General features: G+C 69.7%; 36 protein-coding genes, 1 other RNA gene and 3 pseudogenes (2 of these 40 running past the window's edge). 19 read left to right on the forward strand and 21 right to left on the reverse strand.

From position 1 onward, the window contains the following. Both ACFWM2_RS32180 and ACFWM2_RS32185 read left to right on the forward strand, forming a co-directional pair. On the forward strand, positions 1 to 1102 hold the 3' portion of the coding sequence (locus ACFWM2_RS32180) for a cytochrome P450 (protein ID WP_383287266.1). The gene continues 155 nt to the left of window position 1, outside the view; only the last 1102 of its 1257 coding nucleotides appear in the window; the start codon falls outside the window, past its left edge; the stop codon is at positions 1100 to 1102. Between the two features lie 511 nt (positions 1103 to 1613). Next, positions 1614 to 2552: a DUF3800 domain-containing protein gene (locus ACFWM2_RS32185; RefSeq protein WP_383287268.1), complete on the forward strand. Its 939-nt coding sequence runs from the start codon at positions 1614 to 1616 to the stop codon at positions 2550 to 2552. 23 nt (positions 2553 to 2575) lie between these two features. Here ACFWM2_RS32185 and ACFWM2_RS32190 read toward each other — a convergent pair whose 3' ends face one another. The 4 genes from ACFWM2_RS32190 to ACFWM2_RS32205 are packed head-to-tail and all read right to left on the reverse strand — an operon-like array spanning position 2576 to position 12820. Beyond that, the gene (locus ACFWM2_RS32190; protein WP_383287270.1) at positions 2576 to 4702 is read right to left on the reverse strand and encodes a DEAD/DEAH box helicase; all 2127 of its coding nucleotides are present in this window, start codon (positions 4700 to 4702) and stop codon (positions 2576 to 2578) included. Positions 4703 to 4733: 31 nt separating this feature from the next. Continuing rightward, the gene (gene brxD, locus ACFWM2_RS32195; protein WP_383287272.1) at positions 4734 to 6074 is read right to left on the reverse strand and encodes a BREX system ATP-binding protein BrxD; all 1341 of its coding nucleotides are present in this window, start codon (positions 6072 to 6074) and stop codon (positions 4734 to 4736) included. 42 nt (positions 6075 to 6116) lie between these two features. Then, the gene (gene pglZ, locus ACFWM2_RS32200; RefSeq protein WP_383287274.1) at positions 6117 to 8900 is read right to left on the reverse strand and encodes a BREX-2 system phosphatase PglZ; all 2784 of its coding nucleotides are present in this window, start codon (positions 8898 to 8900) and stop codon (positions 6117 to 6119) included. After that, positions 8900 to 12820 carry a PglY protein gene (locus ACFWM2_RS32205; protein ID WP_383287276.1) on the reverse strand — a complete coding sequence of 1307 codons (3921 nt, stop codon included), beginning with the start codon at positions 12818 to 12820 and terminating at the stop codon, positions 8900 to 8902. Before ACFWM2_RS32205 ends, pglZ begins: the two co-directional genes overlap by 1 nt. A 356-nt stretch (positions 12821 to 13176) precedes the next feature. On the opposite strand from ACFWM2_RS32205, the gene ACFWM2_RS32210 reads away from it, so the two are divergent. Together ACFWM2_RS32210 and ACFWM2_RS32215 are read left to right on the forward strand one after the other, a co-directional pair. Continuing rightward, positions 13177 to 13926: a hypothetical protein gene (locus ACFWM2_RS32210; RefSeq protein ID WP_383287278.1), complete on the forward strand. Its 750-nt coding sequence runs from the start codon at positions 13177 to 13179 to the stop codon at positions 13924 to 13926. Next, positions 13923 to 15233, forward strand: a complete 1311-nt coding sequence (locus ACFWM2_RS32215) for a 7-cyano-7-deazaguanine synthase (RefSeq protein ID WP_383287280.1) — start codon at positions 13923 to 13925, stop codon at positions 15231 to 15233. The genes ACFWM2_RS32210 and ACFWM2_RS32215 overlap by 4 nt, the downstream gene beginning before the upstream one ends. Here the strand turns inward: ACFWM2_RS32215 and ACFWM2_RS32220 are convergent. Beyond that, complete coding sequence (locus ACFWM2_RS32220) at positions 15210 to 15719, reverse strand: ATP-binding protein (RefSeq protein ID WP_383287282.1); 510 nt, start codon at positions 15717 to 15719, stop codon at positions 15210 to 15212. The genes ACFWM2_RS32215 and ACFWM2_RS32220 overlap by 24 nt on opposite strands. A gap of 161 nt (positions 15720 to 15880) precedes the next feature. On the opposite strand from ACFWM2_RS32220, the gene ACFWM2_RS32225 reads away from it, so the two are divergent. Together ACFWM2_RS32225 and ACFWM2_RS32230 are read left to right on the forward strand one after the other, a co-directional pair. Then, the gene (locus ACFWM2_RS32225) at positions 15881 to 16741 is read left to right on the forward strand and encodes a helix-turn-helix domain-containing protein (RefSeq protein ID WP_383287283.1); all 861 of its coding nucleotides are present in this window, start codon (positions 15881 to 15883) and stop codon (positions 16739 to 16741) included. Further along, a complete protein-coding gene (locus ACFWM2_RS32230; protein WP_383287285.1) occupies positions 16738 to 16947 on the forward strand; it encodes a DUF397 domain-containing protein in 210 nt (69 codons plus the stop codon). Before ACFWM2_RS32225 ends, ACFWM2_RS32230 begins: the two co-directional genes overlap by 4 nt. A 50-nt stretch (positions 16948 to 16997) precedes the next feature. Here ACFWM2_RS32230 and pglX read toward each other — a convergent pair whose 3' ends face one another. Then, complete coding sequence (gene pglX / locus ACFWM2_RS32235; RefSeq protein ID WP_383287287.1) at positions 16998 to 20732, reverse strand: BREX-2 system adenine-specific DNA-methyltransferase PglX; 3735 nt, start codon at positions 20730 to 20732, stop codon at positions 16998 to 17000. Between the two features lie 158 nt (positions 20733 to 20890). Between pglX and ACFWM2_RS32240 the strand changes: the two genes are divergently transcribed. Together ACFWM2_RS32240 and ACFWM2_RS32245 are read left to right on the forward strand one after the other, a co-directional pair. Further along, complete coding sequence (locus ACFWM2_RS32240) at positions 20891 to 21994, forward strand: helix-turn-helix domain-containing protein (protein ID WP_383287289.1); 1104 nt, start codon at positions 20891 to 20893, stop codon at positions 21992 to 21994. Next, positions 21991 to 22560 carry a hypothetical protein gene (locus tag ACFWM2_RS32245; RefSeq protein WP_383287291.1) on the forward strand — a complete coding sequence of 190 codons (570 nt, stop codon included), beginning with the start codon at positions 21991 to 21993 and terminating at the stop codon, positions 22558 to 22560. The genes ACFWM2_RS32240 and ACFWM2_RS32245 overlap by 4 nt, the downstream gene beginning before the upstream one ends. A gap of 7 nt (positions 22561 to 22567) precedes the next feature. On the opposite strand, the gene pglW is transcribed toward ACFWM2_RS32245, so the two are convergent. Beyond that, entirely contained in the window at positions 22568 to 26986 is a 4419-nt protein-coding gene (gene pglW, locus ACFWM2_RS32250) for a BREX system serine/threonine kinase PglW (RefSeq protein WP_383287293.1), read from the reverse strand. A gap of 305 nt (positions 26987 to 27291) precedes the next feature. Between pglW and ACFWM2_RS32255 the strand changes: the two genes are divergently transcribed. Both ACFWM2_RS32255 and ACFWM2_RS32260 read left to right on the forward strand, forming a co-directional pair. Continuing rightward, a complete protein-coding gene (locus ACFWM2_RS32255; RefSeq protein ID WP_383287295.1) occupies positions 27292 to 29247 on the forward strand; it encodes a DNA/RNA helicase domain-containing protein in 1956 nt (651 codons plus the stop codon). 134 nt (positions 29248 to 29381) lie between these two features. After that, complete coding sequence (locus tag ACFWM2_RS32260) at positions 29382 to 31286, forward strand: DNA/RNA helicase domain-containing protein (protein ID WP_383287297.1); 1905 nt, start codon at positions 29382 to 29384, stop codon at positions 31284 to 31286. Positions 31287 to 31563: 277 nt separating this feature from the next. Here the strand turns inward: ACFWM2_RS32260 and rnpB are convergent. The 4 genes and pseudogenes from rnpB to ACFWM2_RS32280 form a co-directional block, all read right to left on the reverse strand. Further along, an RNA gene (rnpB, locus tag ACFWM2_RS32265) (RNase P RNA component class A) lies at positions 31564 to 31967 on the reverse strand. A 70-nt stretch (positions 31968 to 32037) separates the two neighbouring features. After that, positions 32038 to 32946, reverse strand: a pseudogene (locus ACFWM2_RS32270) (DMT family transporter); the annotation flags it as partial. A gap of 56 nt (positions 32947 to 33002) precedes the next feature. Next, positions 33003 to 33854, reverse strand: a complete 852-nt coding sequence (locus tag ACFWM2_RS32275) for an AraC family transcriptional regulator (RefSeq protein ID WP_383287299.1) — start codon at positions 33852 to 33854, stop codon at positions 33003 to 33005. 196 nt (positions 33855 to 34050) lie between these two features. Then, the gene (locus ACFWM2_RS32280) at positions 34051 to 34731 is read right to left on the reverse strand and encodes a TetR/AcrR family transcriptional regulator (protein ID WP_383287301.1); all 681 of its coding nucleotides are present in this window, start codon (positions 34729 to 34731) and stop codon (positions 34051 to 34053) included. Positions 34732 to 34833: 102 nt separating this feature from the next. On the opposite strand from ACFWM2_RS32280, the gene ACFWM2_RS32285 reads away from it, so the two are divergent. After that, positions 34834 to 36876, forward strand: coding sequence for an FAD-dependent monooxygenase (locus tag ACFWM2_RS32285; RefSeq protein ID WP_383287303.1), 2043 nt, complete (start codon positions 34834 to 34836; stop codon positions 36874 to 36876). 96 nt (positions 36877 to 36972) lie between these two features. Here the strand turns inward: ACFWM2_RS32285 and ACFWM2_RS32290 are convergent, their stop codons facing one another. After that, positions 36973 to 38412 (reverse strand): RNB domain-containing ribonuclease, encoded by a 1440-nt coding sequence (locus tag ACFWM2_RS32290; RefSeq protein WP_383287305.1) that lies wholly within the window; start codon positions 38410 to 38412, stop codon positions 36973 to 36975. A 277-nt stretch (positions 38413 to 38689) separates the two neighbouring features. On the opposite strand from ACFWM2_RS32290, the gene yaaA reads away from it, so the two are divergent. Both yaaA and eda read left to right on the forward strand, forming a co-directional pair. After that, a complete protein-coding gene (yaaA, locus tag ACFWM2_RS32295; RefSeq protein WP_383287307.1) occupies positions 38690 to 39490 on the forward strand; it encodes a peroxide stress protein YaaA in 801 nt (266 codons plus the stop codon). Between the two features lie 199 nt (positions 39491 to 39689). Beyond that, a complete protein-coding gene (eda, locus tag ACFWM2_RS32300) occupies positions 39690 to 40334 on the forward strand; it encodes a bifunctional 4-hydroxy-2-oxoglutarate aldolase/2-dehydro-3-deoxy-phosphogluconate aldolase (protein WP_383287309.1) in 645 nt (214 codons plus the stop codon). A gap of 25 nt (positions 40335 to 40359) precedes the next feature. Here eda and ACFWM2_RS32305 read toward each other — a convergent pair whose 3' ends face one another. From ACFWM2_RS32305 to ACFWM2_RS32315, 3 genes are read right to left on the reverse strand one after another with little or no spacing between them, the layout of a single operon-like run. Further along, positions 40360 to 41898, reverse strand: coding sequence for a bifunctional RNase H/acid phosphatase (locus ACFWM2_RS32305; RefSeq protein ID WP_383287311.1), 1539 nt, complete (start codon positions 41896 to 41898; stop codon positions 40360 to 40362). Between the two features lie 40 nt (positions 41899 to 41938). Next, on the reverse strand, positions 41939 to 42682 hold the full coding sequence (locus ACFWM2_RS32310; RefSeq protein ID WP_383287438.1) for a zinc ribbon domain-containing protein: 744 nt from the start codon (positions 42680 to 42682) through the stop codon (positions 41939 to 41941). Further along, a complete protein-coding gene (locus ACFWM2_RS32315) occupies positions 42679 to 43539 on the reverse strand; it encodes a Nif3-like dinuclear metal center hexameric protein (RefSeq protein ID WP_383287313.1) in 861 nt (286 codons plus the stop codon). The genes ACFWM2_RS32310 and ACFWM2_RS32315 overlap by 4 nt, the downstream gene beginning before the upstream one ends. A 208-nt stretch (positions 43540 to 43747) precedes the next feature. On the opposite strand from ACFWM2_RS32315, the pseudogene ACFWM2_RS32320 reads away from it, so the two are divergent. Both ACFWM2_RS32320 and ACFWM2_RS32325 read left to right on the forward strand, forming a co-directional pair. Then, positions 43748 to 44947, forward strand: a pseudogene (locus ACFWM2_RS32320) (hypothetical protein); the annotation flags it as partial. 315 nt (positions 44948 to 45262) lie between these two features. After that, positions 45263 to 45436 carry a hypothetical protein gene (locus ACFWM2_RS32325; protein ID WP_383287315.1) on the forward strand — a complete coding sequence of 58 codons (174 nt, stop codon included), beginning with the start codon at positions 45263 to 45265 and terminating at the stop codon, positions 45434 to 45436. A 286-nt stretch (positions 45437 to 45722) separates the two neighbouring features. Here the strand turns inward: ACFWM2_RS32325 and ACFWM2_RS32330 are convergent, their stop codons facing one another. The 3 genes from ACFWM2_RS32330 to ACFWM2_RS32340 form a co-directional block, all read right to left on the reverse strand. Next, on the reverse strand, positions 45723 to 46679 hold the full coding sequence (locus tag ACFWM2_RS32330; RefSeq protein ID WP_383287317.1) for a 3-oxoacyl-ACP reductase: 957 nt from the start codon (positions 46677 to 46679) through the stop codon (positions 45723 to 45725). Between the two features lie 86 nt (positions 46680 to 46765). Further along, a complete protein-coding gene (locus tag ACFWM2_RS32335) occupies positions 46766 to 47842 on the reverse strand; it encodes a Zn-dependent alcohol dehydrogenase (RefSeq protein WP_383287319.1) in 1077 nt (358 codons plus the stop codon). 116 nt (positions 47843 to 47958) lie between these two features. Next, positions 47959 to 48834, reverse strand: coding sequence for a MaoC/PaaZ C-terminal domain-containing protein (locus ACFWM2_RS32340; RefSeq protein ID WP_383287321.1), 876 nt, complete (start codon positions 48832 to 48834; stop codon positions 47959 to 47961). A gap of 419 nt (positions 48835 to 49253) precedes the next feature. Between ACFWM2_RS32340 and ACFWM2_RS32345 the strand changes: the two are divergent. The 3 genes and pseudogenes from ACFWM2_RS32345 to ACFWM2_RS32355 form a co-directional block, all read left to right on the forward strand. Beyond that, positions 49254 to 49652: pseudogene (locus ACFWM2_RS32345) on the forward strand (ABC transporter permease); the annotation flags it as partial. Between the two features lie 15 nt (positions 49653 to 49667). After that, positions 49668 to 50978 (forward strand): sensor histidine kinase, encoded by a 1311-nt coding sequence (locus ACFWM2_RS32350; protein ID WP_383287323.1) that lies wholly within the window; start codon positions 49668 to 49670, stop codon positions 50976 to 50978. A 119-nt stretch (positions 50979 to 51097) separates the two neighbouring features. Next, entirely contained in the window at positions 51098 to 51730 is a 633-nt protein-coding gene (locus tag ACFWM2_RS32355; RefSeq protein ID WP_383287440.1) for a response regulator, read from the forward strand. A gap of 141 nt (positions 51731 to 51871) precedes the next feature. On the opposite strand, the gene ACFWM2_RS32360 is transcribed toward ACFWM2_RS32355, so the two are convergent. The 3 genes from ACFWM2_RS32360 to ACFWM2_RS32370 form a co-directional block, all read right to left on the reverse strand. Next, the gene (locus tag ACFWM2_RS32360; protein ID WP_383287325.1) at positions 51872 to 53299 is read right to left on the reverse strand and encodes an MFS transporter; all 1428 of its coding nucleotides are present in this window, start codon (positions 53297 to 53299) and stop codon (positions 51872 to 51874) included. Positions 53300 to 53400: 101 nt separating this feature from the next. Then, positions 53401 to 54594, reverse strand: coding sequence for a lipid-transfer protein (locus ACFWM2_RS32365; protein ID WP_383287327.1), 1194 nt, complete (start codon positions 54592 to 54594; stop codon positions 53401 to 53403). 7 nt (positions 54595 to 54601) lie between these two features. Beyond that, on the reverse strand, positions 54602 to 56752 hold the full coding sequence (locus tag ACFWM2_RS32370) for an acyl-CoA dehydrogenase (RefSeq protein ID WP_383287329.1): 2151 nt from the start codon (positions 56750 to 56752) through the stop codon (positions 54602 to 54604). A 224-nt stretch (positions 56753 to 56976) separates the two neighbouring features. Between ACFWM2_RS32370 and ACFWM2_RS32375 the strand changes: the two genes are divergently transcribed. Then, a protein-coding gene (locus ACFWM2_RS32375; protein WP_383287331.1) for an MFS transporter crosses the window boundary here: on the forward strand, positions 56977 to 57671 show its 5' portion. Its footprint extends 1051 nt past the window's final position; 695 of the gene's 1746 nt are visible here — the first part of the coding sequence; its start codon is at positions 56977 to 56979; its stop codon lies off the right edge, out of view.

Consider the following 57671-nt stretch of genomic DNA (forward strand, 5'->3'; position numbering starts at 1 on the left):
CGCCGTGCAGCGGTCGACGCTGGAGCGGGTGATGGCCGGCGTGGACGTGCCCGAGGAGACGGCCACCCTCGTCTGGCACGTCGTCTCGTTCGCCGCGGCCGAGGCGGTCCTGCGGGACGAGGACACCTTCTCGTCGTCGGCGTACGACGAGAGCATGGGCCGCCTGATCGGCAGGTCCTTCCTCCAGATGGACCACCAGGAGCACAGGATCTGGCGGAACGTCCTCCACGGCGGCTTCAACCGGCAGGCGGCCCTCGCCCTCCGCAACGCGGTCCGCTCGGACACTGCCGCCGCACTCAACGCCGTCGCCGCCCGCGGCGGAGGCGACCTGGTCGCCGAGGTGGCCTTCCCGGTCGCCCTGACCACCATCGCGCGCATGATCGGCTTCCCTCCCGGCACCCGGATCGGCACGCTGTACACCTGGGCGGTCGGGCTGCTCGACGACACCGGCGGCCGGATCTCGACGGCCGTGGAGGAGTTGCTCGACACGCCGTCGGCATGGGTTCCCGGTGGTCTGGTGGACCTGCTCCTGGGCACGGAGAGTCCCGAGATCGGGAGCGGACCTCAACTGCTCCCCGCAGTACGGCTGTTGCTGTCCACGGGCACGGAGCCGCCGTTCCGTTCCCTCGCGACCCTGATGTACGCGACCCTCACCGACCGCTCCGTCGCGGACCTGCTGCGCACGGACCCGTCCGCGGCCTCCTCGGTCTTCCAGGAGTGCTGGCGCTGGGAATGCCCCCTGACCTGGGTGCTGCGCCGCTGCACCACCGACACGGTGCTCTCCGGCCAGGCGATCCGGCGCGGCGACCTGGTGTGCGTCAACCTCGCCTCGGCCAACCGCGACGAGACCCGGTGGAGTCACCCGGAGCGCTTCGACCCCCGACGCGAGCCGCTGCCGAGCCTGGCCATGGGAACCGGCCCCCACACCTGCCTCGGCAGGCATCTCGCCGCCCTGGAGGCGGACCAGATGCTGTCCGCGCTGATCGACGTGCTCCTGCCCGACCGGTCCCCGGGATGGGTCCTGGACTCCGACGGCCCGATCGGACGCGGCTTCCGATCACCCAGCCGGCTCGATGTTCGCGTCGCCCCGTCCCCGAGGTGAACCCCGCGGGTGGAGCGGCAGACGAGTCGGGCTGTACGCCGGGGAGTGTCACCGCGACGCTATGACCTGCGCAAACATGCCGGGCAACCAATCCCACGGCTACTTTGACGGCTACGTAAACGCGGATGCGCCCCCACCTCATGGAGAGCCGCGCGCCCTGTCGCGAGGACGGGTCAGGGCGCAGCACAGTTCAGGGGTTACGGAATCAGCCCTCGCAGGGGACGCTGACCACGACGGCTGCTGCCGACCCCTCTCTATCAGCCCTGACCTCACAGCCCTCGCTCCCATTCGTCAGCCTTCACCATGTTGTAGCGGTGCATGGTGGCTCGAAACTGTCCTTCAGCCCGGTCTCGGCCACGCCGTGATTGCCCGTCACAAGCGGACTCCACTACGCTGCGCCTCAGAACGAACACCACTCTGCGACCGGGTCCGCTCGGCGTGGAACCTCCTATGGCCGTCCCCCAAGGATTTGGGGTCGGCCATAGCTGTTTGTGCACCCAGGGGGAAGCTCTTGCACCTGTGTTATCTCGATGAGTCCGGGACCGGGCAGGTCCTCAACCCCGGCGTGGCCGACTCCGTTCCGGTCATGGTGATCGGTGGATTCACTGTGCCGGAGAGCCAGATCAAAGGCCTCGCCTGGGACTTCATCGCTCTCAAGAAGCAGTTCCGGCCGGAACTGCGCAAGGTGCCCGCCTTGAGCCAGGTCGTACACCATGAAATCAAGGGCGAGACGATACGCAAGTCCTTCCGTCGTCCGGGGCGCAACCAACGGCGTATGGCGCACGGCTTCCTCGACCATCTCCTGACGATCCTGGAACGTCGCGACTGCAGGGTCATGGCTCGTATCTGGGTGAAGCAGAACGGTGTCGTCAACGACGACACGGCCATGTACGCGGCTTCGGTGACCGCTCTGTGCGCAAACTTCGAGCACTATCTCGCTGAGCGCTCCAGCAGCGGTATCGCGGTGCTGGACAGCCGCAATCCCAGCGACAACGTCGGCAACGTGCACTGTGTGACGACCCGAAAGTTCGCCAAGGGTGGCGACCCGATGCCCCACCTTCCCGAGTCTCCGGTCTTCGGCCACAGTGACACGCACTTGGGTCTGCAGATCGCTGATCTCCTAGTGAGCGCCGTACTGGCTCCGTCGGCCGCCGTGACCTATGCCGGCGACCTGACCGGCAATGTCCACTGTCACCCGGGGTTCGTCGAGGTACGAGACCGGCACTGCCCCCGCCTTGGAAAGCTCCAGCACCGCTATCAGGCGCCAACGCGCAAGTGGACAGGCGGGATCGTCGTCTCCGATGCGCGCGGACATCAGTCAGCGGGCAAGCTGTTCGCGCCAACGGTCACGGCCGCGACCGCACCCGTCGCGGGCATCCCCGGGCAGGGTTCTCCTCTCGACCTGGCCACCGCTGCCACGGCCCCCGCACCGGCCTCTCCCGCAATGTAGCGTCCGTGCGGCGTAGCCGCTGCTCAGCTGACCACGGTGCTGAACTGGACCGGTTCCTTGAGTACTGCAGCAGCCCCTTCCAGATCGGCCAGCCTCGCCGCCAGCGTCGCTTCGGCGAGGCGGCGTGGCAATGCCGTACTGAACTTGAGCCCCTTCAGTGCCTGTTCATGGACCGCCGGAAGGCAGAGCTGAGATGCGGCGTCAGTCACCGTCTGTTTCCATACCGGCGGAGTCAGGTCCGTGCTCAGCCGGATCCAACAGTCATTGATGCGTTGAGCCGGGTCCGCAAGGTTCCCGAGCGTTGCGGCCAGGGTCGCATTGGCACGGTGGCCTGCCCATGTCCACCATCGAACGTCGTCGTTCGGCTCGCGCACAATGAGCGTGCCGGCGGGACGCACGTACTCCAGGAGACGGTTTCGCGCCTCAGTGAGGCAGCCTCGTGACCGGCCGGTCAGCTGTACCTGCGGATCCGTGCCGAGCAGTACGTCTCGTGCGGCGCGGGTCAATTCGTACGACGTCGGCCGAATGAAGCCCATGCCGCTCCAGTTCGCCTTGCCACCGCTGTCGACCGGCTCGACGAAGCAGCGGCGCCTGTTCCAGTCGATGTAAGTGACCTGCCAGCTACGGCCGGCCAGCAGGAGTCTGCGAGGTCCCTGGATGCTCTCGGTCAGCAGACTCGGATCGGTCCTGCCGATCTCGGTCAGTCCGCTCAGGACGGTGAACTCGGGGGCCGCGGTGAACACTGCGGTGAGGTTCATGAAGTGGCGGTGTCCGAAGCGTCGTTCGGCCTCGGGACCGATGAAGAGCATCCCGCCGTCCTGGTCGAGGTAGCCCTCGTCCACCAGGTGCCGCACGATCGGCTCGGCGGACTGCCCGAATGGGGCGAGGCCCGCCCACCACTCCTGCCACAGCCGGTCCCCGACCTGGTGCTCTTGCAGGCACAGCGCCAGGATTTGCTGGGCAACGATGTGCCGGGGTTCGGGCGGTGCCACAACCGGTTCGACCCAGCCGCGTGACCACTGGAGCAACAACGCGGCAGCGGCCAGCAGTCCGCTTTCGTCAAGAGTGAGGAACAGGCAGTTGCGCGTCGAGCCCGCACGCCGCCCTGTGCGGCCGAGGCGCTGGAGAAAGGACGCCACCGTCGCCGGAGCGTCGATCTGGATGACCCGGTCGAGGTCGCCGACGTCGATGCCCAGCTCAAGGGTGCTGGTGGACACGATGACGCAGTCCCTGGCTTCAGCGAAGGCTTCCTCGGCGCGACGCCGTTCGTCTACCGAGAGCGAGGCGTGCGAGAGGAAGGTCGCGACACCCTTCGCTCGCAGCTTCTCCCCCAGTTCTTCGACGAGCCGCCGTGACTCGCAGAAGACCAGTCGCTTCTCTCCTCGGTGCAGGGCCGCGATCACCGTGGCCGCGTTGTCCAGGGAGCCGACGTAGTCGAGCTGGATGTCCCCGGGGGGTACGGAGGTTGATCCACTCACCGGTCGGGCATCGAGGTGCGGAGCGACCACCCGAGCCGGGCGCTTGCCCACCTCTGCCCCCTGCAGCCAGTGCAGCAGTTCGCCGGGGTTTCCCACTGTTGCGGAGAGGCCGATCCGCTGGATGGGGCGGCCGACGATTCGCTGCATGCGTTCGAGTACGGCGAGCAGGTGCCAGCCTCGGTCGTCACCGGCGAAGGCGTGCACCTCGTCCACCACGATGGCCTTGAGGCCGGCGAAGAAGGTGCTGTGGTCGACGTTCGCGCTCACCAGCATCGCTTCCAGCGACTCGGGGGTGGTGAGCAAGATGTCCGGGCGTTCGGTGAGGATCCTCTTGCGCGCGCTGGCCTTGATGTCGCCGTGCCACAGCGCCGCCGTGCGACCGAGCCAGCCCGTGTACGTCTCGAGGCGCGGCAGCAGGTTGTTGAGCAGCGCCTTAAGGGGACACACGTACAGCAGCGAGGTGCCACTCCAGCGCTCCGCCGTCATCCTCGACAGCAACGGGAAGGAGGCTGCCTCGGTTTTGCCGCCCGCCGTGGGAGCCAGAAGAACGGCGTCCTCTCCGGCGAGCAGGGGATCGATCGCCTGCTCCTGGAGCGGTCGAAGGCCCGGCCAGCCAAGGGTGTTGACGATGTGGTGGATCAGAACCGGGTCCAGGTCGTCGATGCCGCTCACGTCCGTTCCTGTCCGGAGCCGGCCATGCCGTTCACGGCAGCTCCAGTTCGATGTCGTCGGCATCGCCCGGTGCGGCCGCGGCGTTGCGCTCGACCTCGTTGAGTTCGGTGCTGGAGATGGTCAGCGCGTAGTGCAGACGGGGGTCGAAGTCGTCGAACTCGTCGACCCGGTCCAGGACATCGGCGACCAGTTTGCGCAGGAACAAGCGTGGTGCCACCCCCACCTTCCCACCGAGTCCGCCGGTGACCGCGGTGGCCAGTTCGCCGAGGTACGCGTCGTCGACGCGTTTCGCGATCCGTTCGGGGTGCCGCGCCCCGGCCGCGAACAGGTCGCGTACGTTGCGTCCGAGTTCGCCCAGTCGCTCCAAGTCGAAGCCTGCCAACCGCAGTTGTACGGCACGGGGCGAGTCGAAGCGCGGGTCTGTGGTGAAGTCCGTGGCCAGACGCTGGGCCAGAGGTGGCAGCCGCTGGACGCCCTGCTGACCATCGTAGAAGGCCGGTGTGCCGGTGATGACGAGAAACAGTCCGGGGAAGCGTCCGGTGTCGATCTCGTCGAGAAGTTGTCGCAGCGCGTTGAGTCCCTTTTCCCGTACGTCGCCACGGACCCGCTGGAGTGTTTCGGTCTCGTCGAGTACGACCAGCAGCCCGGGGTGCCCGCAGTCGCGCAGCACGGTGAGCAGTCCTTGGAGGAATCCGAGCGCGGCGAAATGGTCGAGATCTCCGCGTACTCCGGCCGCCCTGCGAGCGGACGCTGCCACCGACTTCTGTCCGCCGATCCAGGCGATGAGGGCTTCAGCCGTGGCGCTGTCGCCCGCCGCAACGGCCTGCCGGTAGCCGCGCAGGGCCGCCGAGAATGCGGGGGTGGTTCGTGCCACCTCGGCGAGCCGTCGCTCCATCAGTTCATCCACGGCCTTTGCCAGCGCCTCGGCGTCGTCCTCGTCCACGTCTCCCGCATCGAGGACCTCGTCCTCCAAGGCGTAGAACCACGAGTCGATGATCGCTCGCAGCGCGCTGGCCTGGTGGGTGGCGGTGGTCAGGCGCTCGGTGAGCCGTCGGTAAACGGTCTCGAGCCGGTGAAGGGGTGTCTCGGTCTCCGAAATCTGCACCTCGGCCGTGGCAAGCCCCGCACGCTTGGCGCGTTCGGCCAGCCAGCGGGCGAAGAACGTTTTGCCGGAGCCGTATTCCCCGCGAATGGCGTGGAAGGCCGCGCCACCGCCCGTGACTGTCACGAGGTCGTCGTCGAGTGCAGCAGTGAACCGGTCGAGTCCTACGGCGAAGAGGTCGAGCCCCGCCTGTGGCACGGTACCCCGCCTCAACGCATCGACGACTTCTCGGCGACGGGCTGCACTCACGGGGGGCTGTGCGCTGGTCACGTCCGGCTTCCTTCCACGGTCACGTTCCGCATCCTTCCACGGTCACGTCCGGCTCTTCTCCAGCTGGAACTGCGTACGCAGCAGGTGGACGTCGAGCCGGACGGTGTGCCCCGAGTCGATGAGGCCGAGCACCGGATATCCCTCGACGTTCAGCAGCCGCTGCAGGGTGGCGATGAAACCGTCCATGTTGCGCCTGACGCGGTCGCTCGCGGAAACGGCTGCGGCGAGGGCTGCAGGTGACATGGTCTCGCCTGCCTCGGCGAGTGCGTCGATGACGGCGGCGACGACAGGCCTGTCGGGTTTCCTGCGGACGTACTCGGCCTGTGCGGTGTACACGTCACTGGCTACGACCAGAGCACCCAGCGTCGCAGGAGCCGACGGGGGCTGGGACTTGGACGGCTCGCGTTCGACCTCGGCCGGGGCGAAGAGGCCTTCCCCCGCCTGTTCTGCCCGTTTCCGGGCGGCCTTGGGCTTTGCCACCGGAGCGGGGACGGGAAGCGTGACGGACTCCGGCCAGGTCTCCTCCAGCACCCGGCTCTGGGTCCACCACGAGGGTGTCGCCGTTTCCCTCGGGAGAACTTCCCAGCCCTTCGGCAGGACATCCAGGGCGGGCAGCAACACCAGCAGAGGCACCGTCACCTCGGCCAGCGATGCACCGCCGTGATAGCCGGCCTTCCGCGGCGTGTACCGGATGTCCTCCCGCCAGGGAGCGACGATCGTGCCCCCGCCTTCCAGAACGCGCGGTCCCGAGAGGATGATCTCCCCGTCTTCGGCACTGCTCCCGGTGCGCCAGCGCGACGACTCCGCCCCGCTCGCCCTGGCAGGTCCGGGATTCACGCCGCGTTCCAGCACATGGCCGTGATCCGCGACCAGCAGGACAGGACGCCCATAGCCCTTGGCCGCGGCCAGCAGCTCGCGCATGAAGGTGATGTCGTTGATCCGCCACTGGGTGCGCTCACCCTGCTGTCCGTGGTCGAGGGCGTCGTCGATGGTGTTGAGGACGACACCGACCACCGCGGTCGAGGCGAGGGCGGAGACCAGCTCCTCGGTCAGCCGGTGTCCGGACGGGCCGCCTATCGTGGCCTTGTGGAACAGCATGCCGACGGCCCTTCGCTGCTTCCAGAACTCGGCGAATCCGGCCGTCTCCTTCGACTGCCCACCCGTGTCGGCCTCGCCTGTGAGCAGTGAGGTCCGGCTGATCCTGGTCACCGAGGGCAGCATGGAAACCGCTGTGCTGCGCTGCGCCGACTGCCCGGCTGGCGGGGCCGGCACGGCTTCGATCCACCCCTCGCGCTCCGCCTCTTCGCCGATTTGCACGGCTGCCGCGCTGCTCATGCCGTCGATCAGCAGAATCAGCGGACTCGTCGACTCCGAGTGGAGGCGGGCGGCGCATTCGGTCAGCACGTTCTCCACGAGCAGGCAGCCGCCCGGGTTCTGCTGGTCTGCGGTGCGGGTCCAGCCCGCGAGGCGCTGTGCGAACTGTTCGTCGAGTACGTCCCTGCGGGCACGCGCGGTGTCGTGAAGCGTCCGGTATGCCTGACCGGCCACCACATCCCCGACCGGGTCACCCGACCACAGGACGTTCAACGCCCGGTCCACCCAGCCCCATTCGGCGAGATGCCCGCGGACTCCGGAGGCGACGGACTCGACGCGGGGCTGTTCGGTGGACAGCCAGCGCGCGACGCGTACGGCCATCTCGGCGACGGCGATACGGTCCGTGTTCAGCGCTGCCAACGCGTGTTCGCGCAGGTCCGTGAGGGCCGCTTCGGCCTGCTCCGGCGAGGCGGCCAAGGCCTCTGCGACAGCCCGTAGTTGAGCGGTGAAGCTGGTCAGCAGGAAGCGGCTGCCTCGCAGCGCCTGGGTCAGCCCGGCTTCGTCGGCGAGGCGGTCCGCACGGTCGATGACGGAGAACACCCGCTGCTTGGCGGCCTCGTTGTGCCGTGCCTCGCCGATCCAACGGGTGAGGGTGCCCGCCACCGCATCGCTGAAGGCCAGGATGTCGGGCCGGCGCACCTGGCCGAAGAGCCCCCCGACCGCGAACACGGTGTCCGGCTCGGTCGCCGGGTCGGCCATCGCCGCTGCGAGCAGCCCGCGGGCCATGGCGTCCCGTCCTCGCCCGTCTTCGACGAGTGACATCAGCACAGGCACGGCGGCGCCGGCCGTCTCGCCGAGCCACTCCTTGATCTTTCCCCGCTCCACGGCGTCCAGTTCGAGGAACCGGGTGGGTCCGGCCGACGTGCGGGACCAGGCGAGCATGGCGTCGGCATCAATGGCTAGACCTGCGGTGGTCTCCCCATCGACGACGCGGTCCAGCCCGAGGCGCGCGACGGCCAACGCCTTGACCGCCGCATCCCGGGTGAGCAGGGACCCGGAACGCGGCCAGCCGTCATGCGGTTCCGAGTCCAGTAGCGCTTCGAGCAGCCACGGTTCGCCGTACAGCCGGGAGTCGAGTTCGCGCACGCCGAAGCGCTGCTTCACGATCTCTGCCTTCTCGACCGTGAGGGTGCGCCGTTTCACGGCGTGTCCGCGCACGTCCCAACCGAGCTGTTCATCACCGATGCCGGTGGTCACCACAAGTACGTCGGCGTCGCGAGCCCGGTCGGACCGGTGCTGCTGCCAGGCGTCCACGATGCCCAGTACGGATGTCTGGTCGCTGACATGAACCCGGCGGGGTTCACCGCCGATCTTGGCGGTGAAGATGTCGGGCGCCGTGTCCGGGTAACGCCCGTGCACCAGCATCAGGCGCCGGTCGCGCAGGCCAACCGCGTAGGTGTCGAGGAGTGCTTCGATGGTGAGCCGGTTGATCTGCGGCGGGGGTGTGGACATCAGCGGGCGGCTTCCTCGTCCGCTGTGCCTTGGCCCTCGGCCGGCACGGGCCGCCAGGCGATCTCGATGCGCACACCAGGATTTGCGGCGGCGTACGAACGGATCTCGTCCTGCACATCGGCGATCGCGTCGGTCAGCGCGGACTCGAGGCCGGTGAGCTGCGTCGTGTCCACGACGTGCGGCGCACTCGGGCCGCGTACCGAAGAGGCCGCCGAGGGAGCTGTCAGCTTCGGCTCGTCGAAGCCGAGCTGGGGCGCCGGGCCGGACGGCACCACAGGTCGGCCGTGCTGAGTCAGGCTGATGTCCCCGGGGCCCGGCGTCGGCGCCTGTGCAGCGGGCGGCTGGGCAACGGTCGCGAGCCGGGCGGCCTCCGTGACCAGCGCCACGGACTCGTCCTGCAGCCGGCTCAGCACCGGTACGAGAGATCTGGTCAGCTCGTGGTCATTCACGGCGTCGTGGAGCGAGGTGATCAGCCGATCGGCCTTGTCGCCGACACTGTCGTTTCGCTCGGCGAAGCCCCGCACGCTCCTCAGCAGAGGCCAGTTGGTGTCGTCGAGCGCCGCCAGCACTTCGGGAGCCTGCTTGATCGCAGCGCCCAGCTCCCGGTCGGTCACGTCGTACGAGACCGCCGCGAGCTCCTTGACCAGGGAAGTCCCGTCGTTGGTACGGGAGAGCCGGGCGATCAGGTCGGCAGCGGCCCGCATGGAACGCATCCTGTTCGCGTCCGGGCCGGTGATGCCGAGGTCCGTCACGTGCTTGTCGAGAGAGCGTCGCACTCCCCCGACGGCTGCCTCATGGGCGGCGGCGACAGCCCGTACCGCGGACTCCAACGAGGCGACGTTGCGGGCGAAGAGCACCGGCTGAGCGGAGACTCCGAAGATCGCCCCGGCTCGGGTGCGAGCGGCGGCGAACTGCTCCTCACTGGGCAGTTCGACGGCACGCAATCCGTATCCCGGTCCGACCCGCTCCAGTTCGGGGGCAGGCACCGGTGTCGTCTGGTGCACCCAGGTCCGGTCGTCGAGCAGCGCGTAGGTGGCGATGATCAGGCTGGAGATGTTCTTCTCGAGGCCCTCGAAACCCAGCTCGTCGATCCAGCGTCGGATGTCCTCGACAGCGAGCTCCGGCCCGGCCTTGGCATCGGCGGCTTTCTGGTTGATCTTCAGGCGCCAGTCGTTCAGGAGGTTCAGCGGTCCGTCGTGCACTTCGCCGAGTCCGAGCGGATGCACGATCTTCCTGACGACGGCCAGGTGGTGCCGATCGACGACGGCCCGTCGCGAGCCGTCCTTCATCGCGTTCCCGATCCACTCCAGGGCCGTCTTCAGTTCCCTGGTGGTGACCGGTTTGCGGGTCAGTGCGGGGTCGAAGTCGGGGTGCTTCGGGTAGAGGGCGGCGAACATGCCGTCGGCGAGCGCGTACAGGTTCTGCTCGAAGCTGAGCCCGGCCTGTGGCCTGGGCCGGGCATACCTGGGTTCGAGCGACCAGACGTGCTGGTTGTCCGGCACCTCGGCGCCGACGCTGCCGGGGTCCGGCTTGCTGATCCCGTACAACTGCTGCAGTACGGCGATCAGTTGGGAGGTCAGGTTCTCGCTCTGCGCCTTGAGCTGGTGGCGGATCTGGATCCGTTCGTCCTCGGACTTGGTGGCGGTGTGGTCGTCGAGGCGGTCCCGCTCCAGTAGGTAGTTGATCTTCAGAAGGCGGCCGAGCTGGTTGGACTTCTGCTCGGAGAAGAAGTCGGGCAGCCAGATGACGGTGCGGGCGTACTTGCCCTCCTGCTTCATCTTCTCGATGCGGCGGACGTCGTCACTCGGGAAGTGCTTGTCATCGAAGGGGTAGTCGAGGACGAACCGGATGTTCCCCTCGACCATCGGCCGGAACTGCTCGTCGGGCAGATGCGGATCACAGACGTTGCCGAAGATGAACTCGGCGGTGCGTTTCGTGCCGCGCCAGACGATCTCCCGCTCGCTGACGAAGCCCTGGGCGTCACTGATCCCCAGCTCCGTCCACAGCTTGTCCTTGATCCACTGCCGGCGCTTGCCGGGGTTGTCCTCGCTGCCGACCTCGTCGAGCAGCGGCTCGATGTCGAGGTCGGACAGGTGAAGGTGGAAGACCGGATCGGCGCTGCCCTCGCTGCGCAACTCGCCGAATTCTCCCTGGAGTTCCTTGAGCCGCTTGGCCGCCGCGGTTCCGGCCGAGCCGAGCCGTACCTTGATCGACCCGTGGTTGAGCGCGGCGAGCCGCTCTCCGGTGAGTCGGGCCAGGGCGGGGACGTTGGGCGCGAGGGCGGCGAGCAACAGCGTCTTGATGAGCCGCTCGTCCCCCTTGAACAGAGGGCTGTCCATCGAGCCGTACTTCTCCAACAGGTAGGCCACCACCCGCGCATGGAAGCGCTTGGCGGTCTCGGCCTCCTTTCGCAGGCGCGCGGTGAACGCCTCGCCCGTGCCGTCCAGGATGACGTCCCACAGGTCTCCCAGCGGGATGAGTTCGCCGAGCTTCAGGTCGTTGCGGCGCCGGGAAAGAGCCTCCTGGACGAGCTTGAGACCGGTGCGCTCGCGCTGGAGCGCACCCGCCAGTTCGACCAGGACGTTGAGAAAGGCAGGTGAGAGCGGGTAGACCTCCCGGAAGTCGTCCCACGATGCCTCCGTACGCCCATTGGCATCGAGCAGAACCTGTCGTACCTCGTCCTTGGAGGACTCGACCGCCGCGAACGCCTCGTCTCGCGCGCCTTCCATGCCGGGCTTCGGAGCGAGCACCCGGTGCTTGATGATCTCGATGAGGTTGCTGTCTTCGAGGTCGACGACGTCGATGCGGCCCGCGAGGTACTCGACCTGCTGTTCCAGGTTCTGCACCTCGGCCCCGGCCACGTCGGAGCCGATCAGCTGGGAGAGGTCACGCTGGCGAGAGATGAAGGAGATGATCGGCACGGGCCGGTCGCTGTCCCCGGACTCGATGAGCTTGACCAGCTTCTGCACCTGGTCGCGTACGAAGTCCTGCTCCCCCATGTGGGCCTGGAGCCACAGGATCAGCTCGTCCAGGAACAGTACGATCCCGTCGTAACCGAGCGACTGAGCATGGCGGGACACGACCGCAAGCCCGTTCTCCAGAGGCACGAAGGCCTCCTTGTCGCCCCGCGCACCGGTGCCGTAGGCGGCCATGGGCCCGGAGAGCAGCGCGGAGACCAGCGCATCGCGATGCGGGTCCCCGGCGGGCGCGGCGAAGGCGCGGTCGAGGTCGGCGGTGGTCCAGGTGGCGGGTGGGGCAACGCTTGCGGCGGCTTCGAGGCCGCTGGTGTCCAGGTCGGTCGTGTCGAGGTCGTCCTCGTCATCAGCGCCGGCCACGGCGCCACTCGGCGCGACGACCACATCGCCCGAGCCGAGCCATTGCGTGAACTTGCTGTCGTCCGCGAGGAACGCGCGCTGTTTGCGGGCGTCCGCCAACGCGGCGTCCGCCCGATAGACGGCGGGCGTCGGCTTGTCGGAGTGCAGCTTGCGCACGGTCGCCACGTACCCGCCGAGCAGCGCCGAGTCCAGGTCGGCCGAACCGACCAGGTGGTAGGGCACCATCAGGAACTTCTTCTGCCGCAGCCAGTCGTCGTGCGGGGCGATGACTTCCTGAAGCCGCTCCTTGCGTCGGGCAGCAGGGTGGTTGTTGAGCACCGCGTGCAGCACGGTCAGGTAGTGGCTCTTACCGGCGCCGAACGATCCGTGCAGATACGCGGCGTGCGAGTTGCCGGTGCGGACGGCTGCCCCGACGAGACTGAGCGCCTGTTTGAACGCCTCCTGGAGCTGGTCCGTGACGACGTACTCCGCCACCCGGGCGTCCGTCTCGGTGAAGCCTCCGGAGAGCTCCACCTTAAAGTCGCCGGCATGGACGTCTTCCTTGATGTCGATGACATCCCGCAGGAAGAGATCGCTCGTGGGCATCAGGGCTCTCGTTCCCTCACTCGGCTGCAGTCGGACCCCACGTCTGCACACGGGGCAAGGTCCCATCCTGCCAGCCGAACAGGGGTGCAGACCTGGGCAGGAGCCAATCTCCGCGACCATCGGACTACGGTGCGCACTCTCACGCTCCCCCTTCATCACCTTCCGTGACAATTTGTTGAATATGGCCGAGTCGCGCCCTACCTGCATGTGACACCCGCTGCTGCACTGGAGCTGAGGGTGGCCATATCGGGGGAGGCGGTGGCATGGGTACATCCACGCGCTGGGAAGGGCCGCGCTGGTCCGGCTTGAACAGCCGCCTCGCACGTTGGGACCCGGACCGGTCCGACCCTGAGGCTGTGGCCACCGCTGCGATAGACGCTCTCCAGGGCTCCTGCCGGGACGACCCGTCGGCCTTCGGTCTGCGGGACTCCGCGTATGCAGCCGGTGCGCGGCTGGCCGACGTAATGGAGACCTTGGGGGCGGCCGGCCCGAGCGGCCTCCTGAACAAGGATCCAGTTCACGAGGACCTTGCGTCCGAGGAAGAGGGCAACCGACTCGACTGGCAGGACCCGGCTGACGCGTTCGTCGCCGAACTCGCCCGTCAGGTCGGTGGCGAAGGCAGCACGATGGTGGACGCGGCCTTACGTCGTGCCATCGCCGCGTCGGCCCAGCGACTGCTCACCGCGCACCCCGAGATACGTGAGTCCCTCACCGGTCCGAGTGGGGCGAGCCAGGGCAGGGGCCTGGCAGGCGACCTGCTCTGCCTCCTCTACCAGTGGTTCTTCGCTGACCTCGTCACCGAATTCCTGCGTGCGGTCATCGCCGAGAAGATCAAACTCACGGTTCCCGTGCTCGAAGTCATCGACTCGGAGGGCAAGATCGCCGACGGCGTCGCGGAGCGGATCATTGCGCTGATCCCCAATCCCTGCGAGGAGGCCGAGGCCCAGGCGGCAGAGGCCGCGGAGGCCGTCCTGTCCGCGAACGACGACTCGGCGGAAGCGGATGTCCCGCTCTCCGACGTAGCCAGGCGACTGGTCCCCGGCGTGGTCGGCAAGGTCCTCGGCTTCGCCGTCGACGCCCTCGGCGAGGAGGAGGTCCCCGCATGACACTGGCTCCCGGTCCGCTCCACTTCTGGTGGCGCTCGTACGACACCGAGTCACCCGAAGGGTCCGAGTGGCGCTCAATCGGTGCGAGCGGCATCCAGGAACGCGAGGAACGCCTCACAGGTCAGCACCTCCTTTACGGCCCGGTTCCCGCCTGGGCCGACGACCTGCTACGCATTTCCCGCGCCGTTTTCTTGGCGGACAAGCTCGCTGATAGAAGCCACAGCGAGGACCGCTGGACCCGGCATTTCCGCCTCTCGGTGCCCGTCTCGGATCCGGACCTGTGGGCGTCGGCGACTTCGGGCCCACTGCCCGCTCTGCTCCAGACGTTGACTGCTGACGTATGGGACGTCTCCCTCCGTCGGATGCGGGCGACCCCGCAGCAGGTGTCCTTCCCGGTCGATGAGGACTGGCAGGCCCAGGAGGTGGCCCTCTTCTCCGGCGGCCTCGACTCCTTGAGCTGGGCGGCGACTCGTGCCGCTGTGCCTGGTGAGGGGATGTTGCTTCTGGTGACGTACGCCGAGAAGAACGTCGAGGACGTACAGCGTGAGGCATACGCTGCCGTGAAGGCGCTGACCGTGAGGTCGGGCCGCCACCTGCGGCAGATCACCGTCGGCCAGACTTCTGGTGGTCGGGACGGCACGGTGGTGGAACGTACGTCCCGTCCGCGTGGCCTGCTCTACGCGTCCACCGCGGTGCGTGTTGCGGCAGCCGACGGGGTCGCCAGGGTCCAGGTCCCGGAGAACGGTCAGCTAGCTCTCAACCCGCCTTTGAGCGCGGCCCGTGCAGCGGCTCTGTCCACCCGCTCCGTGCACCCACGGACTCTCCATCTCCTCAATACGGTGATCGAATCCGTGGGTGGCCGGGTAAGGGTCGAGAACCCTCTGGCGCGCCTCACGAAGGGCGACGTCTGCCGCGCGGCCCTGGCGGCCGGCCTCTCTCCGGAGTCCCTGGAACACACCCTGAGCTGCGGCGCCCCGCCCCAGCGCCGCCGCGGCCTCCCCCACGTCAACTGCGGCACCTGCTATCCGTGCCTGATACGTCGGGCAGGCCTGCTCAGCGCCATGGGCTCGGACGCCACCTCGTACGAGACTGCGCCCTGGCTACCCGGCCTCAGCGAGGACCGGATCCGGCACTGGCTCGCCCTTCAGCGCTGGTTGGCCCAGGAGTACTCCACTCTCGACCTGATCGGTGACGTGCCGCTGCCGCCGGGGAGCCGTACGGGAGAGTGGCTGAGTGTCGTGGAGCAGGGGCGGGATGAGCTGCGTGCGCTGATCCAGTCGGCGTCAGGGGCGAGGGAGGTGGCGTGAAGGGTGTGTTGCGGTCTCGTCCCGGGCGGGAAAGCCGGGAGGGGCGGTCAAGTGGGCTTTCGGAAGCGGTACTTCGGCCCAGACGGTCTTGCCGATACTCCGCTCGGTAATGCCCCACGCCTGTGAGAGTTCCTGCACGAGCAGTAGGCCGCGCCCGGATTCGGACTCGGGTGACGGAGGCGCGGCCTGTCCGGGTGTAGGTGGCTGTCGCTCGGTGCGGGTGTCGGTGACTTCGACACGGACGGTGTGGGGGCTGAGCTGGAGACGTAGTTGGAGGTCCCGCCCAGGTACGTGACCGTGGGTGACGGCGTTGGCGGCAAGCTCGGCGACGACGTGGGCGACGGTGTCGGATACCTCGCTGCCGTACGGGATTCCCCACTCGTCGAGTTGATGGAGCGCCAGCTGCCGGGCGAGGCGGGCGCCGCGCCGGGTAGCTGAGAGCCGTTGCGTGAAGTCACTTACGAGGGTGGAGATTTCGACGTTCATGTAACAGAGCGTGTCCGAGCGACCTTACCCTGACCAGTAGCGATGTCGGTACGCAGCGTGATCTGTCCGGGCGCGGTGACCGCGTGTCCGGGTGGCCGGGCGTGACGTCGGGGATGCGGATGTCGTTGGGTGCGGACTAGTGGGCGTCGGAGGTGGCGGACATGACGGTCGGGGCGGGTCGGTCGGGCAGCGGAACCGAGGACCAGGACTGGGACGGCGACGAGGGCTCCGCGGACGTCCTCAAAACGGTCGGCAAGCAGGTCAAGCTGTGGCGTGAGCGGGCGGGCCTGACGCAGGCCGAGCTGGGCGCGGCCATCGGGTACAGCGAGGAACAGGTGTCGTCGGTTGAGCGGGGGCGACGAGCACCGAAGCCGGGGTTCTTGGACTCGGCGGATGAAGTTCTGGGTGCGGGTGGGATGTTGGCGGCATTCACGGAGGATGTGGAGCGGGCTCGGTATCCGAAGAAGGTTCGGGACTTGGCCAGGTTGGAGGCGGAAGCGGTTGGGTTGGGCGCGTACGGCAACTCCGTCATCCACGGGCTGTTGCAGACCGAGGACTACACTCGGGCGCTCTTCCGCATGCGGCGACCGCTTCTCGACGAGGAGACGATCGAGCGCCACGTTGCAGCTCGCATGACGAGGCAGGAGATCTTCAACCGGTGGCCTGCGCCAATTCTGAGCTTCGTCCAGGAAGAGGTCACGCTGCGCCGCCCACTTGGTGGCAGGATGGTGCTGCAAGGACAGCTCGAACGACTGTTGGAACTCGGAAATTTGCGCAATGTCGAGATCCAGGTGATGCCAACCGATCGGGATGATCACGCGGGGATCGGCGGCTCGTTCCAACTCCTGGAGCCTCGGCAAGGCCCGAAGGCTGCACACGCTGAGGTTCAGCAGATCAGCCGAGTGATCGTCGACCGAAAAGAAGTCAGCGAACTTGAAGCTCGCTATGGGATCATCCGGGCCCAGGCACTCACCCCACGAGAGTCGTTGGCGTTCATCGAGAAAGTGCTGGGAGATACATGAAGATCAAGCCCTCGACCGACTATGACTCCGACCTTGTGTGGCACAAGAGCAGCTACAGCACAAACGAGGGCCCGGAGTGTGTTGAGGTAGCGGCGTCGCCTAACACCTTCCACGTGCGGGACTCGAAGAACCAGCAGGGCCCGCAGCTCGCCTTCGGACAGGCGGAGTGGTCGGCGTTCATCCCGTACGCGGCCAACGGCGGCTGACGAAGCAGAGGTGGCCTCGAACGAGCCGTAGCCACCTCTGCATTGAACTCCTACTCGCCGAGGGCGGGCTGCTCGGCGGAGGCCGCCTCCTTGGGGGCGGTCTTCTTCTTGGCCCGCGTCTTCTCCGGTCGCCAGGCCCGCAGGTCCGCCTCGCTCACCTGGTGCTTGGCGCACAGCTCCTCGAAGTACGCCTGGTACTCATCGGCGGGTACGCCGTCCCACTCCTCGTCGTACTCACCGTGCCACTGCCGCACCCAAGGCATGACTTCGAGTAGCCCGGCGAGCAACGGCTTGATGCGGTCGGTGTCCCAACCCGCCTGCTTCGTACGGTCGTCGACAAGGTTGAACAGTGCCTGAGCCTGATCCTTGTGGTCCCAGCCGGCCCAACCAAGCAGGCGGGTCGGATCAGCGTCCGGGCTCGCCCCCGGGTAGGAGATGAAGCGCTCCTTGGGCACGTCGAGCTTGCCGCGGTTGGACCAGTACGACTGCTTCAGGAAGTCAGATCCCTTGTACTTCGGCGGTACGGGGATGTCGAGCCGCTGGCCCGTCCGGTCCTCCTCACGCTGCAACTCCCAGACCTGCTCCCACTGTTCGCGATTCCGGAGTCCGGAGTCCTTGTAGCGGAGTGCAGCGAGGTACGGGACGTGCTCGGCGTCGACGACCTCCGCGAGCACGTCCGCGAGGGGCAGGTCCGGCTTGCCCATGTGGTCGGCGGCGTAGAGCTGGGCAACGGAGTTGAAGTCAGCGTCGCCTCGCAGGGCATCGGCGAACTGGCTAACGGTCAGCGTGCGTGGGTGCTTGATCCCGTCACGAAGGGCGTACCAGAGGCTCGGCTCCTCAATGCGGTCCAGAAGCCACGTCCGCAGGGCCGCCTTCTCTTTTTTCTCCCAGGAGTCAGCCGCCCAGCGCCGTTTGCACTCTGGGCGCTCGATGAGGGCGATGCCCTTACGGCTCTCAATGACGTCGATGCGGGCCTGAATGATGTCGCGGTACCAATCAGGCCAGCGGGATGGGATCTCGGTAATGGGAGTCGAACCGTGCCGATCGAACCAGACAGTCTCTGTCGCGCCCGCAGCAACCTTCCGCGCAAGCACAATCTCGAACGCCCGCTCACCGAGGCGCACTTCGGGAGTGTTGGTCGGCGCAGGCGAGGTATCGGTGGTCCGGGTCGCTTCGACGTCAGAGAGCAGTCCGTACAGCCCGTACACCTGCCAATCCAGCTCCTCTTGCAACGAAATCATGCACTGACGTACACGGGTGTAGTCGGCACGCGAGGCATCCAGAGAAAGGCGCATAGGCGTGCCGTCCTCGCAGACGACGGAGGGGGAAGCCTTGGCCAAGTCCTGCGCAAGGGTATCGAGTAGGCGACCCAGCGCTAGTGGCAATCTGGCAGGGAGGGGGAAATCCTGGAGTTTAGTTCCGCTAAATTCATAGAATCGCTCCCATTCATCATGCATAAATCCACCAGTACCGGACTGACTCCCCTTGTCGTGACACATCTGCTTCAACCAGAAACAAGATGTTGAAGAGTTCAGCACTCCCAACAACTCCAGATGGGCATCCTCTCCGGCCGCTGACGGCAACTTAATCACGGGAGCGCTACGATTAAAAAGCCTCGCCTTCCGATCGAGCATGAATTGGTTGTGAGTTGCCACAAAGGCAAATCCGAGACCATCCCCAACGGTAAGTTTGCTGGAATAGCTCTCCAAGTGCGCAAACCACGGATGGCCGTTCTCAACTACCGTCTTCCCAAACATAATGCGCTTCGCCAACAGCGAACGGTGAGGCCAGAGTCCCCGCTGAACAAGCGGGCTTCCCTCATCCACATACCGAGAATTCAAATCATCACAGTACGGGTTGCGGATTTGCGTAATCGCAGTCAAAGAGTAGTCGCGAACCGCATCGCCCGCGACCAAATCGCGAACCACATCACTCTCGCCCAGTCGGCGTGCAGTTGCTAGGTCCGGAAGAAAGTACGCGTCGTCAGCGCCACTCGCCGTCGTTCGACCGATGCTCGTGCATCGGTCCTTGAGCCTCCCGATGGCTGCACGCTCGATAGCTTCTTGGACGAGATCGGACCCTCCGCCGGAGAGGCTCCATGGCATATCCGCGAAACGGGATGCCGGAGTATCCACCACGCTAACCCACGGCGACTCACTCCCCGGCACCCCCACCTGATTGGAAATCGCCCGCCACACAAAGCCCTCTTCTGCAACCTCCGGCTGCGAAGGCTCCCCCCGAACCCCAAGCACCGCCCGCAGAGTCCGCCCATTATTCGGCACGCGATTCTGTCCGACCAGAATCACCGTCGGGGTACCGTGCCCCGGAATATAGGCACCCGACGTATCAATCACATGCGAGAGCTCAACCTTATTCCGGAAGAATTCCTCGATCAGCTTCTTTCCGAACTCCCGTTTCATGAAGGAATTGGCGGTGATCTGTCCAACATACCCGCCACCCCCGACCAGGCCACCCGCTCCCTTCACCGCGAGCTCGAACAGCCGCTGCGCAAACGGAACCGAAAGCGCATACGTGCCCGCACAAGCATCAAACGCAGCCCGATAATTCTCGTTCTCCTGCTTGTCCTTCACCGTGATGTATGGAGGATTCCCTACCACCACGTGATACGAAGCCCGCCCCAGCAGATCCACCTGCCCTGCAAACTCCCCCACGTCCTCCGTCGCATACTGGAACGCCTCGCCGTCGCTTTCCTCCTCAGCGAAGAGCGTGTCCAAATCGGTCTGAATACCCGCCGCTCCCCGCCCATGCAACAGCGAATCCCCCACCGCCACATTGATCGGGAACACCGGCGCCTCAGCCAACCGCCCCGCCCCCGCCTCCTTCATCGCCGCAACCAGCAACCGGAACCGGGCAATCGACGCCGCGAACGGGTTCTTGTCGCACCCATGCACCGATTCCAACGCCCGCCGCACCAACGCCCACTCGTCCGTCCCCGGCTCAGCTGCCCGCCACTTCTCGACCAGCCGACCGAAGATCCCCAGCAGAAAGTGCCCCGACCCACAAGCAGGGTCAATCGTCCGCAGCCCGCCCTCCGGCGCCAACCCGAACTCCTCGATCGCCGGCTCCAGCGTGAGGTCGAGGATGAACTCCTCCACGAACTCCGGGGTTTGCAGCAGCGCGTACGTCTTGCGGGCGTACTCGCTCAGGTCCTGGTACAGGTCACCCAGGAAACGCGTGTCCCACTCAGGGTCCGTGAAGTCGTACAGGATCTCGCCGTCCGCGCCCCTCCGCCGCCAGAAGGACAGCAGCTCCGTCGCCGCCTCATAGCTCGGCGTGAGACCCCACAGCGGATTGTGCGCGCGGTCGAAGAGCCCGGCCGCCGTCTCGTTCGAATCGGCCAGGTGCTGGAAAGCCTCCTCCAGCCAGTCCCGGTTGTTGAGGTGCGGCTTCTCCCGGAAGAACGCCTCATGACGCTCCTCCGCATCCCGAAGCCGGTCCCCCGGTCCCGCCAGGAACGGCCACTCGATCAGCCGGTTGTCCTCACAGAACCGTACGAAGACACAGCCCAGCACCCACGCCGCGGCAGCCTGAGTGACCCGCTCGTCGCGCCAGGCGTCGTACGTCGCCGCGGTCCGCTTTCCCTCGCGGGCGCGCTCATACTCGGCCTTAAGCCGGGTGCGAAACTCCTCGACGGACTCACTGCGCTCCCGCAGATCGTCCTCCAGAGCCGTGACCTGCTTCTTCAGGTCCTTGAGCAGGGCAGCCCCGCTCACACCAGCTCCCGCACCCGAACCCGAACCCGCGACAGTCGTCACTCTTCGCATCCCTCTCGCACCGCAACGCCACCCACCGCAGACCGGCAGCTCGACCAACCCATCCTGCCAGCCCCATCAGCGCCTCAGTCCGCGAACGACATCTCCAAGCGGCCGCGAAATCGATTGGCAACTATCGATCCCGAATAGGGTGTGCGAAAATTACACACATGGATGGCGTGCAGAGCTGGGCCGAAGTGGGTGAGCGCATCGCTGAGGCACGGCTTGCGGCGGGACTCAGCCAGGGCGAGCTGGCCTCAAGAGTGGATCTGGAGCGCACAGCCGTCGTACGCATTGAGTCCGGCGACCGGCGCATCACCGCGCTTGAGCTGTTCCGCTTGTCCGAAGCACTGGGCGTGCCTCTCGCACATCTCGTCTCACGGCCTCCTGCACCGCTGGTGTCGCGACGCAGCGCCCTCGACGAGAACGCGGACGACGCCTCCCGTGCCCGGTACCGTTTGGACGCCCGGCTCGAAGAGCACGCCCGGCATGCCCAGTGGCTCATCGCGCACGGGTTCCTGTCTCCGCCGGAGCTGGATCCCTCGCTCGAACGGAGCGCCTCAGGTGCCGACCCTGTCGCGCTCGCGGGCGCCGCACGCAGGGTGCTGGGAACCCCTTCCGGGCCGCTGGGGCCACTTGCCGATGTCGCCGAGCACCTAGGGCTGTATCTGACCGTGGTTGATGAGGCTGCCGAAGGGGCTTCGCTACTGCTCGACGGTTATGGAGTAGCCGTGATCAGCGGCCAAGCCGCTCCCGGCAGGCGTCGCTGGACCGCAGCCCATGAACTCGGCCACCACCTGCTGCAGGACGAGTACCACTCCGATGCCAGCGTGGCAGCCGGGCGGGATGAGCGTGAGCAGGTCATCGACCGGTTCACCGAAGATTTCCTGCTGCCTGCCGAGGACATCGTCAACGCCTGGAAGCGTGTCGATGAAGGCCACACCCCGAGGTCGGTATTGCTCGACCTGGCCGCCTCCTATCGGCTGTCCTGGAGCGCAGTGGTGCGCAGAGCACGCCACCTGGAGCTGCTCGACAGAGCAGAAGCACAGCGGCAGCAAGCAGATACTCCGGTTCGGGGCGACTTCCTGGCGGCACACGGCAGCCAGCCGGTTCCCGATCTCGAGATCGGAGCCACGGGTACCGAGTGGCGAAAGGCAGCTCTCTCCGCCTGGGCCCAAGGAGCTATCACTGCCGCCCGCACGGTCGAACTGCTCTACGGCGCGGTGGCTGAAGACGAACTCCCCAGCCGAAACCTGGAGGAGTGCCTGCCGTGACCCAGGCCCCGCCTCCGGAATCCGCAGCGTCGAGCCCCGTTGGTCAGTTATGCGTCTGGGACACCTCTCCGCTCCACCATGCGATCAAGGCAGACAAGATCGACCTACTGGCCGACATGGCGCGGACTTGGAACGGGGTCCCACGCCGCAACGTCACCACGCAAGCCGTACTCGACGAGCTCAGCCACTACAACCTGCCTCTGGCCGGACTCGACTGGCTCGAGGTCGTCCACGTCGACCATCTCGAGGAACTCGCAGCGCTGGTCAAGTGGATGGATCTGGTATCCGGCCAGAACTCCAACCACGGTGAAGCCACCGTCCTCGCCTGGGCCGAAGTGCACGGTGCTGTCGCGGTTGTCGACGACGGTGATGCGCGGCGCATCGCACGACGAGCCGGGCTCGAGGTCTGGGGCTCTCTCCGCGTCATCGCCGAAGCAGTCAAGGAGAGCCGCGCCACCGAATACGTGGCCAGCGTCCTCGTAGACGCACTGATGGACAGCGGAATGTTCTGCCCCTGCCAGCGGGGCCAGTTCATCAACTGGGCCAAGCAGGTGGGCCTCCTGTGAGATCCCTCTACGCGTCCTGAGCCCCGGCCCCGGTGTCCGACGCCCCTGACGCCAGCGTCTCGACAAACCTGCTGTCCAGATGCGTACGCTCCCCGTCGCTACCGATGTACTCGACCGTCCGGCCGTCCACATGCGGGTCCTGGCCGCGCGTCTCCACCGGGCACAGCAGCCACAGCCCGTGCGGTGCCTCGGCCGGGAGGCGGGCCGCGTGCTGGAGCTTGAGCAGCAGGTCGCGTCCGCCCTCGTCCCAGTAGCGCGCGAGCAGGCCGGCGTCGTACAGGAAGAGGACCGTGCGCGGTGCGGCGGCGCGCTCCAGAAGTGAGTCCTCGATGCGCGCCCACACCGTGCGCACGTACGCCGCGAGGCCTTTGGAGATCTGGCCGCTGGTGGAGAAGCGGGCGTCGACGCCGAGCACCTTGTGCCAGGCCTGGTCTTTCTCGTCTGCCAACCGGCGGAATTCGGACAGGAATTCACTGTTCACATCTACCGGTTCGACCGGGTATCGGGCGGCTACCGCCTCTGCCACTCCCGGCAGCCGCGTTCCCCTGACCGTCAGCGCGAGGAAGCCGCCACGGCGCACGGCGGCGTCCAGGCGTGCCCTGATCGTGGAGTGCGGGTCCTGGGCCGCTTGGCGGCTGCCGGGGACCGGAGGCATCAGGCTCGTGGCGTCGCCGGTCGAGGTCCAGGACGCCTCGGCCGCCACTCGAGGCGGGAAGAACTTGCCCTGCTCCGTGTCGTATTCGAGGGAGAAGCGCGCGTCGCGCAGTGCCTCCTCCAGCTCGGGATGCGTGGGCTCCGTACCGTCCGTCAGAAGGGACAGGTCGGGGAACCGTGCGCGCAGACGGTTGTTCAGCTCCTCGGGGGTGATGCCGCTCTCCCTGCGGACTCCGGCCCCGGCTTGCGAGATGCGTAGTGCCCGCTCCAGGGTCAGGTCTCGGGGGTACAGCTCCAGACGCGGGCTCGCCTGGGCCGTGGGTGCGACCGCTGCGGCCAACGCCACGAGGCGTGTGTCGGCGAGTGGGGCAAGGCCGTCCGGTGCCGGCACGCTCCTCAGAGCGCGAATGACCGCGGCCCGGCCCGGCAGGGGGTCCTCGTGGGCCAGGCGCTCCGCTTCCTTGCCCAACGCGGCCGCATAGTTGGCCAGCTCGCTGGGGGCGGGATCGGCAGTGCCCGGAAGGGACTCGGCAGCGACGAGAACGGCGTCCTCCCGCCGGTGCCAGGCAAGGCGAGGCTCATGGGGCTCGGCCGCGTCGGGATCGCCCTCCCCCGCCTCCGCCTCCACCGCAGCGCGTACGACGGCGAGCGCCTTGGCGAGGGTGCGCTCCTCGGTGTCACCACCCGCGCCGTGCCTTATGCGCAGCTCAACGGCCAGTTCCTGGGCGGTCATCACACGGCCGGCCGCCTCGACGACCTCAAAGAGAGTCGCACGGACCGGCTCAAGCCACTCGGTCTCGTACCACTCCTTGATCGCATTGCGGTGGTGGCGCGAGACCGGCGGCTGCTGAATGCCGATCCGATCCGCGACCCGCTTCTGCACCGGCCAGCGGCCCAGCGGGGGCGGCCCGCCGTCATCGGGCGGGAGGCCCAGGGTGAGGTGGACGACCTCACTGCGGTGGGAACCCTTACGTCCGGGGGCGGGAGTGAGCCGCGCGGCCATCTCGTCCACCGAGAGCACCGCGCCCGCGTCGACAGCTACCGGCCCGGATTCGGTTTCGCGGCGTGCTGAGGGTGCGGCGGGGGCAACAGGCTGCCGCAGGCTCGCGGCCCACTGCTTGCGGCGCCGGTTGAGTTCCTTGCGTACGAGTGCTCCGGCACCCCTTGCCTTGGAGATGATGTACGGCGGGACGTCCAGGAGCCCTTCGACGTCGGTGGCGCCGAGGCCGCCAGCCACCGAGATGGCCCGCTCGGAGAGCCCGGCCGCCACCAGCGGAGTCTTCAGGCCGGCTGCCCTCGCCGCGGCATCCAGGCTGTTCTCACCTGCGTCCGAGACCGTGTCGACCGTGGCGGGTGTCGTGACGGGCTTGGCCGCGTCCGCCTCGCGGAAGATCTCGTACCAGGCGTCGCGCATCTGCCGCAGGGTGTCGAAGCGGTGCTCGGTGTCCCGGTGCAGTGCGCGCTTGAAGAACCGGGTCAGTCCGTCACTGAGCGCGTCCTCAAACAGCTCGGTGGCGACGGAGAGTTCGGCCTCGTCGTTGGCGACCGGGTCGGCTTGGCCCTCGCCCCACAACGGGCGTTCGCCGCTGGCCATCTCGTGCAGGGTGACGGCTGCTGCGTACCTCTCGGCGTGATCGTCGTAGTGCCCTCGCCGCACCGAGTCGAGGAAGGGGTCGAGGTAACCGCGGGTGCCTGCCTTGATGTCGCGGTCGGAGGCATCGGCGAGCGAGAAGTCGAAGAGCATCAACTGCCAGGTGCGGTCGCTGCGCCTGTACAGACCGAGGTTGTCCGGCTTGATGTCCCGGTGTCGTACGCCCTTCGCGGCGAGCTGGTCGAGGGCGGTGAACAGATCGCTGCCGTACCGCTCCAGTTCGTGGTACGACAGCTTGCCGTCGGCCCGCAGCCGGGCGCCGAGGGTGCGCTCACCCGCGTATTCCAGTTCGAGAATGGTCTTCCCGGCGAGCTCGCGCGGACCACCCTTGAGCTGGACCACCGTGCCGCCGCCGACCAGCTCCAGGGCACGGGCCTCGGCCCGCAGCCGCTGCGCCTTCTCCTGGTCGAGAGCGACCTTGAAAACCCGCTCCTCGGTGTACGACTCTCCGTCCTCGTCCTCGACGACCCGCTCGACGAGCACCGCGCGGGCCGTCGCACCGGTGCCCAGAACACGACGTACGGACCATTCGCCGTCCAGGGACTGGCCGGGGAGAGCGGACAGTGGATCGAGCTCGGCCACTGGCGGCTGCTCGGGGACCGCGTTCTCCTCCTCGGCTTCGTCGAGGAGATCGATGAACCGGTCGACGGGTGCGAGCCGGTGATCAGGGTCGGGATGAGTGGCCTGCTGGATGAGGTGGTCGAGTTCCTCGGAGAGACCGTCGGCGACCGCGATGAGACGCAGTCCGGAGTCGGTACGGAGCCGCTCGCGCAGAGCGCTGCGCCGGTCGGCCGGCGGCTGCCCGGTCAGGATGAAGTACGAGACCGCGCCCAGGCCGAACATGTCGAGGTCGGCCGGATCCGCGTAGGGCTGCTCGCTCTCCGGGGCGAGGTAGACCTGTGCGGCGTCCTCGATGAGGCCGACGTCGAAAGCGGCGTTGCCGAGGGAACGCAGCAGGGTTGCGTTCGTGTCGAAGTCCCGGGCCGCGGTCTGCCAGTCGGTGATCCGCAGCTCGGGGCGGGAGCCGTCCGGGCGGGCGCTGACGTAGACGGAGCGTGCGGCGAGCGCGCGATGGTAGAGCGAGCGGCTGTGGGCGTGACGTACGGCCTCTGCAAGTTGCCGCACCAGGTCCAGGCGCATCTCGGGGCTGAGTCTGCCGCCATGCGTGGCCAGGTATTGGTCGAGACGGAGGTCGGTCTTGCGGTGGCGGAAGAGGATCGCCGGGCCCGCCTCGTGGTCGCGGATCTCGACCGCCGCCGAGATGCCGCGGTGTGTGATGCCCTGGAGCACCTGGTACTCGCGACGTGCGGCGCGCTCGGTCGCACGCTTGACCGACTCGTCCGGCTGCTGGCCGACGAGGTAGATCCGTACCCGGCCCTCCTCTTGCACCAGTCCGTCGACTCGCTCGGCCAACCGGTCCTCCCAGGAGGGACCGGTGTCCAGCGGATGCGGTCGCATCCGCCAGGCGTCACCGAACTTGAGGTGGGCGGTCGACTGCCGGATACCGATGGCCTTGAGCAGCCGAGGCAGGTGCTGGCTCGAGAACTCCTGGGTGATGCGACGCTCCGGCCGGTCCGGCGGCAGTCCCAGGAAGTCCTGCCAGATACGTGGCAGTCCGCTCGCGCCGTCGTCCCTGCCGAAGACCCGAATGCGCTGGACGTCGTCGAGGTGGCTCTCCAGATCCGGGGAGGAGAGGAAGACCGCCGGTTCGATGCGCGGCAGCGGACCCGTGAAGCGCAGTTGACGTGCGGCCCACTGAAGCTGGCTTTTGAGGTCCTTGGACTTGGCGTCGTTGAAGTGCAGCGGGTTGTTGATCGTCCTGTTGCGGTCGGTGCCGTGGAAGTTCCAGGTCGAGCCGGAGTTCTCCAGACGGCCCGGATGGCTCTTGATCTCGACGAGGTAGAGCCCGGCGGGGACCGCGATGAGCAGGTCGCACTCGTTGATGCGGCCGGACTGGGCGGTGAAGGAGAACGTCGCCCAGGCACGGTACGGCTCGGCCGGCGGCATGAGACGCCGCACGTGATCGAGTGCGTCCTGTTCCCACGGATACGGGGAAGGCCGCTCCTGGTTCCACTGGTTCGCGGGCCGCGGCGGCGGTCCCGGCTTGGGTACCGGGGGCATGCCTGTCGCCGTCACAGTCCGACCTCCCCGGTGTCCTTCCGTTCCCTGCGCGGGGGCACAGGCCGGAAATGCGCACCTGAGAACCCCTGGCCGACCCTACCTCGCAGCGAGTATCCGCTGTTCCCGCTTCCGTGGACCGACTGACTCAATTCTGCCCCCAAGGCTCCGAATAGAGCTAACGTTCCCGCTGTCATCGCGGCCCGCCAGGCTTCCGCTCCCCAGGACACGCCTCCACCCGCAAGGGATTTGGCGTGCCGTGGGAGAAGTCCTTGTCGTCGTATCTGCTCCGGGAGTCTGCTGCTTCGTTGGCCGAGGAGGTCAAGCGGCAACCTGGAATGGTTCATCGCCCGCTGACCGAACGGCTGATCCTGGCCTACAAGGACAAGCACAAGCGGAAGAAAGGCAAGGATCAGGAGGGGACACCTCCGGCGAATGGTCTTGTCGAGGCCTGGGAGAACAGTCTTCCTCTGGTGATCAATGCCCTCGTCGAGCGAGGTCTTGGTCAGGTGGAGGTGTTCATAGAATTCGGGCTTCCGCACACCGACGCCGATGTGGACGTGCTCCTGGCCGGTGTGCACCCGGGCAGCGGCGCACCCTCGTACGTGTTGATCGAGCTGAAGCAGCAACGTTCCGCCACCGTGCACCCGGAGCGGTCGGTCGCCGTCGACCTCGGCTTCGCCAACTGGAAACTGCATCCGGTCCGGCAGGTGCAGAAGTACTGCGACTACCTGGTGCAGTACAAAGCCGCTCTGCGAGGTAAGCCCGAGAGCGTCGTCGGAGCCGTGCTGATGCACAACGCTCACGACGATTCCGTGCGAGAGCTGTTCAAACTTCCGGAGAGCGAGCACGGACGGCTTTACACCATGGACCGTCTCGAGCGGTTCCGGAAGTTGCTGGGTGCGCGGTTGGCCGCACTGCCGGGTGGAGAGGCCGCCCAGGTGCTGATCGACTCCCCTGAGTACGATCCTCCGAAGATCGCCGACGTCAACCTCCCCACGCGTATGGGGCCACCGGAGCGCTTCCAGCTGCTGGACGAGCAGGAGTTGGCGCACCAGGACGTACACGAGGCGGTACGACGGGTCCGCGAGGGCAGCACCAAGGAAGTCATCATCGTCCGGGGCGGGCCGGGCAGCGGCAAGAGCGCCATCGCGCTCGAACTCCGGCGCACTCTCGACCAGGCCGGCTGGAATGTCGTTCACGCGTCGGGGGCCAAGGCACTCACCCTGACCCTTCGCGAGACCTACGCGCAGAACGCGCCGCGTGGAATGAAGGGAAAGCTGAAGAAGGAAGCCACACGGCTGTTCACCTACTTCAACCAGCTGAAGAAGCTGCCGCCGGACAGCTGCGACGTGGTCATCTGCGACGAGGCGCACCGCATTCGCCGCCACTCCGTCGACCGGTACACACCCCGCGAGGAGCGGGAGAACGCACGCCCTCAAGCCGACGAAATCATAGAAGCTGCACGTGTCCCCGTCTTCCTGCTCGACGACTGGCAGTCCCTTCGCCCCGGCGAGGTCGGCACGGCCGAGTACCTGATCGAACGCGCGAAGGCGTTGGGGCTTCGGCACACCCTCATCGACCTCGGCGGCATGTTCCGGGCCCAGGGAAGCGCCTACTACCGGGACTGGGTGCTGAAGCTGCTCAGCGTGGGCGTACACACCCCTCAGGCCTGGGTGCCCGACGGGCGGATGCAGGTTCACCTCGCCGACTCTCCGCAGGAAATGACGGACTTCCTTGAAGAGCATCGACTCACAGGGGCGAGCACGCGAATCGTCGCCGGTTTCTGCTGGCCGTGGAGTAATCCGGACGAGAACGGCGAGCTGGTCCCGGACGTCACCATCGACGGTTGGCAGCAGCCTTGGAACGTGAAGAGCGGCCATGCCGTGGAGGGCGCACCCGATGCCGACTTCTGGGCTACCGACCCGCGGGGAACCGGGCAGGTCGGTTGCGTCTACACCGCCCAGACCTTCGAGTTCGACTGGGTGGGCGTGATCATCGGCCCCGATCTCGTCTGGCGCGAAGGCCATTTCGTCATCGACCGGACCGCCACCCATGACCCGGAGCTGCGGCCCAGGACGATCGACGAGGCCGATATCGACCGCTGCGTCCGTAACGCCTACCACGTTCTACTGACTCGCGGGATCATGGGCGTGGTGATCTACTCGACGGACGAGGCCACGCGGGACGCTCTGCGCGGGCATGTGATCACCTCGGTACAGCATCCGCTCCCCAAGCAGATGCGCAAGATCGTCAGCCCGTGACGACGTTTTCCCGCCAGTTGGTCCGGCAGTCCGTTCGGTAGCATTCGATCAATCGTCAATGCGGCCCGCCGGGCTTCCGCCTCAGGACATGCCCCCACCCGCACGAGTTGTTTCGTGCTGCCTGGGGGCCTCTCTTGCTGTTCCGCGACTCCGCCGCTGCAGTCGCCGCTCGCCGCCTTGAAGGATCGCTGGGCCTGTATCTCACCGAGCAATTCACTCGGGTACATGGGTACCAGCCAAGCATGGCGGAGGCGCGCTCCTGGGAGCGGAGCATCCCGGCGCTCACCGACGCGCTGCTCGATGCCGGGCTCGGTCAGGTGGAGGTGTTGCTGGAGTTCGGGCTGCCGTTGACCAGCAAGCGGGCCGATGCGGTTCTCGCCGGAGCCCATCCCCGAACGGGTGAGCCCTCGTATGTCGTCGTCGAGCTCAAGCAGTGGAGTGAGGCTCACCCCGACGATGACGATCCTCTGCTGTGCTTCGTGGACGGCTACTCCCATCCGGTCCTCAACCCCATCGAGCAGGTGCGCGGTTACTGCGACTATCTCGTCGCCTTCAACGGGGCACTGGCCCAGCACCCTGAACGGATCTCCGGCGTCGCCTATCTGCACAACGCGACCGCGTCCGGCGTGTCCGGCCTCGAGGAAGTCGAACTCAGTGAGCGCGGGCGCATGTTCACGGCGGACAATCGCGGGGACTTCCTCGCGTACCTGCAGTCGAAGCTGGGCGCCGCATCCGGAGCCAAGGCCGCCGACGAGTTGTTGCTTGCCAAGGTCCAGCCCTCGAAGCAGTTGATGGCCGCCGCCGCGCAGGAGGTCCGTGAGCGGGAGCAGTTCGTTCTTCTCGATGAGCAGCGTGTGGCGTACGAGACCGTACTGAAGGCCGTCGAGCGGGCGCACCAATCTGATCGCAAAGAGATTGTGATCATCACGGGTGGGCCGGGGACCGGCAAGAGCGTGATCGCTCTGTCCCTGCTCGGGGAGCTGTACCGGCGCGGCGTTCCCGCTCTGCACGCGACCGGTTCGCAGTCGTTCACCAAAACTATGCGCAAGGTGGCCGGCGTGCGGAAGCCCGAAGTGCGGGACCTCTTCAAGTACTTCAACAGTTTCGTGACCGCCAAGCGCAACAGCCTGGACGTGCTGGTGTGCGACGAAGCCCATCGCGTGCGGGAGACGTCCGCGAGCCGTTTCACTCCAGCGACTCAGCGCACTGGCAAACGGCAGCTTGAGGAACTGATCGACGTGGCCCGTGTGCCCGTCTTTCTCCTGGACCAGCATCAGGTGGTACGGCCCGGGGAGACGGGGACCGTCGAGGAGATCAAGGCAGCGGCCGCGCAGAAGAATCTGTCGTGCCGGGTGGTGGAGCTGGACAGCCAGTTCCGCTGTGGTGGGAGCGATGCATATCTGCGGTGGGTCGTACGGCTGCTGGGGCTGGAGGGCGACAAGGCCGCCGTATGGGAACCCGACGGTCGGATGCAGCTCGATGTCGTGGATTCTCCGGAGGAGTTGGAAGCGCTTCTGGACGAGAAGCGGTCGAAGGGGTACGGGGCCCGGTTGTCAGCCGGGTTCTGCTGGCGCTGGTCGGATGCCAAGCCCGGTGAGCCGCTTCCCGCCGATGTTCAGATCGGCGACTGGGGCCGGCCGTGGAACCTCAAGGGTGAGCGGTCGATCATGGGTGCACCGCCCTCAGCGCTTTGGGCCACTGACCCTGCGGGCTTCGGCCAAGTCGGCTGCGTCTACACGGCGCAGGGCTTCGAGTACGACTGGAGCGGTGTGATCATCGGGCCCGACCTCGTCTGGCGGGGGAACGGCTGGGTCGTCGACCGGGTCGCTTCGAGGGATCCCGCCCTGCGGAGGGGGAACGGTAAGACTGCGGCATCGGACATCGACGTGGATCGGTTGATCCGCAATACGTACAAGGTGCTCTTGACGCGTGGAATGGTCGGCACGGCCATCTACTCGACCGATCCGGAGACTCAGGCGAAGCTGCATGAGCTGGTGAAGTCTGGGAGATCGACTACTACGGTTCTCAGCGTGGGATAGTGCCGCTGAGTCAACTGCTAAGGCCGCAATTACGGGATGAAATCTCCCTGCCTCGTCACGAGTGCGGTCCACCGGATCGATCGCGCGATATGCAACTCGCTCGGTAGTGCCTTGGACTAAGCAGAGCTGTCTCCACCACCCCACGGCTACTTTGATGGCTACGTACGTAGCCGCGCAGCCCCGTTTGAACCGGTGCGGAACGGGTTCAGATCAGACTCTCTGACCCAACAAAAAGGGCCCCTGACCAGCATATTCGCTAACCAGGGGGCCTCGACGGCAGACGAGTCGGGCTGTACGCCGGGTTCTGTCGCCCGGTCGCCTCGCGGCGGCCGGGGAGACGGCCATCCATCTAGGACCGGCGTTGCCGCCGGCCTCGTGCGGTCTACCCGCGGACTCGGGCGGGCAGCCCTCGAACGTCCGCGCAGAGCGCTTTTCACGGCGCTCCTTTTGACCTTGCTCCGGGTGGGGTTTACCTAGCTGCCCAGGTCACCCTGGGCACTGGTGGTCTCTTACACCACCGTTTCACCCTTACCGAGGACCGAGGTCCCCGGCGGTCTGTTTTCTGTGGCACTGTCCCGCGGGTCACCCCGGGTGGCCGTTAGCCACCACCCTGCCCTGTGGAGCCCGGACGTTCCTCGGGGAGGTCCACAAGAACCTCCACGCGGCCGTCCGCCCGGCTCGTCTGCCGTGTCGACCATGCTACCGGGCGCCCGGACCGTCCCCGTCCCGAGGCCGCCGTCGCCAGGACCGAGCCCGCCAGGATCAGGGCGAAGGCCGCCCCGACCGTGACCGTCAGGGACTCGTCCAGGAACAGCACCCCGGCCGCCACCGCCACCGCCGGATTGACGTAGGTGAAGACGACCGCGCGGGTCGGGCCGGCCTCGCGGATCAGTTCGAGGAACACGACGAACGCGAGGGCCGTGCAGATGACGCCCAGTCCGGCCAGGGATGCCAGCACCGAGGCCGACGGGGTGGCAGCCGGCCAGGTCACAGCCGCCGCCGGAGCGTAGACCACGGTCGCCAGGAGCAGGCACGGGGCTATCAGTTGGAGCGTCGGCACCTGCTTGAGGTGGCGGGCGATGATCAGGGGCGCGATGGCGTACCCGAGGACCGTCAGGAACACCTCCACCAGCGACCGGGCGTCGCCGCCGGTCAGGTGCGGGACCGTCAGGGTCGCGACCCCCGCGAGGCCCAGGGCGAGTCCCACCGTGCGGCGAGTGCCGAGCCGCTCCGTGTCGCCGAAGAAGCGGGCCAGGGCGATACCCACGATCGGAACGCCGGCGATCAGCAGGCCCGCCGTGGAACTGGAGAGATGGCGCTCCGCGTCCGTCAGCGTCCACCAGGGGCCGATGATCTCGATACAGGCGAAGGCCAGCATGGGGCGCCAGTGCGCCCGTACGACGGCGGTCAGCCCGCCCTGCCGTACCGCGAACGGCAGCAGCAGGGCCGCGCCGAGCGCACATCGCGTGAACACGACCATCGACGGGGAGACCCCGTCCACCGCCACTTTGATCATCAGATAGGGGATGCCCCAGAGGACTCCCATCAGGGAGAAGAGGAGCCAGCCACGTGCAGTCATGGGCCGAGTTTCGGCCGCCGAGCGGTCCGGTGTCTTGAACGCTGTTGCGGTACACGGTCCGGTCCGGATGCGCTCCCCCATACGCCCCCGGCCTCATACGCCCCCGGCCTCCCGTACTCCCCCAGAACCCCTCTCCCCTACGCCGCCCCCGCCACGCTCGCGCGGTACGCCGCCGGGGTCACCCCGAGCACTCTGCGGAACCAGCGTGTCAGGTGTGCCTGGTCCGCGAAGCCCACCAGGCCGGCCACCTCGGCGGGTCGGTGCCCCGCCTCCAGCAGGCCGCGCGCCCGGTTGACCCGGTGCTGGGCGAGCCAGGCGTACGGCGGCATGCCCATCGTCGTACGGAAGGCGCGCAGGAGCTGGTAGCGGGACAGGCCCAGGTCGGCCGCGAGGTCGGCGAGCGACGGCGGGGCCAGGAGTTCGTCGGCGAGCCGGTCGCGTACGGCGAGGGCGACGGCGCCCGCTCCCGGGACCCTGTCGCTCACCGGCCGGGCCGTGGAGTGGCGGCGGGCGAGGGCGGTGAGCAGCCAGGGGAGGCGGGACTCGGCCTCCAACGGATCGGGGCAGGCGCTCAGTTCGGTGTGCGCGGCGCGCAGGGCCGCGGCCAGTTCGGGGTCGTCGAGAAGGGGCTCGCGGAAGTGCGGTGGGGACAAGGTGCCCTCGGTGAGGAGCGTGGCGTCCGGGTAGAGCGCGCGGTACGCATAGCCGTCGCAGGCCGCGGGGCCTCCGGTGTGCACCTCTCCCGGGGCGAGTACGACGATCGAGCCCGGGCCCGTACGGATCCGGCCGCCGCGGTAGTCGATGACCTCGGCGCCGCCGACGCAGACACCGACCGTGAACTCCTCGTGGGCGTGCGGGGCGTAGCGGTGGCGGTCGAAGCGGGCGGTCAGCAGGTCGAGCGGCGGCCCGTCACGGCCGAGCGTGGCCCGGGTCCACAGCGCTTCTTCTTTGACAGCTCTGACGGTCCTGTCGGTTCTGTCGGATTTCACGGTCGCACCACCTGCTCCCCCGCTCCGACCCGTCGTCGGCCGGCTCCTGTGGGGGCAACGTCCGGGTGCCTCGGTTCTATGCCGGGCTCGGGGGGTCGCCGAGGCAGCGCGGGGCGGGAAAGCGGCGCGGGGCGGCAGGCGGCTCCGCCGGCCGACGGCCCTGCGCAAGCCCCTGCGGACGACCCTGCGGACGCCATCAGCCCTTGCGCCCCGGCGCGAACGCCCGCTCCAGCGCGTCGAAGGCGGCATCCACCCGCACCCTGTGATCCTCGGCGATGTCGTCCGCCCGCTCCCCCGCGAGCAGGCGGCCCGCCGAGGTGACGTACACCGAGCGGTACGCGGCGACGATCAGCGCGGCGGCGAGGCCGGGGTCCGGGGCGCCGGGTCCGGCGGCGGACGTCTCCGTCAGCGCTTCGGCCAGCGCGGTCTCCAGCTCCTCGACCCCCTCGCGGGCCCGCGCCCGCAGCGCCGGTGAGTCGAGCACGACGTTCCAGAAGGGCGGGAAGTCGTCGTCGACCCCGGACAACGGGTGCCGTGCGTCGAGGAGTTCGAGGACCAGGCGACGCACCGCGGCGAGCGGTGTCTCGCCGGAGCCCCGCTGCCGTACGGCCTCGGTGAACATCTCGACGGCCTCCGGGATGCGGTCGAGGAAGAGGTCCTCCTTGCGCGGGAAGTAGTTGAAGACGGTCATGGCGGAGACGTCCGCGGCCCGCGCGATCTCGGTGACGGTCACGTTGTCGAACCCGCGCGCCACGATCAGCGGCGTCGCGATGTCGGAGATCCGCTGCCGGGTCGCCCGCTTCTTGCGCTCCCGCAGCGAGAGTTCGGCGTCTGGCGAATGGTCACGGTCTGGCGGGAGTTGGGCGTCTTCGGCCACCGGTCGCTCCTCCATGGTCGGTTTGCCCACGTTATGCGGTACGGAGGAAATCATAGCGGAAGGTTGTAGCGGACATAATTTTTTAGTGGCTACAGTTAAGTCATGGACTCAGTCATGGGGAACACGGAGACCGAGTACGACGTGGTGGTGTCCGGGGCGGGGCCGGTCGGGCTGTTGTTGGCCTGCGAACTGCGGCTCGGCGGGACAGGGCGGGTGCTCGTCGTCGAGCGGCTCCCCGAGGTGGACGAGACGATCAAGGCGGGGGCCGTCAACACGCCCACCGCCGTGGCCCTCGACCGGCGGGGCATGCTGCCCGCCCTGGCCGAGGTGCAGGAGCAGGCGCTGAGCCGCTTCCGGACGTTCCTGCGGGAACAGGCCGGCGGCGGTGCCGGCGCCCAGGCGGCCCCCGCGCCACCTCCCAGGTTCGCCGGGCACTTCGCCGGGATCATGCTCAGCGCCGGCCTGTTCGACGAGTCCGATCCGGCTTTCGCCGACGTCGGCCCCGCGGCCAAGGTCGGTCTCGTCCCGCAGGCGGCGCTGGAGCGGCTGCTCGCGAAGCGCGCGGCACGGCTCGGCGTCGAGCTGCGCAGAAACGCGGAGGTCACCGGCTTCGAGGCGAGCACCGACGGGGTGACGGTGCACATCGAGCACGCGGCGGGGTCCGCACCGGCGGCCGACCACCGCGGTCCGGACAGGTCCGGACCGCAGACAGACCACCGCACGGACGGAGCCGGGGCCGGACCGCAGACAGACCACCGCACGGACGGAGCCGGGGCCGGACCGCAGACAGACCACCGCACGGACGGAGCCGGATCGGCGACAGACCACCGCACGGACGGAGCCGGATCGGCGACAGACCACCGCGCAGGCGAGTCTCGGTCGGAGACGGACCACCGGACGGACGGAGTCGGGCCGGAGGCCGTCGACCCCACGAACAGGCCCCGGCCGGAGACTGGCCACCCCACGGACACGCCCCGCTCCGAGACAGTCCGCGCGGGCTGGCTCGTGGGCTGCGACGGCGGCCGCAGTACGGTCCGCAAGCTCGCGGGATTCGAGTTCGACGGTACGCCGCCGGAGATAACCGGCCATCAGGCGATCGTCGACATGACCGGCGCCGAGGGGCTGAAGAGCGGCTGGAACACGACGGAGACCGGCACCTACGCGCACGGTCCGGTGCCCGGCCGCATCCTCACCGTGGAGTTCGACGGCCCGCCGGCCGACCGGGAGACACCCGTCACCGCCGAGGAGTTGCAGACGAGCCTGCGCCACGTCTCCGGCGCGGACGTCACGGTGACGAAGGTGCACTCGGCGACCCGGTTCACGGACAACGCCCGCCAAGCGGCCTCGTATCGCGCCGGCCGGGTGCTGCTGGCGGGCGACGCGGCGCATGTGCACTCCCCCTTCGGCGGGCAGGGGCTGAACCTGGGCATCGGGGACGCGATGAACCTGGGCTGGAAGCTCGCCGCGGCCGTACGGGGCGACGCGCCCGAGGGGCTGCTGGACTCGTACACCGCCGAACGGCATCCCATCGGCGCCTGGGTGCTCGACTGGACCCGGGCCCAGATCGCGCTGATGCGTCCCGACCCGCACGCGCGCGCCCTGCGCAAGGTGGTCACCGACCTGGTGGAGACGGTCACCGGCACGACGTACCTCGTCCGGCAGATCTCCGGCGTCCAGCAGCGCTACGACCTGCCCGGCGGCCACCCGCTGGTCGGCCGCAGCGCGCCGGACCTCGAACTCGCCGACGGCGGCAGGCTCGCCGACCGCCTCCACGGTGGACGGGGCCTGCTGCTCGACCTCGCCGACGACCCGAAGCTCCGGGCCCGCGCCGAGGGGTACGGCGACCGGGTGGACGTCGTCACCACCGGCTGCCCCGCCCGGCCGGAACTGACGGGACTGCTCGTCCGCCCGGACGGGATCACGGCCTGGGCGGCGGACGGTACGTCGAGCGGGGACCCAGCTCACCTCGAGCCCACCGGTCAGCCCGGCCCCACGGGGCCCACCGGGTCCACCGGGTCCACCGGGCCCACCGGGCCCACCGGGTCCACCAGGTCCACCGGGGCAGCCAGGCATCCGGGAGGAGAACCCGGGGACGCGCTCGCCGACGCCCTGGAACGGTGGTTCGGGTCACCCGTCCTGCGCTGACTCCGTTCGGCCCCTCGCGCCGACCCCGCCGCAACGTCGACGCCGTCCGGCTCGTCCGCCGCACGCCGACGCGGCGGACGGGCTCGTTCCAGGCGGTCAGGCAGGCGCGAACCGTACCTTCGCCGTTCCCGGATCCGCCTGGGTGAGACGGACCCGCAGCCGCTCTCCCAGCGGCAGCGGGGCCGTACCGCCCTCCACGCGGGCGACGATCGCCGGGCCCTCCAACTGGATGGTCCCGACGGTGGGTTCGCGCTCCTGTACGTCCACCACGCAGGCGTCGAAGATGTCGCCGACGCGGTCCTTGAGCAGGGCGGCCTCGACGATGTCGACGCACTCGCGCTCGACGGTGCCGGCGCGCCGGGTGCCCTCGGCCATCTCCTTGGGGAGTTCGTCGAGGGCGGCGAGCACCCAGTCGGGCGGCGCCTGGCCGGCGGCGGCGGACAGGCAGATCTCCGAGGCGTAGCGGTCGACGAGCCGGCGCAACGGAGCGGTGCAGTGGGCGTAGGGCGCGGCAACGGCGGCGTGCGAGGTGACCTCGGGGAGGACGCCGTCGCGGAAGACGGTGTAGCCCGCGCCGCGCAGCAGCGTCGTGCACTCCTGGAGGAACGCCGCGTGGTGCGGCAGGTGCGGGTCCAGGGAGCGGATGAGCTGCGCGTACGAGACATGGTGCGGCCAGTCGATGCGCAGCGCCTTCGCGGTGCGGCGCAGCCGGCCGACCGCACCGTCGGGCGCGGCCGGGAGCGTGCGCAGGACCCCGGTGCCGTGCGCCAGCATGAGATCGGCCGCCGCCATGCCGGTGAGCAGGGAGATCTGCGCGTTCCAGCCGTCGGCCGGCAGCGGGGCACGGAAGGCGAGTTCGTACGCGTGGTCGCGCTCGACGATCTCCTGCTCGGGCACGTTCAGGGAGATGCCGCCGCGCTCCACCTCCAGGCGCTCGCGCAGCAGCCCCACGTCCTTGAGGAGGGCCAGCGGTTCCTCCGCGGTCCCCGCGTCGATCTCCTGCTGTACGTGGGCGTAGTCGAGCTTGGCGCGGCTGCGGACGACGGCCCGGCGGACATCGACGGCTTCGGTACGGCCGTCCGCGTCGAGGTCGATCGTCCACAGCACCGCGGGGCAGGTCTGGCCGGGCAGCAGGCTCGCGGCGCCCTCGGACAGCCGGGGCGGGTGCAGCGGCACCTTCTCGTCCGGGAAGTACAGGGTGGTGACCCGGCGGTGGGCCTCGGCGTCCAGCACACTCCCGGGGGCGACGAACGCGGCGACGTCGGCGATCGCGTACCGGACGCGGTAGCCGCCCGGGCGGCGGGACAGGTGCATCGCCTGGTCGAGGTCGGTGGACGTCGGCGGGTCGATGGTGAACAGGGGCACGTCCGTCGCGTCGTACGACGGCAGACGGGGTGACCCGGCGCCCCGCTCGGCCTCCGCGAGGACGTCGGCGGGGAAGCTCTCGGGCACGTCGAGCTCGGTACGCAGGGCGCGCAGCGCGGCCCGCAGCGGGGCCTCGGCTGCGCCGGTGACACGGATATGGCGGCGAGGCATACAGCGAGCGTAGGCAGAAACCGGCCCGTCCGCCGTTCACGGACGGGCCGCTCGGGCCGCGCGACAGCCGGGACGGGCCGTTCCGTCGCACAAACAGCCGGGACGGGCCCGTTCGGTCGCACAAGCAGCCTGGACGGGCCGTTCCGTCGCACAGCAGCCGGAAGTGGAGGGCCTCTGGAGAAACACGGGTCCGGGGGCGGAACCCCCAGGTGCGGGGCGGGTCCCGCCGCACCCCGTACCCTGGCGCCGGGCCAGTCCACTGTTAGGAGACATCACCGTGCTCGTCCTGCTGCCGCCCTCCGAGGGAAAGGCCCCGTCCGGCCGAGGTACCGCGCTCAAGCTGGAGTCGCTGTCGCTGCCCGGGCTCACCGAGGCGCGTCAGGCCGTCCTCGACGAGCTGGTCGAACTGTGCGCCGGCGACGAGGAGAAGGCGCGCGAGGTGCTCGGCCTGAGCGAGGGTCTGCGCGGCGAGATCGCCAAGAACACGGAGCTGCGGACCGCGGGCGCGCGGCCGGCCGGGGAGATCTACACGGGGGTCCTGTACGACGCCCTGGACCTGGCCTCACTGGACACGGCGGCCAAACGGCGCGCCGGACGTTCACTGCTCGTGTTCTCGGGTCTGTGGGGCGCGGTCCGGGTGACGGACCGGATCCCGTCGTACCGCTGCTCGATGGGGGTGAAGCTGCCGGCGCTCGGGGCGCTGGGCGCGTACTGGCGTACGCCGATGGCGGCGGCGCTGCCCGAGGCGGCCGGGTCCGGGCTCGTCCTCGACCTGCGGTCCTCCGCGTACGCGGCCGCCTGGAAACCGAAGGGCGAGGTCGCCGGGCGCACGGCGACGGTTCGGGTGCTGCACTCGCAGCTGGTCGACGGGGTCGAGAAGCGGTCCGTCGTCAGCCACTTCAACAAGGCGACGAAGGGCAAGATCGTCCGCAGTCTGCTGCTGGCCGGCGCCGCGCCGAAGGACCCGGCGGAGCTGGTGGAGGCGTTGCGGGACCTCGGGTACGCGGTCGAGGCGGAGGCGCCCGCGAAGCCCGGCCGGGCGTGGAATCTGGACGTGGTGGTGACGGAGATCCACTGAGCCGGATCGCGAGGCTGTCGCAGGTCGTGCGCCGAGCCGCTCCGCGGGGTCGTCGCGGGCCGCGCCCCGTCTTCCCGGGGCAGGCGGCGAGCGGCGGTCGGCGAGCGGCACCAAGTCGCCCCGGACAGCGCGTTGCAGGCGCGTTGCGGCATGTGCAACGACCTTTGCGCATGTTGCACCCCCCGGGCAGGATGTGGGCATGACCTCCCCGCTGCCCTCGTCGCCTGCTGCCTCCGTGCTGGATCTCGCGCCCGTCGTCCCCGTGGTCGTCGTACGGGACGCGGCCGACGCCGTACCCCTCGCCCGGGCGCTGGTCGCCGGCGGGCTGCCGGCGATCGAGGTGACGCTCCGGACGCCCGCCGCGACGGACGCGATCCGGGCTATCGCGGCGGAGGTCCCGGACGCGGTGGTGGGTGCGGGCACCGTCATCACGCCCGCGCAGGTGGCGGACTCCGTGGCCGCGGGCGCGCGCTTCCTGGTCAGCCCCGGCTGGACGGACGTCCTGCTCGACGCGATGAAGGCGTCCGGGCTGCCGTTCCTGCCGGGGGTGTCCACCACGTCCGAGGTGGTGGCGCTGCTGGAGCGCGGGGTGCACGAGATGAAGTTCTTCCCGGCGCAGGCGGCGGGCGGTACGGCGTACCTGAAGTCCCTCGCCGGACCGCTGCCCCAGGCCCGCTTCTGCCCGACGGGCGGGATCGGTCCCGCCTCCGCGCCGGACTATCTGGCGCTGCCCAACGTCGGTTGCGTGGGCGGGAGTTGGATGCTGCCCGCGGATGCGATCGCGGCCCGCGACTGGGGTCGTGTCGAGGCGCTGGCACGGGAGGCGGCCGCGCTGCGCGTCTGACCGGGCGCGGCCAGCGGTGCTTGGGTCAGCGCAGGTGGGAGGTGTCGTTGAGGAGCCTGAGGTTGGCGTTCCCGTCGGCGTAGTACGCCACCGCCGACAGCGAGGCCGCCGACAGCTCCATCCGGAACAGGGACTCGGGCGGGGCGCCCAGTGCGAGGCGTACGAGGGTCTTGATCGGCGTCACGTGCGAGACGAGCAGGACGGTACGGCCGGCGTACGCGGCGGTGAGCTCGTCCCGGGTCGTGGCGACTCGGCGGGCCACGGCCGCGAAGCTCTCGCCGCCGCCGGTCGGTTCGGCCTCCGGCGAGGCCAGCCAGGCGTTCAGGTCGTCGGGGTACCGCTCACGTGCCTCCCCGAAGGTCAGCCCCTCCCACGCCCCGAAGTCGGTCTCGCGCAGCCCGTCCTCGACGACGACGTCCAGCCCGAGGCGGGCGGCGACGATCCCCGCGGTCTCCCGGCACCGGGCGAGCGGCGACGACACGATCGCCCGGATCGTGCCGCGCGCGGCGAGCGCGGCGGCTACGCGTCCGGCCTGCTCCCGCCCGATCTCCGACAGGGCGGGATCGCTCCCCCCACTCCCGGAGAACCGCTTCTGCGACGTCAGCGGGGTCTCCCCGTGCCGCAGCAGTACGAAGGTGGCGGGCGTCCCCAGATCGGCGGGCGGCCCGGCGGCGACGTTCCGCGCGGCCCGCACGTCGGCAGCCGCCCGCCTCTCGGCGCCACCCACCTGCGCATCCCGGCCCGCGGCCTGCGGGGTGCCGTCGCCAGGTCGGTCCGTCGCTCCCGGACGGGGGCTGACGTCGGGAGGGGACGCGGCGGGGCCCGCGTGGCCGGAAGGGGCGGCGGCTGAGGCGGATGTTGCGTCGGCGCCAGCCGCGGAGCCTGAGGCGGGCGCCGAGCCGGAGGCCGGGGCCGCCGCCGAGCCGGACGCAGGCGCCGAGCCGGAGGTAGAGGCCGGGGCCGGGGCCGCCGTCGAGCCAGAAGCAGGCGCCGGAGCAGGCGCCGAGCCGGAAGGTGGGCGTGGGGGCAGGGCCGCGCGGGCCTTGGCCGCGCCCGCTGCCGCGTCGCCGGGTGGGCCCGTCGGCTCGGGCGTCGTGGTTCTCGAAGCGCGGGTGTCGAGGTCCGTCGTCGAGTGCGACGGCGACCACTGCTCGCCCCGCTTGCCCGCGTCCATCGCCTCGTTGGCGAGCCGGTCCGCGTGCTTGTTCATCTCGCGCGGGATCCACTCGTAGGTGACCTGCGAGGGCGGGAGGATCCGGGCGGCCTCGGCCGCGAGAGGCCGCATGTCGGGGTGCTTGATCTTCCAGCGGCCCGACATCTGCTCGACGACGAGCTTGGAGTCCATCCGGACCCGTACCGACGCGGTCGGGTCCAGCTCACGGGCGGCACGCAGCCCGGCCAGCAGCCCCCGGTACTCCGCGACGTTGTTCGTGGCGGTGCCGAGGTACTCGGCGGCCTCCGCCAGGGTCTCCCCCGTCGCCGCGTCGATCACCACGGCTCCATAGCCCGCGGGCCCCGGGTTGCCCCGGGAACCCCCGTCGGCCTCGACGATGAACTCCCGCACGCCGCGGTCCCTTGCTCTCTGGCTTCCTGGGCCCTGGTTCCTACAGGCCGGACTCGGACGTGCGCACCAGGATGCGGCGGCAGTTCTCGCAGCGCAGCACCGTGTCCGGAGAGGCGGCCTTCACCTCGTTGACCTCGGTGATGTTCAGCTCCAGCCGGCAGCCCTCGCAGCGGCGCTGGTAGAGCCGGGCCGCGCCGACCCCGCCCTGCTGCTGGCGGAGCTTGTCGTAGAGCTTCAGCAGGTCGGCGGGGACGGAGCCCGCGACGACCTCGCGCTCCTTCGTCACCGTGGCCGCCTCGCCGTCGAACGACTGGAAGGACGCGTCCCGGCGCGCCGTCGCGTCGTCGATCTTCGACTGGACGGAGGAGACCCGCTCGGTGAGCTCGGCCACCCGCTCCTGCGCGGACTCGCGGCGCTCCATCACTTCGAGGACGATGTCCTCCAGGTCGCCCTGGCGCTTGGCGAGGGAGGCGATCTCACGCTGGAGGTTCTCCAGGTCCTTGGGGGACGACACGGCACCCGAGTCCAGGCGCTTCTGGTCGCGGGCGGCGCGCTGGCGCACCTGGTCGACGTCCTGCTCCGCCTTCGTCTGCTCGCGGGAGCAGTCGCTCTCCTCGGTCTGCGCGGCGACGAGCAGGTCACGCAGCTGCGTGAGGTCCTTGGTCAGTGACTCGATCTCGGCGTGCTCGGGCAGCGACCTCCGCTTGTGCGCCAGCTGCTGCAGCCGGGCGTCGAGGGACTGGAGGTCGAGGAGTCGGATCTGGTCGGCGGGCGCGGCGTTCAGTTGGGGGCTCCTGCAGGTGTGAGAGGTGAGGCCGCGTGGGCGGTCCAGGGGTCGGTGACCGTCTTGGAGACATGGACGCGAAGTCCCCATCCATGACGGTCGGAAATCTCGTCGAGCTGGGCGGCGGCCAGCTCGCACCAGGGCCACTCGGTGGCCCAGTGCGCCGCGTCGAGCAGCGCGAGGGGACTGTGGGCGCGATCCGCGACGAACTCGGACGCCGGGTGGTGGCGCAGGTCCGCGGTGAGGAACGCGTCGACGCCGGCGGCGCGCACGTCGTCGAGGAGGCTGTCGCCGGAGCCGCCGCTCACGGCGACGGTCCGTACGAGCGCCTCGGGGTCGCCCGCGACCCGGATGCCCTGCGCCGTGGCCGGCAGCCGCTCGGCGGCGCGGGCCGCGAAGTCGCGGACGGTCAGCGGGTGGTCCAGTTCGCAGACGCGGCCGAGCCCGCGGCGGCCCTCGGGGTCGGACGGGTCCGGCACCAGGGGGCGTACGACCCGGAGGTCGAGCGCACCGGCGAGGGCGTCCGAGACGCCCGGGTCCGCGCGATCGGCGTTCGTGTGGGCGACGTGCAGCGCGACGTCGTGCTTGATGAGGGTGTGGACGACGCGGCCCTTGAAGTGGTCCGCCGCGACCGTGGTCGTACCGCGGAGATAGAGCGGGTGGTGGGTGACCAGCAGGTCGGCGCCCAGCTTCACCGCCTCGTCGACGATCTCCTGGACGGGGTCCACGGCGAACAGCACCCGGGTGACGTCCTGGCCGGGGTCACCGCACACCGTGCCGACCGCGTCCCATCCCTCGGCCCGCTCGGGGGGCCAGAGAACGTCGAGCGCGGCGATGACTTCAGACAGACGGGGCACGGGGAAAGGCTACCTGGCTCACGTCCGAGTCCGACCGGCCGCGGGTGACGTCGTCCCCGCCGCCGTCACCCGTCTCCCCGCTCAGCACATCCGTCCCTGTTTCCTCAGGCCAATCGGGACATGGCCACCCTTATGTGTGAAGCGGCTGCTCGCAGGTCCCACGCCTGTGCGTACGAAAACTAGCTTCGTCGCCGGAGGTGACCGAACGATGACGGCCTGTGTTTCCCCCGAGCTCCCGACTGTGCACGAGCAAGGGGAACCCCCATCGTCCGCGGCGGAGAACGGGAACGAGTGGGCTGCCCGGCCCCGATGCGTGATCACCGCTGACGGCAGCTACGGCGCACGCCTCGCCCTCGACGGCGAGTCCTGGTACCCGGAGCGCTGGACCCTCGACGGACCCGAACCGTACGCCGTACCGCTGCCGGGCCATCAGCCCGAGGAGCCCGGCACCGAGGTGCAGCCGCTGACCGACGGACGGGTGCTGATCCACCGCCTCACGGACGGGCGGCACGCGTTCTCGCTGCTCTATCCGACGGGCCCCGGGACCGGTGAGCTGCTGCTGGGCGCGGTGGAGTGCCCGGACGAGGGCACCCGGCTGCGGCTGCTGCCCCCCGCTCCGGACGGCGACCACGCGTACGCCCTCGCCGTCGGCCCGCGGTCGACCGCCGTGTGGCTGGTCGCGGGCGGCGCGTTCGGGCCCGAGCATCTCGCCGAGGTGCCGGGCCGCTGCTCGGGCGGCGTGTGGCTGGACCGTACGGGCCGGCTGCTGGCCGTGGACCGGGAGCTGGACGGGCGGACCAAGGCGGTGGTGGTCGACCTGGAGCGGGGCGGCGAGGTGTCACCGCTGCTCCAGATCACCGAGGAGAGCAACGACCGGCTGGTGCTCGCCGACCCGGACAGCGGGCTGCTGCTGATCCGCTCCGACGCGCCGTCGCCGGGGCACGACCGGCTGGGCTGGGGCGTGCTGGGAAGCACGCTGCCCCTCCGTTTCCCGGAGTCGCTGCGGCTCGGGGACTGCGGGCTGACGCCGTTCGCGATCCAGCCGGAGCAGGTGCTGATGCCGGAGAGCTGCGCGGTGGCGCTGCGGATCGACGGCGGGGCCGGCACCTGGGTGGGCGTCTGGCGTCCCGCCGAGGGCCAGGTCCACCATCTCCGGGCCCCCGAGGGGTGGTTGGCGGGCGCCGGCCGGTGGACCCCGGAGGGCGTGCTCCAACTGCCGTACTCGACGGCGGCGGTGCCGTGCGGGGTGACGTGGGTGGTGGCCCCGGCGGGGGCGGGTCCCAGGGATCCCGAAGGGGGCGGGACCGGGCCTGCCGCCTCGCCCGCCGCGGAGCAGCCGGCGGCCGCGGACCGTCCGGAGCCGGTCGCGGCGCGGCCCGTGCCGTTGCAGCAGGCGCCGCTCACCGGACGGCCGGGCACGGGCCGAAGGCGGTTAGGGGTGGGCGCGGACGGGAAGCCGGTGGCGCTGACCGCGGTCAAGAAGGCGATGACGGTGGCCGCGGGCGACCGGCCGGGGTCCCCGGTACCTGGAGACTCCCTGGCGAAGGGGGCTGCGGAGCGGCCCGTCGCGTCGGCCGTCGCGGGAGCACCGCCGGCCGCGGTCGCCCACGGGAAGCCGGATCCGGCCGCCGAAAAGCCGGTGGCCGCCGATCACCGGACGGTGGCCGCCGGTTAGACTCGCCCAGCTGTACGAAGGATCTTGTTGACGGGGTGGAATCTTCCGATGAGCAACGCACAGATGACGGAGATGACGGTCACCGACCCTCGGGGGGTGGCCGGGACGCAGTCCGACCAGGGCTACGGCAGACACCGGGGTCCCGTCTCCGCCCGGGACGAACAGGCGGCCCCGCGCGGCCGCCACCGCAGACCGTCCGAGCAAGGGGATTCGGCGGCCTGACAGTACGCGGCAACCGGCTCCGCCCGTCCTTGGACGGGCGGAGCCGTTCTGTTGTGCACGGGCGGTTGGGTGCGTACAGGCAGTCGCGCGTCTACGGGCGGTCGGATGCGCAAAGGCGGTCGCCCGTGTACGGGCGGTCGGATGCGCACAGGCAGTCGCCCGTGTACGGGCGGTCGCGCAAGGGCTGTTGGGTCCCGGCCGTCCCGTACCGGCCGTTTCCTACGGGTGCCGTGGCGCGCCCGGTACGAGCCCGGTGCCGTGCCCGGTACGAGCGCGCCCGTGTTCCTCAGTCGGCCGACCCCGCCCCCTCGTGCTTGAGTCCCAGTACCTCCGCCGCCGCGAACGTCTCCCCCTGGGGGCGGTCCGCGTAGTGCGGGGTGAGCAGCGCGTCCAGTTCGTCGTAGGTGAAGGCGTCCTGCTTGGTGTCGAACTTGGCGGCCACCCGCGGGCGTTCGACGATCGCCACCATCCCGCCGTGCACGACCAGCAGCTGGCCGTTGACGTGCGCGGCGGCCGGTGAGGCCAAGTAGCCGACGAGCGGGGCGACGTGCTCGGGGGCCAGCGGGTCGAGTCCGTCCGCCGGCTCGGCGAAGCCGGCGAAGACGTCCTCGGTCATCCGGGTGCGGGCGCGCGGGCAGATCGCGTTCGCGGTGACGCCGTACTTGGCGAGCGCCAGGGCCGTGGACGTGGTCAACCCGACGATTCCGCCTTTCGCGGCCGCGTAGTTGGGCTGTCCCGCGGAGCCGGCGAGGAACGCCTCGGAGGAGGTGTTCACGATCCGCCCGTACACCGGTCCGCCCGCGGCCTTGGACCGCGCGCGCCAGTGGACCGAGGCGAAGTGGGTGGTGTTGAAGTGTCCTTTCAGATGCACCCGGACGACCGAGTCCCACTCGTCCTCGGACATCGAGAACACCATCCGGTCGCGCAGGATGCCCGCGTTGTTGACCAGGATGTCCAGCTTCCCGAACTCGGCGACGGTCAACTCGACCAGCGCGCGTGCCTGTTCGTGGTCGGCGACGTCTCCGGTGTGGGCGAGCGCGCGGCCTCCCGCCGCACGGATCTCGGCGGCGACCTCCTCGGCGGGGGTGGCCGAGGCCGCGCCGGAGCCGTCCCGGCCGGGCTGTCCGTAGTCGTTGACGACGACGGCCGCACCCAGGCGGGCGAGTTCCAGCGCCTCGGCCCGGCCGAGGCCGCGGCCCGCGCCGGTGACGATCGCGGTCAGCCCCTCAAGTGGCAGTGACATCGGCATCCCTCGGGGTCGTGGTGGTCCGTCGGATCCGGGGGCGCACGGGCTCAGATCTCGACCGTCGGATCGCGGTGCGCACGGGCTCAGATCTCGATGCAGGTCCGCAGGGAGGTGCCGGTCCGCATCTGGTCCAGCGCCTCGTTGATGCCGGCCAGCGGCACCCGGTGGGTGATCAGGCCCGCCAGGTCGATCCGGCCGGCCCGCCACAGGGCGATGGTCCGCTCGTAGGAGCGCAGCACGTCACCGCCGCCGTACATCGAGGGCAGGATCCGCTTCTCGTCGAAGAACAGCTCGAACATGTTGAGCTGGAGGAAGTCGTCCATGGCGCCCGCGCCGACGACGACGAGCGTGCCGCCGCGCCGGGTGGTCTCGTACGCGGTGCGGGCGGTGGCCGAGCGGCCGACGACCTCGAAGACGTAGTCGAAGCCCTCGCCGCCGGTGATCTGCTGTTTGGCGTCGGCCAGTTCGTCCGGCGAGACGGCCTTCGTGGCACCGAACTTCAGCGCGGACTCGCGGCGCGAGGCGACCGGGTCGACGGCGACGATCTCGGCCGCGCCCTTGAGCCGCGCGCCCTGGATCGCGGAGATGCCGACACCGCCGCAGCCGATGACGGCGACCGACGAACCGGCCTCCAGGTCGGCGGTGTTGAGCGCGGCGCCGAGTCCGGTGGTGACCCCGCAGCCGATGAGCGCCGCGATGTCGAAGGGCACGTCGTCGGGGATCGGCACGGCGCAGCCCGCGTCGACCACGACCTCCTCGGTGAAGGTGCCGGTGCCCGCGAAGCCGAAGAGGTCCCCGCCGGGGCGCCTGAAGTTGGGGGTGCCCGCGTTCATGAATCCGGCCAGGCACAGTTCGGTCTGGCCGCGCCGGCAGGCGGGACAGGCGCCGCAGGCCGGCAGCCAGCAGACGACGACCCGGTCGCCCGGGGCCACGTTGGTGACGCCCTCGCCGACCTCGATGACCTCGCCGGCGCCCTCGTGTCCGGGCACGAACGGCGCGGGCTGCGGCAGGACCCCGCTCATCGCGGACAGGTCCGAGTGGCAGAGACCGGTGGCCCGGACCCGGATCCTCACCTTGCCGGGGCCGAAGCCCACCGCCTCGACGTCGTCGAGGACGTCGAGCTTGTCCTGGCCGATCTCGTGCAGTACGGCTGCGCGCATGGTGCGGCTCCCCTCGGGAAGAACATCGGCGTCATGGAGCTACGACGGAGGTGCGTACGTCGGTCGGGCGGTCGGGCGGTCGGGCGGTCGGTCCGGGGAAATCGGTCGGCCGGGAGTCAGGCGTGCTCCACGACGGTGTCGGCGAGGACCGGCGCGTCGTCCCGTTCGACGGCGGTCACCGCCACCTGGACGCTGTCCTCCTGCCGCCACAGCCGGATGCGCAGGGTCTCGCCGGGGAACACGACGCCGGCGAAGCGCGTGCGGTAGGCGCGGACGCGGCCCACGTCACCGCCGAGGAGGGTGTCGACAACGGCCTTGAGTGTGATCCCGTACGTGCACAGCCCGTGCAGGATCGGCCGGTCGAAGCCGGCGAGCTTGGCGAACTCGGGGTCGGCGTGCAGCGGGTTCCAGTCGCCGGAGAGCCGGTAGAGCAGCGCCTGGTCCTCGCGGACGGGACGCTCGACGACCTTGTCCGGCGGGCCCGTCGGCGCCTCGGGACGTGTGGAGGGGCCGCGGTCGCCGCCCCAGCCGCCTTCTCCCCGTACGAAGATCTGGGCGTCGTTCGTCCACAACGGGCCCTCGGTGTCGGCGACTTCGGTGCGCAGGACCAGGATCGCGGCCTTGCCCTTGTCGTACACGGCGGCGACGCGTGAGGTGGCGACGGCCTTGCCCTCGACGGGGATCGGGCGGTGCAGTTCGACGCTCTGGCCACCGTGCAGGACATGCGCCAGGTTGACGTCCACGCCCGGCATGGAGAGGCCGCCGATCACACCCGGGGAGCCGGCACCCGCGACCGTGGCGAAGCTGGGCAGGACGTGCAGCCTGGATTCGAGGGTGTACCGCAGCTCGTCCGGGTCGGTCGCGGGGTTGCTCCGGTCGGGATTGGCGGCCGCGCCCACGCCGAGGTGGTACAGCTGGACGTCCTTGTGACCCCAGGCGATCTCGGCGGTCCGGGGTTCGGCAGCGAGGGCCGTGGCTGCGTCGATGGGCATGGGGCTCCTGATCGCTAGAGCTGAGACCTCGGTGCGGCCGTCCGCACCGTCGGCCGCACCGAGGTCGACACTGGGCCGTGGAACCGTCCGTTCTAGAACGCGTTCCAGTCCGGCGACCCCCTGTATAGCCGAGCACCCAGCACTTGTGAAGCCTCCTGACGCTACGTCAGCTGCACGCGTCGCCGGACACCCCGCCGGACGCTCGCGGCCACCTGTGCCGGGCATGTACCCACCGCTCGCGGCCACGCGTGCCGGGCACCCGTACCCGCCCGCTCGCGGCCGCCCTCGTGCCGGGCGCCCGTGACATTTGTCCCGGCCGACTCCGTACAAGCGCATCTGCCGGGCGCGCACGGCTGATCCGTAGCGTCGGGGCCATGACACAGACGACTGGGACACCTCGGGCCGTGTCCTTCACGGGGGCGGTCAAGACGGCGGGCGGCCTGGTCAACGGCGTACGCCTCGGTGCCTGGCAGTGGGCGGCGATCGCGGTGCTGCTGTGGCTCGGCTCGATCCCCTTCACCCTGCTCGGCCTCGGCAACGGCTACCGGCTGACCGCGCAGACGACCGCGGTCGCGAACATGGTGTGCAACCTGGGGCTCTCGGTGGTCGGCGGCCTCTGGTTCCCGATCGCCCTCTTCCCCGACTGGCTGCGCTCCCTGCCCGCGTACACGCCCACCAACCGGTTCGCGCAGCGCGGCGCGGCGGTCGCCGACGGGCACGCGCCGGCCCTGGGCGCGGTCGCGGTACTCACCGGCTGGCTCGGGGTCTTCGGCTCGTACGCTGTGTTCGCGTACCGCCGGGCCGCGCGGACCGTCTGAACGGGGAACAGGGACATGTCCTGGATGAGAAGGGCCGGCTGCCGAATGGACGCCTGGCAGGCGGCGCGGGCGGCGTGGAAGTCCGACATGGAGCAGTTCAAGGTCGACCGGCGAACCGCCAGGAAGGCCGGGAAGGCACCCGAGCAGCTGGGCCCGCCACCGACCGGTTTCGCGCTGCTGCCCTGGCTGCTGATGGGCATGGGAGCCTTCTCCAACCTCTTCCAGGACAGGACCGCCAACCCGTGGATCGGCGGACTGGGCCTGCTGACCTTCAACTCCCTCTACATCTACGTCGTGTTCCGTGTCTTCGCGAAGGAGACGCGGGAGGCGCGCTCCACCCGGGTGGCGCTCGCCCTGATGGCCGCTGTGACCTGCGGCCTGGCCATCGGCTACGGCGGCAGCTGGCTGCTGTTCTTCCCGCTGCTCGGGCTGGCCGTGGGGGCGACCCTGCGGGGCCCCTGGCTCGGCAGGACGGGGCTCGGCCTCAGCGCGCTCGCCGGAGTGGTCGCCGGCGTCCGGGAGGGCTGGGACGCGGTGAACATCGCGTACGGCACCTTCCTCTCCACCATGGTGACGGCGGCGATCCTCTCCCTCTCCGAGGCCGTACGCGAACTGCGGGAGGCGCGCGAGGAGCTGGCCCGCCGCGCGGTCGAGAAGGAGCGGCTGCGCTTCTCCCGCGATCTGCACGACCTGCTGGGCCACACGCTCTCGGTGATCGTCGTGAAGTCGGAGGCGGCCCGCCGTCTGGCCCACCGCGATCTGACGGCCGCCCTCGTCCAGGTCACGGACATCGAGTCGGTGGGGCGGCAGGCCCTCACCGAGATCCGCGAGGCCGTCACGGGCTACCGCGAGGGCAGTCTCGCCACCGAACTGGACCGTGCCCGTTCGGCGCTGTCGGCGGCCGGCGTCGAGCCAGTGATACGGCAGTCGGGCACCCCGCTCGTCCCCCAGACCGAGGCCCTCCTCGGCTGGGTCGTGCGCGAGGCGGTCACCAACGTCCTGCGGCACAGCGCCGCCACGCGCTGCGAGATAGCGGTCGACAGCACCCCCGACCGGGTCCGGCTGAGCATCGCCGACAACGGCAGCGACAGCCGCAGCGGCAGCGGCAGCGGCAGCGGCGACAGCCACGAGCAGGGCTCCGGGACCGCGTACGGGCACATCGTGGACGGTATCGGCGGCACGGGTCTGAAGGGCCTCACGGAACGCCTCGCCACCGCGGGCGGCTCCCTGGAGGCGGGCCCGGGTCCACGGGGCGGCTTCCTGGTGACGGCGGAACTCCCGGTGGACTCGGTGGACTTGATGGAGCCGATCGCCCTGCGCGGATGAGGGAGGGGGTCGCGGCCTGCGCCGAGGCGGTCCCGCCCGGAGTGGGCCGCTCCTCTCGCCCTGCCCGCCCATGACGCGCCGGCCCCCACCGGGCCGCCTACCCTTGCCCCGTGAACGAGATGCCCCGGGACCACCGCCCCGCGAAGTCCATCAGAGTGCTGCTCGCCGAGGACCAGGGCATGATGCGCGGCGCCCTCGCCCTGCTGCTCGGGATGGAGGCGGACATCGAGGTCGTGGCCCAGGTCGGGGCCGGGGACGTGATCGTCGACACCGTGCTGACGCGTCGGCCCGATGTGGCGCTGCTGGACATCGAGTTGCCCGGGATGAGCGGTCTGGACGCGGCCGCCGAGCTGCGGGAGCAGGCCCCCGACTGCCGGGTGCTGATCCTGACCACCTTCGGTCGCCCCGGGTATCTGCGGCGCGCCATGGAGGCCGGTGCCGCGGGGTTCCTCGTCAAGGACGGGCCCGTGGAGGAGCTCGCCCAGGCGATCCGCCGGGTGCTGACCGGTGAGACCGTGATCGACCCGGCGCTCGCAGCGGCCGCACTGAGTGCCGGGCCCAATCCGCTCACCGCCCGTGAGTGCGATGTGCTCAAGGCGTCGGTGGACGGCGCCACCGTCTCGGACATCGCCGCCAAGCTCCACCTCTCCGAGTCGACGGTCCGCAACTACCTCTCCTCCGCCATCGGCAAGACCGGGACCCGCAATCGCATGGAAGCGATGCGCGAGGCCCGGCAGCAGGGCTGGCTCTGACTGACGGCCGACAGCCCACAGCCCACAGCCCACAGCCGAACAACAACGGCCAACGGCCGCCTGGCTACTGGTAACTGGCAACGGCCGCCGGGCAACCGGCAACGGCCGCTGGCAACTGCCGCCGGGCGATCCGGTCGCCCCTCAGTTCGCGGCGACCTTCCGCGGCAGCCACAGCAGCATCACCACCGTGCCGACCAGCAGGATGACACCGCTCGTGCGGAACACCAGCGCGTATCCGGCGGTGAGGGCCTCGGCCGAGCCGCTGCCCGCCGTACGGGCCGCCGCGATCGTCGACATGACGGCCAGGCCGAGCGAACCGCCCATCGTCCGCGAGGTGTTGATCAGGCCCGACACCAGCCCGGCGTCCCCGGCGGCGGCGCCCGAGGTGGCGAGCGAGGCCAGCGGTGTCGCGGCCAGGCCGGCGCCTGCCATCATCAGGATTCCCGGGACCAGGACGGCGGTGAGATACGTCCCGTCCGCCGTCATCGTCGACTGCCAGCCGAATCCCGCCGCGGCCACCAGGGTGCCGAGGACCGCCACGTTGCGCGCCCCGACCACCGGCATGAGGCGCGGGGCCAGCTTCGATCCGACGACCACCGCGAGCGAGCTCGGGACCAGTGCGAGTCCCGCGCCCAGCGGCGTGTAGCCGAGCACGTTCTGCAGGTACAGCGTCATGAAGAACCACATGCAGAACATCGCGCAGCCGGAGAGGAACATGGCCGCGTTCGCCGAGGACACCGACCGCAGCCGGAGCAGCTTCAGCGGCATCAGCGGTGCCTTCGTCCGCGACTCCACCAGCAGGAACAGGCCGATCAGGGCGAGTCCGGAGATCAGCGGCACCAGCGTCGCGGCCGCCGCCCACCCCTCGGCCTCCGTCTGCACGATCCCGTAGGCGAGCGTCGCGAGCCCCGCCGTCACCAGCAGCGCGCCCGGCAGGTCGAGCCGTCGCCGCGCACCGGCCCGGCTCTCGACGAGCCACCGCGCGGCCCCGGTCAGCACGACGGCCCCGACCGGCACGTTGATCAGCAGCACCCACCGCCACGAGAGGCCGTCCACCAGTAGTCCGCCGACCAGCCCGCCCGCCGCGCCGCCGCCGGCGCCGACGGCCGTCCAGGTCGCGATGGCACGCGCGCGTGCGGGGCCCTCCGGGACGGCCGAGGTGAGGATCGTCAGCGTGGAGGGTGCCAGTACGGCGGCACCCAGGCCCTGCGCCGCCCGCGCCACCAGCAGCTGCCAGCCCTCCTGGGCGAGGCCGCCGCCCAGCGAGGCGAGCGTGAAGAGGGCGAGCCCGACCAGGAACATCCGCTTGCGCCCGTACAGGTCGCCGGCCCGTCCGCCGAGCAGCATGAACCCGGCGAAGGCGATGGCGTACGCGTTCACCACCCATTGCAGCCCCGGCGCGCTCAGGCCCAGGTCGGTCCGCATGGACGGCAGCGCCACATTGACGACGGACACGTCGAGGACGACCAGGAACTGTCCGGCGCAGGCGAGCGCGACCACCACCCAGGTGGGCGGCGCGGTGCGGAGCGATATGGACGTGTCTTCAGCGGCTCGGAGCATGGGTGTCATGCTCTCAACCCGGCTACGCCCCTTGCATCGGGATTTCGCTGCACACCGCCTAGGTCTCCGGACTTAGGCCCTGTCGTCACCTTCCCGTCGGCGCCCGGCGGTTACTCCCCCGTCCGCAGCAGCGTCACCACCGCGGCGCCGCCGAGGCCGATGTTGTGCGCGAGCCCCACGCGCGCGTGGGGGACCTGCCGGGCGCCCGCCTCGCCCCGCAGCTGCCAGGTCAGCTCGGCGACCTGTGCGATCCCGGTCGCGCCCAGCGGATGCCCCTTGGAGATCAGCCCGCCGGACGGGTTCACGACCCACCGCCCGCCGTACGTCGTCGCCCCCGACTCGACGAGCTTGCCGGACTCCCCCGGACCGCACATGCCGAGCGCCTCGTACGTCAGCAGTTCGTTGACGGAGAAGCAGTCGTGCAGTTCCACGACGTGCACGTCCTCGATGCCGAGGCCCGACCGCTCGTACACCTGACGGGCCGCCTCCCGGGACATCGGCTGCCCGACGACGTCGATGCACGAGCCGGAGGCGAAGGACTCCTCGGTGTCGGTGGTCATCGCCTGGGCGACGATCTCCACGGCCCTGGCGCCGAGTCCGTGGCGCTCGACGAAGCGTTCGGACACGACGACGGCCGCCGCCGCTCCGTCCGAGGTCGGCGAGCACTGGAGCTTGGTGAGCGGCCGGTGGACGGTCTTCGCGGCGAGGATCTCGTCGACCGAGTACACGTCCTGGAACTGGGCGTAGGGGTTGTTCGCCGAGTGCCGGTGGTTCTTGGCGCCGACGGCGGCCAGTTGCGCCTCGGTGGTGCCGTAGCGCTCCATGTGCTCGCGTGCCGCGTTGCCGAAGATCTGCGCGGTGGGCGGTGTCATCTCGAAGCCGTGCCGGGCGGCCATCACGCCGTAGTGCCGGGCCACGGGTGAGGTCGAGAAGTCGCCTCCGTCGGCGCCGCCCCCGAGCGCCCCGCGCTTCATCTTCTCGAACCCGAGCGCCAGGACGCAGTCACCGGCACCGCCCTCGACGAGCTGGCGGGCGAGCATCAACGCGGTCGATCCGGTGGCGCAGTTGTTGTTCACGTTGTAGACGGGCACTCCGGTCAGGCCCAGTTCGTAGGCGGCCCGCTGGCCCGCGGTCGAGGCCTGGAAGCAGTACCCGACGGGCACCTGCTCCACTTCGGTGTACGGGATCCCGGCGTCCGAGAGGGCGTTGGTGCCCGCCTCCTTCGCCATGTCCCAGTACTGCCACTCCCGGGTCTCGGGCTTCTCGAACTTCGTCATGCCGACCCCGACGACGTACGCCTTCATCGCACTCCTAATCCCGTGGCAGGCCGAGGATGCGCTCGGCGACGACATTGAGCTGGACCTGGGTGGTGCCGCCCGCGATGGTCAGGCAGCGGGAGAGCAGGAAACCGTGCACGGCCCGCTCGCCGGCGCCCTCCCGCACCGCGCCCGCGGGCCCGAGGAGTTCGAGCGCGAGCTCGGCGACCTTCTGCTGGTGGCCGGTCTGGACGAGCTTGCGCACCGAGGCGCCCGCGCCGGGATCCAGCCCGGACACCTGCCGCAGCGTCGTCCGCAGTCCGATGCAGGCGAGCGCCTGCGCCTCGGCGAGCAGGGTGCCCAGCCGGCCCCCGTCGACCTCGTCCGCCCGTGCGAGCAGGGCTTCGAGACCGGTGTCGAAGGTCAACTGGTCGGCCATGTGGACGCGTTCGTTGCCGAGGGTGTTGCGGGCGACCCGCCAGCCGTCGTCGACCTCGCCGACGACCGCGTCCGCCGGCAGCGACACGTCGTCGAAGTAGACCTCGTTGAAGAGGGAGTCGCCGGTGATCTCCTTCAGGGGGCGGATGTCGATGCCTTCGGTGTTCTTCATGTCGACGACGAAGTAGGTGAGGCCCTTGTGCTTCGGCGCGTCCGGGTTCGTCCGCGCGAGCAGGATCCCGTGGTCCGCCCATTGGGCCGCGCTCGTCCACACCTTCTGCCCGTTGACGCGCCAGCGCCCGTCGGCGGTCCGCTCGGCGCGGGTCCGCAGCGAGGCGAGGTCGGATCCGGCGCCCGGCTCGGAGAAGAGCTGGCACCACAGGAGGTCCCCGCGCAGGGTGGGCAGGAGGTAGCGGTCCTGCTGCTCCGGTGTGCCGTACGCGATCAGGGACGGCACGACCCAGGTGGCGATCCCCAGATCGCTGAGCCGTACGCCGGCCGCCGCCAACTCCTGCTGAACGGCGAGCTGTTGGACGGGTCCCGCGCCGAGTCCGTACGGCGCCGGCAGATGCGGGGCGGCGTACCCGGTGGGCGCGAGCAGGCGTCGCACCTCCGCGGGAGCGAGGCCGCGCGCTTCCCCGATCACCTCGCGGGCCGACGCCCGGTGCTTCGATGCCTCCGCGGGCAGCTCCAGGCGCAGCTCCCGCCGGGCGCCGGCCGCCGCAAGCCGCACCGCGCGCAGCCGGTGTGCGTCCCCGCCTCCGATCAGCTGCCGCGCCACCAGGGCCCGGCGCAGATACAGATGGGCGTCGTGTTCCCAGGTGAAGCCGATGCCGCCGAGGATCTGGATGCAGTCCTTGGTGCAGGAGCAGGCGGTGTCGAGGGCGGTCCCGACGGCGAGGGCGGTCGCCAACTCCCGTGTTCCGTCGGGTTCCTGAGCGGCCCGAGCGGCGTCCCAGGTGAGCGCCCGGGCCTGTTCGAGCCGCACCAGCATGTCGGCGCACAGGTGCTTGACGCCCTGGAAGCGGCCGATGGGCCGGCCGAACTGCTCCCGTACCTTCGCATGCGCGGACGCGGTGTCCAGCGCCCAGGCGGCGGTGCCGCAGGCGTCCGCGGCGAGGACGACGGAGGCGAGATCGCGGACGAGGACGGAGTCGACGGCGAGGATCCGGCCGGCCGGGACCCGTAAGCCCGTCGCCCGGACCTCGGCGGTCGCCCGCGTCGGGTCGGCGCTCTCGTGCGCCCGTACGGCGAGACCGGCGGCGTCCACGGCCGCCCACACCGTGCCGCCCTCGGTGGCGGCCGCCAGGATCAGCACGTCCGCGTCGGCACCGGACAGGACGGGCGGCGCCTGACCGTCGAGGACGTATCCGTCGTCCGTCGGCACAGCGGTCAGGGAGCCCGGCCCGAACGCCACGGCCGCGAGGAGTGATCCGTCGGCCACCGCGCCCGCGAGCCCCTTCGCGCCCGCCGCCGCCAGTACCGCCGAGGCCAGCACGCTCGCGAGGTACGGCCCCGGCAGCGCGGCACGTGCCGCTTCCTCCACGACGACGGCCAGCTCCACCAGGCCTCCGCCCCCGCCCCCGCACTCCTCGGGAAGATGCACGGCGAGCAGTCCCTGTGCGGCGAGGCCGTCCCAGTAGGACGGCCTGCCGCCGCCCGGCGCGTCGAGCAGCTTGCGGACCTCCTCGGGCGGTGCGGCCCGCGCGATCCACCCACGTACCGCGTCGGCCAGCTCCCGCTGCTCCGGTGTGATGCCGATGCCCATGCGCGCCTCCCCAGGCCCGAGGTGGGGCGCCAGACTAGAACACGTTCTACTCTAACGGTAGGTCAGATACCCATGAGAAGGTCAAGAATTCGTTAGTACGCCAAAGCATCGGAATAGTTGCCCCGGCGCACGGGGTTCGGATTACACGTATCCCGCACGGATGACCCTGTTCGCGTCCCGCACGGATCCCCACCCCGCTCCTTCCGGCCTGGAGGCCCTACGCCATGACGCACACGACGACCGACCAGCCCACTCGGAGGCCGAGCGGCGCGATCGTGCCGGTGCTGGCCTTCGCGGGCATCGTTGTCGCGGTGATGCAGACCCTGCTCGTCCCGGTGATCAAGGACCTGCCGGAGCTGCTGGGCACCGCCCCCAGCAACGCCACCTGGGTGTTGACCTCCACCCTGCTCGCGGGAGCCGTGGCCACCCCGATCATGGGCCGCCTCGGCGACCTCTACGGCAAGCGGCGCATGCTGCTGCTGAGCCTGTCCGTGATGGTCGTGGGCTCCCTGATCGCCGGCTTCACCAGTGCACTGCTCGTGATGATCCTCGGCCGCGCCCTGCAGGGCTTCGCCATGGGTGCGATCCCGCTGGGCATCGGTCTGATGCGCGACATGCTGCCCCGCGAGAAGCTCGGCTCGGCGATGGCCCTGATGAGCTCCTCGATCGGCGTCGGCGGCGGACTCGCGCTGCCGATCGCGGCGCTGGTCGCGCAGCACGCCGACTGGCACGCCCTCTTCTTCCTCGCCGCCGGCCTCGGTGTCGTCTCGATCGTGCTGACCCTCGTCGCCGTACCGGAATCCCCGATGCGCGCCCCGGGCACCTTCGACGTGCTGGGCGCGATAGGCCTCTCCGCCGGCCTCGTCCTCTTCCTGCTGCCGATCACCAAGGGCAGCGACTGGGGCTGGACCTCCGGCAC

It is taken from the genome of Streptomyces sp. NPDC058371 (assembly GCF_042723265.1).
In the GTDB taxonomy this organism is placed as follows: domain Bacteria; phylum Actinomycetota; class Actinomycetes; order Streptomycetales; family Streptomycetaceae; genus Streptomyces.

Bases quoted from the DNA above. Each gene is read 5' to 3' on its own strand.
- ACFWM2_RS32215 (WP_383287280.1), top strand. From the start codon at position 13,923: ATGACACTGGCTCCCGGTCCGCTCCACTTCTGGTGGCGCTCGTACGAC.
- ACFWM2_RS32205 (WP_383287276.1), bottom strand. From the start codon at position 12,820: ATGCCCACGAGCGATCTCTTCCTGCGGGATGTCATCGACATCAAGGAA.
- eda (WP_383287309.1), top strand. From the start codon at position 39,690: ATGACCTCCCCGCTGCCCTCGTCGCCTGCTGCCTCCGTGCTGGATCTC.
- ACFWM2_RS32240 (WP_383287289.1), top strand. From the start codon at position 20,891: ATGGATGGCGTGCAGAGCTGGGCCGAAGTGGGTGAGCGCATCGCTGAG.
- ACFWM2_RS32285 (WP_383287303.1), top strand. From the start codon at position 34,834: ATGGACTCAGTCATGGGGAACACGGAGACCGAGTACGACGTGGTGGTG.
- ACFWM2_RS32340 (WP_383287321.1), bottom strand. From the start codon at position 48,834: ATGCCCATCGACGCAGCCACGGCCCTCGCTGCCGAACCCCGGACCGCC.
- ACFWM2_RS32355 (WP_383287440.1), top strand. From the start codon at position 51,098: ATGCCCCGGGACCACCGCCCCGCGAAGTCCATCAGAGTGCTGCTCGCC.
- pglZ (WP_383287274.1), bottom strand. From the start codon at position 8,900: ATGTCCACACCCCCGCCGCAGATCAACCGGCTCACCATCGAAGCACTC.
- ACFWM2_RS32365 (WP_383287327.1), bottom strand. From the start codon at position 54,594: ATGAAGGCGTACGTCGTCGGGGTCGGCATGACGAAGTTCGAGAAGCCC.
- ACFWM2_RS32325 (WP_383287315.1), top strand. From the start codon at position 45,263: ATGAGCAACGCACAGATGACGGAGATGACGGTCACCGACCCTCGGGGG.
- ACFWM2_RS32230 (WP_383287285.1), top strand. From the start codon at position 16,738: ATGAAGATCAAGCCCTCGACCGACTATGACTCCGACCTTGTGTGGCAC.
- ACFWM2_RS32330 (WP_383287317.1), bottom strand. From the start codon at position 46,679: ATGTCACTGCCACTTGAGGGGCTGACCGCGATCGTCACCGGCGCGGGC.
- ACFWM2_RS32350 (WP_383287323.1), top strand. From the start codon at position 49,668: ATGTCCTGGATGAGAAGGGCCGGCTGCCGAATGGACGCCTGGCAGGCG.
- ACFWM2_RS32290 (WP_383287305.1), bottom strand. From the start codon at position 38,412: ATGCCTCGCCGCCATATCCGTGTCACCGGCGCAGCCGAGGCCCCGCTG.
- pglW (WP_383287293.1), bottom strand. From the start codon at position 26,986: ATGCCCCCGGTACCCAAGCCGGGACCGCCGCCGCGGCCCGCGAACCAG.
- ACFWM2_RS32370 (WP_383287329.1), bottom strand. From the start codon at position 56,752: ATGGGCATCGGCATCACACCGGAGCAGCGGGAGCTGGCCGACGCGGTA.
- ACFWM2_RS32335 (WP_383287319.1), bottom strand. From the start codon at position 47,842: ATGCGCGCAGCCGTACTGCACGAGATCGGCCAGGACAAGCTCGACGTC.
- ACFWM2_RS32220 (WP_383287282.1), bottom strand. From the start codon at position 15,719: ATGAACGTCGAAATCTCCACCCTCGTAAGTGACTTCACGCAACGGCTC.
- ACFWM2_RS32360 (WP_383287325.1), bottom strand. From the start codon at position 53,299: ATGACACCCATGCTCCGAGCCGCTGAAGACACGTCCATATCGCTCCGC.
- pglX (WP_383287287.1), bottom strand. From the start codon at position 20,732: ATGCGAAGAGTGACGACTGTCGCGGGTTCGGGTTCGGGTGCGGGAGCT.
- ACFWM2_RS32225 (WP_383287283.1), top strand. From the start codon at position 15,881: ATGACGGTCGGGGCGGGTCGGTCGGGCAGCGGAACCGAGGACCAGGAC.